This is a genomic window from Amycolatopsis sp. A133 (assembly GCF_031082405.1).
In the GTDB taxonomy this organism is placed as follows: domain Bacteria; phylum Actinomycetota; class Actinomycetes; order Mycobacteriales; family Pseudonocardiaceae; genus Amycolatopsis.
This window is the reverse complement of the sequence record NZ_JAVHJU010000034.1, coordinates 1-57,671: the sequence shown is the minus strand read 5'-3', so window position 1 is coordinate 57,671 and position 57,671 is coordinate 1. Positions and strand designations below refer to the sequence as shown.

Here is a 57,671-nt window from a genome sequence, read left to right as displayed (position 1 = left end):
TGGAGCGGGTCGTGGCGGCTGACCACCACCCGCTCGTCGACCGGGCGGCTGACCGTGAGCGGCGGCTTCGGCCAGGACGGCGTCGTCCACCGCGTCGGGCCCGGCACCCCGCTGACCACCCCGGTTTCCGCCGGGCTGTACACCGGCGGCGGTTTCGGCGCCGCGAGCCGCGCGTGGCACACCTACGTTCGCGCGCACGTCCTGCCGCACCCGGAAGAACTGCGTCCGGTGCTCTACAACTCGTGGGAAGCCACCGGATTCGACGTCACCGAGGGCGGGCAGCGGGCCCTCGCCGAGCGGGCCGCCGCCCTCAGGGCCGAGCTGTTCGTGCTGGACGACGGCTGGTTCGGCGCCCGCACCGGCGACCACGCCGGGCTCGGCGACTGGCACGTCAACCGCGAGCGCTTTCCCGACGGGCTGAAACCGCTGGCCGGCGCGGTGCACGGACTCGGCATGCGGTTCGGCCTCTGGGTCGAACCCGAGATGGTCAACCCCGACAGCGACCTCTACCGCACCCACCCGGACTGGGTGCTGCACCACCCGCACCGGCGCCGGTCGCAGCTGCGGCGGCAGCTGGTGCTCAACTTCGCGCGTCCCGACGTCGCCGCGTGGGCGCACGACTGGCTCGACCGGCTCGTCGGCGAACACGGCATCGACTTCCTCAAGTGGGACATGAACCGCCCGTTCAGCGAGGCGGGCTGGCCCGGCGAAGACGACCAGGACCGGCTGTGGGTCGAGCACACCCGTGCGGTCTACGCGCTGCTCGACCGGCTGCGCGCGGATCACCCCGGCCTGCGGATCGAGGCGTGCGCGGGCGGTGGCGGCCGGATCGACCTCGGCGTGCTCGCCCGCACCGACCAGGTCTGGACCTCGGACAACACCGACGCCCTGGACCGGCTGCGGATCCAGCACGGCTACGGCCAGCTCTACCCGGCCGGCGCGATGGCGGCCTGGGTCACCGACAACCCCAATTTCGTCACGGCCCGCTCGGTGCCGCTGCGGTTCCGCTTCCACGTCGCCATGGCCGGCGTGCTCGGCCTCGGCGGCGACATCGTGCGCTGGTCCGCTGAGGACCTGGCGCTCGCCCACGAGCTCGTCGCGCTCTACAAGGACATCCGGCCGGTGGTCCAGCACGGGGCGCTGTACCGGCTGCGGCCGCCGGTCGACGACGGCCTCGTCGCTTTCCAGTACGTCCACGGCGACCGCGTGGTCGTCTTCGCCTTCCGGCAGGCCGCGCACTTCAACGCGCCGGAGCGGCCGCTGCGGCTCGAGGGTGTTGATTCCGCTCACCGGTACCTGGATCCGGATTCCGGGCACACGCACCGCGGCGCGGTCCTGCTCGCCCACGGGCTGCCGCTCGGCCTCCCGACCGGCGACTTCTCGAGCGCGGTCGTGCAATTGCAGCAAAAGATCTGATCTATCGGCGCCTTCCGGCCCGATTCGACGGTATTCGACGCTTGACACCGCCTTAGACGTCCGATCAAATGCGTCATACATCACATATGGTGGGTCGCACGTGGGAGGCACGATGAGAAGGTCACTGGCGCTGGGAGCAGCGGCGCTCCTGGCGGTGAGCGCGTGCTCGGTCGGGTCGGGTACCGGCGGCAGCGGCGGCGACGCGGAGATCACCTTCCTGACGTTCGAAACCCCGAACCTCACCCCGGCCTACTGGGACGCCGCGATCACCCGCGTCACCGGCAAGAACCCGGGGATCAAGGTCAAGAAGCTCGTCGCCCCGACCGCCGACGGGCGAACGTCGTACGCGAAGCAGCTCCTGCAGTCCGGCCAGTTCCCGGACGTGCTGATCGCCGTCGATTCGGCCGGCTTCGCCGAAGCGGGCCACCTCTACGCCTGGACCCCCGACGAGCTGAAAGACTTCCAGTTCCCGGAGGCCAACCCGGTCAACGGCAAGTACTACCAGCTGCCGGCGAACACCCAGACCATCCCGCCGATCTACTACAACAAGAAGATGTTCGCGGACGCGGGCATCGCGGCGCCCCCGAAGACCTGGGACGAGCTCGTCGCCGACGCCGGCAAGCTCAAGGACAAGGGCTACGCGCCGTTCACCATCGGCGGCGGCAAGGACGGCTTCCCGTCATCGATGATCCTCTCCGGCCTGGTCGGCACCGAGGTCTACAACACGACGCCGGACTGGCTCACCCAGCGGCGCCGGGACAAGGTGAAGTTCGCCGATCCCGCGTTCCGGCACGCGTTTTCGAAGCTCGCCGACCTCGCGGCGAAGGGGTACGTGGACAAGACCAGCGTGTCCCGCGACTACGCGGCGACCGAGCAGGCGTTCCTCGACGGCCAGAGCGCGATGTACCCGATGGGCAACTGGTTCGCCGCCAACGCCGACTCGAAGAAGCACGACTTCGAAATCGGCGTCTTCGACTTCCCGACCGAGGACGGCAAGCTCGTCGTCCCCGCCTACACCGGCGGCGGCATGATCGTGAACGCCCAGGCGAAGAACCTCGACGCCGCCCGGAAGTTCGCGCTCGGTTTCCAGCTCGACAAGGACCAGCTGGACGCGTCGGTGAAGGCCGACGGCCTGTTCCCGGCGATCAAGGGCTACACCCCGCCGTCCGGTGCCGGGCCGGTGTTCAAGGCCGGTTACGACCTGTACACCCGGGCCGTGCAGCAGAACGCCGTGGTGCACGCCTTCCGCTGGGAAACCGCCGACGACGGCCTGCTGCCCGGCATGAAGGACAAGGTCGACCAGGCCGCCCAGGACGTCATCACCGGCCGGAAGTCCGTGGCCGACGCGTGCGCGTTCCTGGACACCGAGTGGGCGAAGGCGAGCTGACGTCCTTGACCGCCGTGGTTGCGCCTTCCGCTCCGCCCGCCACCCGCCGCTCCGCCGGCCGCCGCAAGCCGATCCTGCCGCGGGTGGCGCACTTCGCGTCCTTCGGTGCGCCGGGCGTGCTCGTCTACCTGTGCTTCGTGCTGGCACCGATCCTGATCAGCTTCGGCTACAGCCTGACCAACCACAACCCGTTCCGCCCGCCGGTGAAGTTCGTCGGGTTCGGCAACTACCGGCAGCTCTTCACCGACGAGCAGTTCCTCACCGCGCTGGAGGTGACCACGATCCTGACGGTGATCGTGGTGATCGTCCCCAACGTGCTGGGTCTCGCCGTGGCCCTGCTGCTGGACCGGAAAGGCCTGCTGTACAACGCTTTGCGGAGCGTGTTCTTCACACCGGTGATCCTCAGTTCGGTGGTCGTCTCGATCGTGTGGTCCCGGCTGCTCGACGACCGGGGGCCGCTGAACGGCCTGCTGCGGGCGGTCGGGGTCGAGCACCCGCCGGGCTGGCTGTCCGATCCGGACGTGGCGCTGTACTCGGTCGCGTCGATCGTGTGCTGGCAGATGCTCGGGTTCTGCGTCGTCGTCTACCTCGCCGGGCTGCAGGGCGTGCCCGGAGAACTGCTGGAAGCCGCGGAAATCGACGGGGCCGGGCCGGTGCGCCGGTTCCGCGCGGTCACGTGGCCGCTGCTCGCGCCGTCGCTGACGATCAACACCGTCGTGCTGCTGATCTCGGCGTTCAAGACCTACGACTACGTCAAGGTGATCACCAACGGCGGTCCGGGTTCCGGGGCCACCGCGACGATCGCGTTCGCCGTGCTGCAGACGGGGTTCGACTCGAACCACGTCGGCTACGCCTCCGCGATGGCCGTGCTGATGCTGGTGATCGTCGCGGTCGTGACGACGGTCGTGCTGGGTTTCCTGCGCCGCCGGGAGGTGGACCTGTGACCCGGCCGTCGGTCGCCCTGCTCGTGAGCGCGGTGTTCTTCGTCCCGCTGTACCTGGTGCTGGCCAACGTGTTCAAGCAGGGCGAGCTGATCGCGAAGGAGCCGGCGTCGCTGCCGTTGCCGCCGACGCTGGCGAACATCCACGCGGTGCTGACCCGGCCGGACGGGCTGTTCTGGGTCAGCCTGGCCAACAGCGTCGTGGTGACCGTGCTGTCGATCCTGGTGCTGACGGTGCTGTCGGCGATGCTGGGCCACTACCTGGCGCGCTCGGGCAAGCGGTGGACGAAGGTGCTGACGCTGGTGCTGCTGGCCGGGCTGATGATCCCGCCGCAGGTCATCCTCATCCCGATCACCGACGTGCTGCGCGCGACCCACCTGATGGCGACGCTGCAGGGCCTGATCCTGTTCAACGTCGGTTATTACGTGCCGTTCGGGGTGTTCGTGTTCACCGGCTTCATCCGCGGCGTGCCGGTGCAGCTGGAGGAGGCGGCCCTGCTCGACGGCGCGAGCCGGATGCAGGTGTTCTGGCGCGTGGTGTTCCCCCTGCTGCGCCCGGCGACGGCATCGGTGCTGATCTTCCTCGGCGTGTGGATCTGGAACGACTTCATCGACCCGCTGATCATCCTCGGCCCGAGCCAGGGCACGACGATCACGACCGGCATCTACCGGTCGATCGGCCAGTACCAGGCGGACCTGGGCAGTGTGTTCGCGCTGATGTTCCTGGCGACGCTGCCGGTGCTGATCTTCTACCTGGCGCTGCAGAAGCAGTTCGTGAAGGGTTTGACCGGCGGCGCGACGAAGGGTTAGCGCGGCACCGCCGCTTCACCGGCGGCCAAGGGCCCGGAGTCCGGGACCCCGGCGTAACCGGGCAGCTCGACGCCGTTGAGCGCGCGGTCGATCACCTCGGTGAGCCACTCGGCGCCGGGCTCCTCGCCCGGCTCGGCGTCCGGCGCGGCACCGTCCAGGCTGCGCGCGTGCAGCCGGCCGATCTCCTGGTTGGCCTCGACGAACGAGCGCATCCGCCGCTCGTAGCCGTCAAAACCGGCCTCCGGGTCCCAGCCGGCCTCGGCCAGCTCGCCCGCCAGCAGGTAGGCGCCGACCAGGGCCAGGCCGGTGCCCTGCCCGGACAGCGGCGACGAGCTGTACGCCGCGTCGCCGAGCAACGCCACCCGGCCGCTCGACCAGCGGTCCATCACGACCTGGGCGACCTGGTCGAGGTAGAAGTCCGGGGTGTCGTCCACGTGCGCGAGGATGCGCTGGGTCCACCAGCCCAGGCCGGCCATCCGCTCGCGCAGCAGGCGCTTCTGGGCTTCGACGTCGCGGTGGTCGACCTCGAGACCGGCGGCGGTGAAGGAGAACATGGCCATCGCGCGGGTGGCGTCCTGGATGGGCCGCAGCCCGGCGGAGCGGCCGGGCTCCTGGTGTTCGATCAGCCAGCGGTCCAGGCCGAATTCGTTGGGCACGCTGTAGAAAGACATCACGTGCCCGAGGTGGCGGACGAACCGCTCGCGCGGCCCGAAAACCATCGCCCGCAGCGCCGAGTGCAGCCCGTCCGCCCCGATCACCAGGTCGAAGCGCTGCCGGTCGCCGCCGGCGAAGACGACGTCGACCCCGTCGGCGTCCTGGGTCAGCTCCGCGATGCGGTCGCCGAAGCGGTACTCGACTCCGTCGCGGGTGTCGTCGTACAGCACCCGGGACAGATCACCGCGCAGGATCTCGATCTCCGCGATGAACCCGTCGCCGCCGTCGTCGTCCGCGCGATGGGTCTCCAGCACGGTGCCGTCCGCGTCCACGGTGTACGCGCCCGCGGTCTCGGTCCGGGCGGCGCGCACCGCCGCGTCCAGCCCCATCCGCCGGATGACCTCCTTGGTCACCCCGCGCGCGTCCACCGCCTGCCCGCCGGGACGCAGCCCCGGCGCCCGCTCCACGACGGTGACCCGGGCTCCCCGCCGCCGCAACCAGTGGGCCAGCGCGGGTCCCGCGATGCTCGCCCCCGCCACCAGCACTTCGTTCCCGCTCACCGCGCCCCCTCCGTCCGGCTCCCGGATCGTACTGCGGTCCGCGCTCAGAGCACCTTGACCATCGTGTCGGAGTCCGGCGAGCCGGCGCCCACGGCCTCGTAGCCCTCCGCGAGGTAAAGCCGGTGCGCGAAGTTCCGCCGTTCGACGCTGAGGCTGATCCGCCGGAGGCCCGCCGTCCGGGCGCGGGCTTCGACGGCGTTCAGCAACGCGCGTCCGACACCCCGGCCACGCCAGGCGGCAGCCACGCCGATCGTCAGCTCGGGGACGTCGGCGGCCACGAACCCGTAGCCGGGGTCCTCGAGCGGGAAGAAGCGCAGCCAGGCCGCGCCGACCGCGTCCCCCTCCGCTTCGGCGACCACGCCGAGGTCGCCGTCGCGCGGCCAGCCCGCGACGTAGTGCGCCGTGTCCGGCGCCCCCAGCACACGCCGCTTGCTCTTGCGCTTCCACTCGGTGGACCAGTTCACCGCTTCGACGAGCATGTCGGCCAGGAAGTCACCGTCCGCGGCGGTCGCCGGGCGGATGATCACCGCTCGCGGACCTTCCCGCCGTCGACTTCGAACCGGCGCGTCACGTGCACCGCGTCGAGCATCCGGCGGTCGTGCGTCACCAGCAGCAGTGTGCCCGGGTACTTGTCCAGCGCCGCCTCGAGCTGCTCGATCGCCGGCAGGTCCAGGTGGTTCGTCGGCTCGTCGAGCACCAGCAGGTTCACCCCGCGGGCCTGCAGCAGCGCCAGCGCTGCCCGCGTGCGCTCCCCCGGCGACAGCGTCGCCGCCGACCGCAGCACGTGCGCGGCCTTCAGCCCGAACTTCGCCAGCAGCGTCCGGACGTCGGCGTCGGCGAGCTCCGGGACCTCGCGCGCGAACGCCTCCGCGAGCGGGACGTCGCCGAGGAACAGCCGCCGCGCCTGGTCGACCTCGCCGACCACAACACCGGGGCCGAGCGCCGCGCCGCCCTCGTCCAGCGGCACGCGGCCGAGGAGCGCCGCGAGGAGCGTCGACTTGCCGGAGCCGTTCGCGCCGGTGATGGCGACCTTGTCCGCCCAGTCGATCTGCAGGTCGACCGGGCCGAGCGTGAACCCGCCGCGGCGGACCACCGCGCCGCGCAGGGTCGCGACCACCGCGCCCGCGCGCGGGGCCGCGGCGATCTCCATCCGCAGCTCCCACTCCTTGCGCGGCTCGTCGACGACGTCGAGGCGCTCGATCATCCGGTCGGTCTGCCGCGCCTTCGAGGCCTGCTTCTCGGTGGCCTCGGTGCGGAACTTGCGCGCCGCCTTGTCGTTGTCGGGTTGCTTCCGGCGGGCGTTCTTGACGCCCTTCTCCATCCACGCCCGCTGCATCCGCCCGCGCGCCTCCAGCGACGCCTTCGTGTCGGCGTACTCGTCGTACTCCTCGCGCGCGTGCCGCCGGGCGACCTCGCGCTCCTCGAGGTAGGCCTCGTACCCGCCGCCGAAGACGTTCACCTGCTGCTGCACCAGGTCCAGCTCGACGACGCGGTCGACGGTGCGGGCCAGGAACTCGCGGTCGTGGCTGACCAGCACGGTCGCCGCGCGCAGCCCGGACACGAACCGCTCCAGCCGGGCCAGGCCGTCCAGGTCGAGGTCGTTCGTCGGCTCGTCGAGCAGGAAGACGTCGTAGCGGCTGAGCAGCAGCGAGGCGAGCCCGGCCCGCGCGGCCTGGCCCCCCGACAGCGACGTCATCAACTGGTCCAAGTCGACGGCCAGGCCCAGGTCGGCGGCCACTTCCGCGGCCCGGTCGTCGAGGTCGGCGCCGCCGAGGGCGAGCCACCGGTCGAGCGCCGTGGCGTACCGGTCGTCCGCGCCGGTCTCGCCCGCGGTGAGCGCCTCGGTCGCTTCGTCGAGGTCGGCCTGCGCCGCCGAGACGCCGGTCCGCCGCGCGAGGAAGGCCCGCACGGACTCGCCGTCCCGCCGCTCCGGCTCCTGCGGCAGGTGCCCGACGGTCGCGGACGGCGGGTTCAGCCGGATCTCCCCGCTGTCGGGCTTCGCGAGCCCGGCGAGGGTCCGCAGGAGCGTGGATTTGCCGGCGCCGTTGACCCCGACCAGGCCGACGACGTCACCGGGCGCCACGACGAGGTCGAGGCCGGAGAAGAGGATGCGGTCACCGTGGCCCGCGGCCAGGTCCTTCGCGACGAGAGTTGCGCTCATGAGGTAGCCGAGTCTACGACGCCGTGGTGAACTGTCAGATCAAGGTCAAAAGCACCGGCTGTGTGTGTCCCGTGGCGCTTTGATCACTCAGTGTGGGTACCCTGTTCGGTTGTCAGTCCCGCACGCAGTGAGGTCGGTGAACAGCATGGGCGAGCCCGCTCCCCCGGTCACCCTCGGCCGCAGGCCGAAGCCGAGGGAAGGCCGATCGTCCGCGCCACGGCCCACGGTCAGCCGGCGCCGCGAGGTCAGTCACGCCAGCGCGCGGTCGCTGCTGATGACCGTGCTCGGCGAGTACGCGCTGCCGCGCGACAAGCCGGTCTGGACGTCGATGCTGGTCGAAGTGCTCGGCATCCTCGACATCGAGGAGAAGTCGGCGCGGCAGGCGCTGGCCCGCTCCGCCGCCGAGGGCTGGGTCGTCTCCGAGCGCGTCGGGCGCCGCGTCCGCTGGTCGCTGACCCCGCCGGGGCGCCGCCTGCTGACCGAGGGCGCCGACCGGATCTACGCGTTCGGCCGCGAGGAGCGCCGCTGGAACGGGCAGTGGCTGATGCTGATCGTCTCCGTGCCCGAAGCCAAGCGCGACCTGCGCCACCGGCTGCGCACGCGGCTGACCTGGGCGGGCTTCGGCTCGCCCGTGGCCGGCGTGTGGGTCAGCCCCGACCTGTCCCGCCAGCGGGAGGCCCAGCAGATCGTCAGCGACCTCGGCCTCGACGCGCAGGCGATGTCGTTCACGGCCGCCTACGGCGAGGTCGGCGAGCAGGAGTCCATGGTCGCCCGGTCCTGGGACCTGACCGAGCTGAAGGAACGCTACGAGGACTTCATCGACCGGTTCACCGGCCTGCACCCCACCGGCGGCCGCGCGGTGCTGCGGGCGCAGACCGAGCTGGTGCACGAGTGGCGGCGGTTCCCGTTCCTCGACCCGCAGCTGCCGGCCGAGCTGCTGCCGGCGAAGTGGAGCGGGACAAAAGCGGCGGAACTGTTCCATCACAAACACGTCGACTGGCGCCCCGAGGCCCAGCAGTATTGGGACGACATCGTCGAAGCCGAAGAAGCAGGGTGAACATGACTCAGCAGGTCCGCCTCGATCGTGACGGCGGGCTCGCCGTCCTGACCGTCGACGCCCCGCCGTTGAACCTCTACACGGCTTCGCTGCAGTCCTCCCTGGCGTCCGCCATCGGCGCGCTCGAGGCCGAACCCGCGCGGGCGCTGCTGATCCGCGCCGAAGGCAAGATCGTCAGCGGCGGCGTGGACGTCTCGCTGTTCGAGGCCCAGAGCTCGCCCGCCGAGGCCAAGGTGCTGTTCGACGAGATGCTCGCGGTGCCGGACCGGATCGCGGCGCTGCCCTTCCCCACCGTCTTCGCCGCCCACGGCCTGTGCCTGACCTGGGCGTTCGAGGTCGCCGTCGCCTGCGACATCATCCTCGCCGCGTCGCGCGCGAAGTTCGGGCTGGTCGAGAAGGTCGTCGGCCTGACGCCGACCATGGGCGGCACCCAGCGGCTCGCGGACCGGGCCGGCGTCGGGCGCGCCAAGGAGTTCGTGCTGACCGGCGACACCTACGACGCCGCCACGCTGGAGCGCTGGAACGTCGTCAACCGCGTCCTGCCGGACGAAGGCTTCGACGACGCGGCCCGGGCGTTCGCGCTGCGGCTGGCTTCGGGGCCCACCCGGGCCCACGCGGCGACCAAACGCGTCCTCGACCACTACTCCGCCGGCGGCGTCCCCGAGGCGAACGCCCACATCACGACGATCGCGGCCGGGCTCTTCGAGACCGAGGACCTCCGCAACGCCGTGAAGTCGTTCCTGGCCGACGGGCCGGGGAAGGCGACCTTCTCGGGGCGTTAACCGGCCGTTCGGCCGGCGGTAGCCACCGTTCGGGCGTGCGCGGTTCTCCCCGCACCGGGTTACATTCGATGTGGTCTAGACCACATCGTCCCCGCCTCGTGCCGCTTGGAGAACCGCCATGAGACGCACTCCCGCACGACTACGCTCCGCACTCGCCGCCTTGCTGCTCGCACTCGGCGGCACCGCGGCGCTCGCGCCACCCACCGCCGCAGCCGGTTCGCTGACCGCCACCCTGGCGTTGAGCGGCACCACCGGCACCTACACCGTCGCCAACACCGGCACCGCGTCGGTGAGCAACTGGGCGATCACCTTCACGCTGCCCGCCGGGGTCACCGCCTCGACCGGGGAAAACGGCACGGTGACCCAGTCGGGCACCCAGGTCACGCTGACCCCCGCGTACTACATCGCAACACTGGCGCCGGGCCGCAGCACCTACCCGTACAACCCGACGTTCCGCCTCAGCGCGGCCGCGACGCCGGCGCAGTGCCGCGTCGACAACGCCAACTGCGACGGTTCACCCGACACCCCGCCGGGCGCGCCGGCCAACCTGCGCCTGGTCGCGAAGACGACAAAATCGGTCGCCTTGGCATGGAACTCCGCCACGGCCGGCTCGCTGCCGGTGACGGGCTACGACGTCTACCAGGGAACTTCCCTGGCCGCGTCGGTGACGGGGACGAGTGCCACGGTTTCCGGGCTTTCGCCGGGCACGGCCTACTCGTTCACGGTGAAGGCCAAGGACGCCAAGGGGAACACGTCGCCGTCGAGCAGCTCCTTGGCCGTGACGACGAACAACCCGGCCGACGACACCCAGGCGCCGTCCGCGCCGGGCGGGGTGCGGTCGACGGCCGCCGACGCCGGAAGCGTCTCGCTGACGTGGACGGCGTCGACGGACAACACCGGCGTGATCGGTTACGACGTGTACCGCGGTTCGGTGCTGGCCACGACGGTGACGACGACGTCCGCGGTGGTGACGGGGTTGGCTCCGTCCACTTCGTACACCTTCACGGTCCGCGCGCGCGACGGCTACGACAACGTGTCGGCGCCGAGTGCCGCGGTGACCGCGCGAACCGGCGACATCGTCTCGGGTTACGCGAAGGTCGGGTACTTCGTGCAGTGGGGCATCTACGGGCGCCAGTACTTCGTGAAGAACCTGGAGACTTCCGGCGCGGCGGCGAAGCTGACGCACCTGCTGTACGCGTTCGAGAACATCGACCCGGTGAACCTGACCTGCCTCTCCGGCGTCACGAAGGGCACCACGGCGAATCCCCAGGACCCCAACCAGGGCGATGGCGCAGGTGACGCCGAGGCGGACTACTCGCGGCCGTTCGCGGCGGCGCAGTCGGTCGACGGCGTGGCCGACACCGGCTGGGAGTCGCTGCGCGGCAACTTCAACCAGCTCAAGAAGCTCAAGGCGAAGCACCCGAACCTGAAGGTGCTGGTCTCGCTCGGGGGCTGGACGTACTCGAAGTACTTCTCCGACGTCGCGGCCACCGATGCGTCGCGCAAGAAGTTCGTCTCGTCCTGTGTGGACACCTGGCTCAAGGGCAACCTCGCGCCGTACGGCGGCGCGGGCGGGCCGGGTACCGCGGCCGGCATCTTCGACGGCATCGACCTCGACTGGGAGTGGCCCGGCAGCGCCGACGGCCACCCCGGCAACCACTGGAGCCCGAACGACAAGAGCAACCTGACGGCGCTGCTGGCGGAGTTCCGCGCACAGCTGGACGCCTACGGCGCGACCACCGGCAAGCGGTACCAGCTGCACGCGTTCACCCCGGCGGACCCGGCGAAGGTCGCTTCGGGCTGGGACGTTTCGCGGATCTTCAGCTATCTGGACGTCGCGAACGTGCAGGGGTACGACTTCCACGGGTCGGGCAGCGACAATTCGTGGGAGCCGAACCGCACCGGCCACCAGGGCAACCTGTACGCCGACGCGGACGACCCGTACAACTTCCGCTTCAGCGCCGAAGCGGCGATCAACGCGTATACGAACGCGGGTGTCGATCCCCGGCGGCTGACGCTCGGGCTGGCGTTCTACGGCCGCGGCTGGCAGGGCGTCGCGGACGGCGGCAAGAGCGGCGAATGGCAGTCGGCGACCGGCGCGGCGCCGGGCCAGTTCGCCGAGGAGGCGGGCACGCGCGGCTACGCAAACCTGCTGGCGAGCGTGCCGGGCTGCACGGTCCGCCACGACACGGCCGCGGTGGCGACGTCGTGTTACACGGGCAACGGCGGCCAGTGGTGGACGTTCGACGACGCCTGGTCGATCGGGCTGAAGACCACGTGGCTGAAATCGCGGGGGCTCCTCGGCGTGATGGCGTGGGAGATGTCGGGCGATCCGGGAGCGTTGATGAACGCGGTGAACGCCGGACTCGGCTGAGGGTGGTTCAGCCCGCTGAACGGTTCTGTTCAGCGGGCTGAACACTTCTCTGGGGCGCTTGACCCACGATGGTCTGGACCATGAAACTGGGTCGGCGCGCACCCCAGGACACCGTCGTCTCGAGGAGAGCCATGGCCCGCTTCCGCAAGGTCCTCGCGTTGGTCCCCCTGCTGTTGGGGCTGCTCGCCACCCCGGCCCCGGCCGCGTTCACGCACCCGGGCGTGCTGGTGAGCCGTCCCCAGCTGGACTTCGTCAAGGCCAAGGTGAGCGCCGGCGCCCAGCCGTGGAAAGCGGCGTACGACCAGGCATTGGCGAGTTCGTACGCCTCCCTGTCCCGCACCCCGAAACCCCGCGCGGTCGTGGAATGCGGCTCGTATTCGAACCCGAACTACGGCTGCACGGACGAGCGCGAAGACGCAATGGCGGCGTACACGGACGCGCTGATCTGGTACATCACGGGCGACGCGCGCTACGCGCAGAAGGCGATCGCGCTGATGGACGCGTGGTCGGCGGTGATCACGAGCCACACGAACACCAACGCCCCGCTGCAGACGGGCTGGGCGGGCTCGTCGTGGCCGCGCGCGGCGGAGATCATCAAGTACACGTATCCGAGCTGGCCGAACTCGGGCCGGTTCGCGACGATGCTGCGCAACGTCTACCTGAGCAAGGTCATCAACGGCAGCAACAGCAACGGCAACTGGGAACTGTCCATGATGGAGGCCGCGGTCGGCATCTCGGTGTTCCTGGAGGACAAGACGAGCTACGACAAAGCGGTGGCCCGCTACCGCAACCGCGTCGCAGCGTACGTGTATTTGCCATCGGACGGCACCCTCCCGAAAACGGTCCCGGGCAGCGGCCTCGACACCAGCGCGGAAATAGTGGCCTATTGGCAGGGCCAGTCGACGTTCGTGGAGGGCCTGACCCAGGAAACCTGCCGCGACCTCACCCACACGGGCTACGGCATAGCGGCGATAGCGGACGTGGCGGAGACGCTCCGCATCCAGGGCCAGGACGTGTACTCGACGGACGTCGGATCGAGGCTCCGCCAGGCGCTGGGCTTCCAGTCGAAGTACCAGCTGGGAGCGGCGGTGCCGTCGTGGCTGTGTTCGGGCCACCTGAACCTCGGCCTCGGCCCGGTGACGGAGGTGGGCTTCAACGCGCTGAACACGCGCTTGGGCATCGCCATGACGAACACGCAGACGTTGACGGAGCGCCAGCGCCCGGCGGGCTCGAACAACCTGTTCGTGGCTTGGCAGACATTGACCCACGCCGGCAACCCGGCGTGATCCTGTCCCCTGGCGGTGTTTTCGCAGGTCAGGAGGACTGAGGACCCTGGTTGGAGGGCGGTTCGGGGGGCGCGCTAAAGTACTTTCACGCACTCAGGCAGTGCGGGTCCGGGCTGTGGCGCAGTTTGGTAGCGCACTTGACTGGGGGTCAAGGGGTCGCAGGTTCGAATCCTGTCAGCCCGACCGGACAGCGGGTTTCCGCAGCTCACAGCTGCGGAGGCCCGCTTTTTGCTGTGGTCATGGGCATTCGATTCAGCAACGAACCCGATCTCACGACCGGCGTCACTCGGTACCTGTGTTGGTGCGCTTGGACGGTACTGTCCGGGCCCGGAGGTGCGCGCGCTCGCCCTGGCGTCCCAGGAGGCTGAGGATTTCGACGGGGTGCTCGTCGGCGTTGCCGAACCAGTGCGGGGTGCGCGTGTCGAATTCGGCAGCTTCACCGGGCCCCATGACCAGGTCGTTGTCGCCCAGGATCAGGCGCAGGCGCCCGTCGAGGACGTAGAGCCACTCGTAGCCCTCGTGGCTGGCCTGCTCGGGCTCAGGTGAGCGCATCCTGGGCGAGATGATCAGTTTGTAGGCTTGCAGGCTTCCTGCCCGCCGGGTCAGCGGCAGCATGGTCATGCCGTGCCGGGTGACGGGTTTGAGGTGCAGGTGGGGGTCGCCGGTCTGTGGTGCCCCGATGAGCTCGCTGATGTCCACGCGCAGCTCGCGCGCCAGGGGAAGCAGGAGTTCCAGGGTCGGGCGGCGCTGACCGGTCTCAAGGCGGGAGAGCGTGCTCAGGGAGATCCCGGTGGCCTGCGCCAGCGAGGTGAGCGACAGATTGCGCTGCGAACGCAGCCCCTTCAGACGGGGGCCGACGGCAGCCATCGTCGACTCGGTCTCGTGATCCATGCCTGAACCTTGCCACCGCAGCAAGGATCTTTGCATGTCGGCCGGGGCTGGCCGACTGTGTCATCAGGTCGCCCGATCGAGGGATGACACAGCCAGGAGATGAGCAATGACCAGAGGCAGCTCCCGCCGTTAGGCCCGGCGCCGCCACAAGATCCGCGCGCCAACCATCACCACGCCCGGCCGCACACCGGTGACCACCACAGAGAAAGAAGCACAACCATGAGCAACGACCTCGCCCAGCAGACCGCCTTGGTCACCGGCGCAACCGCAGGCATCGGCCGCGCCACCGCCCTGGCCTTGGCCGCACGCGGCGCCGGCATCATCGTCCACGGTCGTGACAAGGAACGCGCCGCCGACACCCTCCGGCGAATCGAGGCCCTGGGCGCCACGGCCCGCTTCGAACCCGCCGACCTGACCGACCCTGCGGAGGTCACCACACTCGCCGAACGCGCAGGCGACGTCGACATCCTCGTCAACAACGCGGGCATCTTCCACTTCGCCCGCACCAGCAACACCGACCCGGCCACCTTCGACACCCACATCGCCGTCAACCTGCGCGCCCCCTACCTCCTCGTCCAGGCCCTCGCCCCGGGCATGGTCGAACGCGGCCACGGCGCCATCGTGAACATCAGCAGCGGCGCCGCCGCCACCCCGGGCCTCGGCAGCGGCATCTACGGCGCCACCAAGGCAGCCCTCGAATCCCTCACCCGGGTCTGGGCCGCCGAATACGGCCCGGACGGCGTCCGGGTGAACGCCGTCGCCGCAGGCCCCACCCGCACCGAAGGCACCGCCGTCTACGGCGACGCCTTCGAATCCGCCGGACAGGCCGTCGCCCTCAAGCGACTCGCCGACCCCGAAGAGATCGCCGCCGCCGTCGCCTTCATGGCGTCGCCGAGCGCCAGCTACGTCAACGGCGCCATCCTCGGCGCCATGGGCGGCCAGCCCGCCCTCGGCTAGCTGTTGCGGGTGATGACGTTGGTGACGACCGGCTCGGCCTACACGACGGCGTTGGTGCAGCTCATCGCCGAGCCCGCAGCCGCCCCACTGCGGGTGCGCCGAAGGTGGGCTTCGCCCCAGACGCGGACTTCTTCGACGACGGGCAGAAGGGTTGTCCCGTAAGGAGTGAGCCGGTAGAGGACGCGCGCCGGGACCGGTCCGGTCACCACGCGTTCGACGAGTCCGTCGGCTTCGAGCTCGCGCAGCTGTTCGGCCAGGACCTTGGACGTGATCGGCGCGCCTCGGCGGCGGAGGCCGGCGAAGTGGCACTCGCCGTGGGCGAGCCAGTAGAGCAAGGTCAGCTTCCATTTCCCGCCGATCGCGGCGAACGCCGCCGCCATCGGACAGCCGGGCAGCGGGTTGGGCCGCGCGGGGTTACCTGCAGGTGCCTTCTTGTCCACGGCGGTGCTCCACTCGATAGTCGCAACCATGACCGTGCCATACAGAAGAACCCTCATCACCGGCCTTTCCGCCCTCCTGCTGATCGCGACGGCCGCGTCGGGCGACGCATCGACCTCGCCCGCGTCGCCGACGAGCTTCGCCGGCCAACAAGACTTCGCGTGGGAAATCGGCACGTGGCGCAGCACCGTGCGGGTGCTCGCCGAGCCGCTGTCGGAATCCGCGGACACCTGGCTGCAGTTCGCGGGTACCAGCACCGTGCGGCCACTCCTGGACGGGCGGGCGAACGTCGTCGAGTTCGAGGTCTCGGGGCCGAACGGGCGCATCGACGCCCTCAACATGCGGCTGTACGAGCCGCAGGCCCAGCGGTGGAGCCTGACGTTCGTCAACATCCGCGACGGCTTGCCCACCCCGGCGGTGTACGGCGGGTTCCGCGACGGCGCGGGCGAGTTCTACGGCGACGACCAGCTCGGCGGCCACCCGATCAAGGTGCGGTTCCTCATCTCCCGGCCGGCCCCGGACGAGGCGAGGTTCGAGCAGGCGTTCTCGGCTGACGGCGGGACGACGTGGGAAACGAACTGGCTCGCCGTGGATCGCCGGATTCGCCGGTGAAGAGGAACGTCGAGCACCGAGAAGGACGCACCCGGCAGGGCTCCTCCGCCACGACAGCCGAGCCGCTGTGATCAGTCAGCTGTCGGCCGAGGTCTTCGGAGGCTCTGCTGCAGGCGTGATTAGGGCCTAGGTCAGGCAGGGTGTACGAGCGATCAGGGTCACCCGCGAGGAGTGGGCCAGTTCATGCCCGACCTGCAGTACGCCGCGCCATGCAAGTGATCCCTTCTCGAAGTCGATGATCAAGGAAGTTCCTGCGGACGGGACTGTCCGCTCTTCAACGGCCGGTCATGCCCATGAGCGGATGTCAGCCCTGAGGACGTTCGGCTTCGGGGGTGACGATTGGGGCGGACAGCGCGAGGGCGGGCCAACCGACGCGGAACTTGCCTTCGCAACGTCGTTGAATTCGCTGGCTCCGGGACTGGACTACTGGCTGCACGCCGATGACGACGGCACTCCCTGGCTCTTGGTGTCCTTGGATTTCTTCAAAAAACGCGCCGTCAGCGCCACGCTGCGTCTCGACTTCGACGACCGCGGTATCCGCGGCGGCTGGAGCCCGTCCTTTTCCGTCTCGTAAGCGGTACTTGGCCGCCATCACCTCGTGATGTCCGCTCGCGCCGCTGATCGTGCGAACGTCCGGTCATGCCGATGAGCGTACGTAGACCGCGATGTCTACTTGGAACTCCAAGGTGTCCGACCACTGGCGTTTCGTCCTGCTCGCATTCGAATGGGTCGATCTTCGAGAGAGCAACACCGAGCGCGTGCGCCGGCCGGCTCGCGTCTCCGCGTCGACTGCAAGACTTGAGCTGCGTCCCAGCGAGCACCACGACTACTACGCGTCATGCGCCGATCCCTGCAGTCGAGATAGCCTGATTGTGTGACCTACCTCACTTCGAAGCTTTCGATTGAGACGCCTCGCGAGGCTCGGGCGGGCGCTGGGGATGGAGCGGCGCCGACGCGGACATTTGTGGGACGACGACCTGAGCTGCGGCTACTGCGGTCGTTCGTGTCCGACGCCTTGGCCGGCGGCGGGGTTCTGGCTCTGGTGGCCGGCGAGCCGGGGATCGGCAAGACGCGCCTGCTGGGCGAGGTAGCCGACTACGGCCGGACTCGGGGTGCCGAGGTCGTCTGCGGACACTCGTGGGATGCCGACGGCGCACCACCGTACTGGCCGTGGATCCAGGCGCTCCGTCCGCTGTTCACCGCGGCAGTGCCCGACAGTCCCGGCGCAAACGTTCTTGAGGAGCTGGTGCCGGATATCAGCGGCGTGCCGGGCGACGCCTCCGGGTTGTCCGGTCACGAACGCTTCCGGCTGTTCGACGCCATCGGTGGGTTGCTGCGTGACGCGAGCCGCCGGCAGCCTAAGTTAATCCTGCTCGACGACCTGCAGTGGGCGGACATGCCCTCGTTGCTTTTGCTGCGTTTCGTGACCCGTGACCTGGGTGATTGCCCGGTCGCGGTCGTCGCCACCTACCGCGACGTCGAGCTTCGGTCCGGCGACCCTTTGACTACGTTGCTGGAAGAACTCAACTCCGAGTGCACGCACCTGAGACTCGGCGGTCTGGGGCGATCGGAAGTCGCTGAGCTGGCCCAGTCCCTTACCGACGAGCCGCTGACCGCGGACGTCGAGGCCAATCTGCATCGGGCGACGAACGGCAACCCGTTCTTCGTTCGCGAACTGGTCTACCTCCGTGGAGCGTGGGAGTCGCCGTCGTCCCTGCCGGACAGCGTCCTCGCCGTGATCCGACGCCGGCGGCGTGGAGTGTCCCCGGACTGCGCCCGCGTGCTGGAAGCGGCGGCAGTGCTCGGCCAGGAGTGTTCGCTCTCCGTGTTGGCGGCCCTAGTGAAGCTACCGGCCGACGCGGTGGCGCACCTGGTGTCGGAGGCAGTCGCTGCCCGCTTGTTCGAGCGATCGCCGGACGACGGTGAGCGGGTCGTGTTCGCCCACGCCCTGGTGCGTGAGGCCCTGTACGCCCAGCTGCCGGCGGACCGCCGGGCGCGGCTGCACGTCCAGGCCGCCGACGTCATCGAGGACCGATTCCGTGGCGATCCGGAACCGAGGCTCGGCGAGCTCGCCCACCACCTCTGGCAGGCCGGCACCGACCCGGCACGGGCCGCGGACTACGCGACGCGGGCCGGGTACGACGCCCTGCGCTCCCTGGCCTACGAGCAGGCTGTGCGGCACTTCGACCGCGCCGCGCGGATCATCGGGACCACCGATCCGACGGACTTCGAACACCGATGCGACCTGATGCTGCTGCTCGGCAAGACACAGATGAACGCCGGCGATCCCACCGCGGCGCGGGCCACGTACCGGGAGGCAGCCGCCTTGGCGGAACGGGCTGGCGCCGCCGCGCAGCTCACCGCCGCGGCACTGGCCGTCGGGGTCGACTACACGTTCGGCTTCCCCGACGAACTCGAGATCCAGCTCCTCGAGTCGGCGCTGCGCCTGGTACCGGACACCGAAAAAGCCCTGCGGGCTCTGCTGTCCGCCCGCATGGCCCGAGCTCTGGTCTTCACGCCGGACCTCCCCCGTCGAGAACGGCTCAGCGCCGACGCGGTCGAGCTTGCCCGCCGGACCGGAGACGCAGCGACCCTGGCGGCGGTCCTGATCGACCGGCACATCGCCGTGTGGGGATTCGCCAACGCGCCGGAACGGCTGCGCATCGCCGACGAGATCGTCCAGCTGGCTCACCAGAGCGCCGACCGGGCACTCCTCGTCCACGGGCACGGTCTGCGCCTGGCCAACCTTCTCGAGTTCGGCGACCTGGCCGGCTACCGGGCGGAGGTCGCTGTCTACGAAAAGCTCGTCAAGGACAGCCGGCTGACGCAGATCGACTGGCACCTCCACCTCCTGCACGCCACCTTGCATCTGGTGGCGGGCCGGTTCGGCGAAGCGGAGCGGCACGTCGCGGCAGCGCACGCCGCGGGCCGCCGGGTAGGGCACCCGAGCGTGGAGATCTGGTGTGTCTCGGTGTTCACGCTGGTGAAGCTGTGGGGTGGGCATGCCGAGGAGGCCTTGACGTGGTTGCGCGGGCAGGCGGAGCTGCTGCCGACGATTGCCGCGGCCAATGCCGGGATCGCTGTGCTGCTCGCCGACTGCGGCCGGACCGCGGAGGCCCGGCTGGAGTTCGAACGGCTCGCCGCCGACGATTTCGGCTCGCTGCCGAGAGACATGACCTGGCTGGTCACCTTGGGCGCGCTCGCCGCGACCTGCCATGTCCTCGGCGACCAGCCGCGTGCGGAACTGCTGTACGACCTCCTGCTCCCGTACGAGGCCTATCTGGTGCGGCTGAACCACGGCGGTTCCGGGTGCAGTGCCCCGGTGAGCTACCACCTCGGCATTTTGGCCATGACGATGGGCCGACCCGACGCGGCCGAGGCGCACCTGCGTGCCGCGGTCGCGATGTGCGAGCGGATGGGTGCACCGGTTTTCGGGGCGAACGCGCGGACCAAGCTCGCCGACTGCCTCACCGCGGTCGGCCGCCTGACGGAAGCCAGCGAGGTGCGCGGGCCGGCCGAGGAGGTCCTCGGTGCCCTGGGCATCCGCTCCATCTGCCGCCTGGCCCACTGCCCGGCCGGCGTCGCGCGGCCCACCGTGACGCTGTGTCGCGAGGGCGAGTATTGGACCGTCGCCGACGGCCGCAAGACCGTGCAGCTCAAGGACAGCGTCGGACTGCGCCACCTCGCCCGCCTGCTCGCGCGCCCAGGTGAGGAGATCCACGTCCTCGACCTCGCCGCCGGGCCGGGCGGCCGGTCCGCCGTTTCGGGCGCGGATCTCGGGCCGGTGCTCGACGACCGCGCCAAGGCGGCTTATCGGGCACGGCTGGCGGAGCTTTCCGGCGAGTTGTCCGAAGCCGAGTCGTTCGGCGACCGGACCAGGGCCGAGGCGGCCCACAAGGAGATCGACGCGCTGACCGACCAGCTGACCGCCGCGTACGGGCTCGGCGGGCGGGACCGCCGAACCGGCTCAGATGCAGAGCGGGCGCGGACCGCCGTGACCAAGGCGATCAAGGCGGCGATCGCCCGGGTCGCCGTGCACCACCAGGAATTCGGCGACCACCTCGGCCGTAGCGTCCGCACCGGCATCTACTGCGTCTATTCGCCGACGCGAAAAGAGACGTCACGGCGGTCGTGACCGCTGCTGTGCCGCCGCCTGTCACGATGTGACCGGCTTTTTCACGCCTTCCTTTTCGACCGTGCAGGACGACTGGAAGGAACCACTGCCATGCCGAAAACGGGCTTCAACCACAACATCGACGGATTCGCGTTCGGCAACGGCTGGCCGGATCTGTCCCCCGACGACCTGCACCAGCTCTCCGACGAGATCGGCAACGTCGTGCTCGCCGCGTCGTTCAGCCCGCCGCTGCTGCCCTTCGCGGCCCTGATCCCGCCGGGGCCGCCGGTGAGCAACTTCCTGTTGAAGGACATCCTCCAGCAGCTGGTGACCCAGGTGAAAGAGCCGATCTTCGGCTTGTGCGGCGGGATGGCCTGCGCGGCGCTCGACTACTATCGGCTCGCCTGGGTCCCCCCGCGCGGCACCGGACGGGACGACTACCCGTCGTTCGGGACATCTTCGGGCGCAACGCTTCGCCGCTACATCTGGTCCCGCCTCATCGACACGCTGCACACGGACGGCATCACGTGCCTGCTGTGGATGGCGACTCAGTTCGAAGTCTTCCCTTTCTCGGGTGGCACGAGGGAGCTGTTGCGCCGCACCAGGGACGAGGAGTGGCCGAAGATCAAGAGGCACCTGGACGACGGAACGCCGTGGCCGATCGGGCTGGTCGGCGAGACCCGTGACCCGATGCACAACCACCAGGTGCTCGCCACCGGATACGACGATCCTGGGAACGGCAGGCCGACGCTGTACATGTACGACAGCAACTGCCCCGACCGGGAGACGGCGTTGCAGATCGACTTCACCGGCGCGGAGTTGAAGGCTCTCCACACCGGCTATCCAGACGGCGTGCCGGGCGTGCAGGGCTCGATCCGGGGTTTCTTCTGCGAGTCGTACACGCCGAGGACGCCACCCGCCGCCTTAGTCGTCGAATCGGGACTGAACGTGTCTCCCGCCGGTACCGTCCCGGTCAGCCGTTCGGTCCGCCTTCGCTACCAGGTGCGGAACGTCGGCTTCGGGCCGAGTCCGGCGCTGCGGCTCTACGGGGTCGGCAGGGTCGTCGCGAACGGGCGGAACGTCGACGCCGGAGCGGACCGGCCCGCCGCGGAGCCGCTGCCGGAAGGGGCGGCGCGCGCCTACGACAAAACGGTCGCGCTGAGCGGAGATCTCGGTTTGCGGCGGTTCTCCGTCGGCGCGTCCGTCGAGCACAACGGCACCCAGGCGTGGCGGGCGCTTCCCGCGCCGGCCCCACTCGCCACCGTCGCGTTCGACGTCGTGGTCGGTGCGGAGCCGACCTCGTGGGCGACGCTCGGCGGGCAGCTCGTCGCTCCGCCCGTCGCGGGCACGAACGCCGACGGGCGGCTCATCGTGGTCGGCGTCGGGCTGGACAACCGCCTCTACCGGATAGAGCAGAACGCACCGGGTTCCCGCTGGGATGGCTGGACGCTCGCGGCCCCCGGCTGCCCGCCGCTGACGGGCCGGGCCGCTGTCGCTCGCACCAGTGACGGCCGACTGGAGCTGTTCGCGCGAGGGGCCGACGGCCAGATCTGGCATGCCTGGCAGAACCAGGCCGGCACGACCGACTGGTCGAGCTGGAGCGGGCTCGGAGATTCCTTCGCCGCCGATCCCGCAGCCATCGCCAACCAGGACGGCCGGCTCGAGGTCTTCGCGGTCGCCCCGGAGGGCCGGCTGCGGCACAAGTGGCAGTACCCGTTCGGCTGGAACGGGTGGGCGGACCTGGGCGGGCCGGTGACCGGGCGACCGGGCGCCGGGCGGCACCCCGACGGGCGGCTGGAGGTGTTCGCCCGCCACCCGGACGGCACGATCTTCCACACCTGGCAACGCGGCCCTGGCGGAGACTGGGAGCACGGGGAGTTCGGCGGCCAGGTGACCGGCGACATCGCGGTGGCGAACAACGCCGACGGCCGGATCGAGGTGTTCGCCCGCGGCACGGACGGTGCAATCTGGCACCGCCGGATCACTGGCGGCGGGTGGTCGGCGTGGGAGTCGCTGGGCGGCCGAGTCGAGGTCGGCGTCGTGCCCGCCGTCGCCCGCAACGCGTCCGGCGGTCTCGAGGTGTTCGTCCTCGGCACCGACCACGCTGTCTGGCACAACCGGCAGGTCCCTGCCACTCAGCGCTGGTCGGGATGGACCTCGCTCGGAGGTGGGCCAGTGGCTGCCGACCCCGTCGCCGTGGTCAACGCCGACGGCCGTCTGGAGTTGTTCGCGCTCGGAGTCGACCACACCCTCGTGCACCGTTGGGAGACCGGAAGCGGGTGGAACTCGTGAACACGACCGAGCGGGAGGACGAGCGGAAGAAGCGCCGCCGGCCGAGGCTGCGGGCGGACTGGTTGCGGGCGGAGTGGACACCGAGCGGAGGCTTTGCTGTCACGAGCGCGGGTCTCCTCGGCGTGACCGTGCTCGGGGCGGCGTGGTTGTTGACCGGCGGTTCTTCGGCGGCACCGAAGCCTAACCACCCGACTGCCTCGGCTGCGGCGCCGACCTCGACTTCGGCGGCGGCGTCGACAACGGCCTCGACAACGGCCTCGACGACGTCCTTCGCAACGGCACCTGCGTCACCGAGGGCGACGCCGACCACTCGGCGACCAGTGCCGACCGTGGTACTTCCGTCGGTGTCGGCAGGCAGCAGGGCCACGACCTCGAACAAACCGGAAATCGGCGCCGGCATGTCCGTGAAGCCAGCGACACCGCTCGTGACGCTCGGCGGGGAATGGCACACGGACAACGGCGCGGACTGCGCCAAAGGCGTCCGGTTCACCTTTTTCCGGGAAGTCATCGCGAACGGGCCGGGCACGTTGACCTACGGGTGGCTGGATGACGAGGCCGACGAACTGGATGACGAGGCCGGCAAACAGGTGGGACAGTCCACGCTCGCCTTCTCCGGGCCGGACACGCAGGTGGTCATGCACACCTGGGACCGCCGGGGAAGGCCAGGGAAAGTCATCCAGGGGAAGGTGGGCGTCCACGTGATCGCCACCGATGACGGCGTCCTTCCCGCCGACCAATGGACCGAGTACCAGTACGTCTGCCCGGAGGGGCCCGGCTGACCGCGGGACGTTCCCGGCTCGGGCGTTCGGCGGCTGCGCGCGATCCGTCCCTCGCCGGTAATGCGTCCGGCGAGGGACGAGGTCGTGCAACAGGTGGCTCGGACCGGCGACCATCACCGCCTGACGAAACCACGGCCTACACCCGTCCGCCCGATTGGGCTCTGGGCCGTCCGGTGAGACGATGGACGGGATGGAGGCGGGGAACCGGCATGTTCTCGTCGGCAGAAAGCAGGTTCTGCACACCCTTCGTCTGGCCGTGGACGACGCGGTGGCGGGCCGGGGTGGGCTGACGCTGCTGTCCGGCGAGCCCGGAGTTGGCAAGACCCGGCTGGCGGAGGAGATCTGCGGTTACGTGCGATCTCGAGAAGTGACCGTCGCCTGGGGCAGTTGCTGGGAAGGAGAGGGAGCGCCCGGCTTCTGGCCCTGGCTGCAGATCCTGCGAGTCGTGGCACCCGGCGGCGAGCGCGGGGACCTGCCCGGCGACGTGGGCTCGGCCACCGCAGAACCGGGCGGCACGCTCCCCGGGAAAAGCGCCGTGCGGCGGGTTCCCGCCCCGCTGGTCGAAGTCGGGCAGGAGCGGTTCCGCCTGTTCGACACGATCACCGGGTTGTTGCGGACGGCCTGCCGCTCCCGGCCGCTGGTGGCCGTTCTCGACGATTTGCATTGGAGCGACGCGCCCTCACTTCGGCTGTTGCGGTTCCTCGCGCGGAACCTGGGCACACTTCCCATGCTCGTCTTGGGCACCTACCGCGATGTCGAGATGGGGCAGACCATCCACTCGCCGAAGTGCTGGGTGAGCTGACCTGGTGCCGTCATCTCCCGCTGCGCGGGCTACCCCGGCACGACGTCGCCCGGTTAGTCGCGGAAACCAGCGGCGTCGAGCTTTCCGATCACGCCGCCGAGACGTTGCGAGCCGCGACCGACGGCAATCCGTTCTTCATCCGGGAGATCGCCACGCTCCTGCCCGGAGAAAAATGCCTGACTTCCCCGACCTGGCGCCGGCGGACTTCACCGTGCCGGGCGGAGTGGCCGCGGTGGTTCGGCGGCGCGTCGACCGCCTGTCCGCATCCTGCGTCGGCCTGCTGGAAGCCGCCGCCGTGCTGGGCCAGGAATTCGACTTGGACGTGCTCAGCGTCGTCCTTGGCCAGCCCGTCGGAGCAGGCGGCCGAGGCCGTCCGGACCCGGCTGCTGACCACCGTCTCCGGTACGCCGGCCCGGCTGCAGTTTGTGCACGCCCTGGTCCGGCAAATCCTCTGCTCGAGGCTCGCCCCAACCCGGCGGGCCGAGCTGCACGCCCGCGCGGCCGAGGCGATCGTGCTACGGCACCAGCACGACCTGACACCACGGCTCGCCGAGCTGGCCCACCACCTGTGGGAAGCAGGCACCGATCCCGTGCAGACCGTGCACTACACAGTCGAGGCCGGCCACACCGCCATGCACACCCTCGCGTACGAAGAGGCGGCTGGCCACTTCTCGAGAGCCGTCATGATTTTGGAGAGCAGCGCGCCTGGCTCCGCGGTCCGCCGATGCGATGTGCTGCTCCTCCTCGCCGACGCCGAACTCGCCGCCGGAAACGCAACGGCCGCCCGCGACACGATCAAGGCTGCCGCACTCCTCGCCCAGCGGGCCGGCGCCCCCCGACCGGCTCGCGCACGCCGCACTGACCGCGGGCACTGTCGACACCTTCAACATCCTCGACGACCTGGAAGTCGACCTGCTGCAAGTCGCGCTGAAGGCACTGCCCGAAAGCAAAACAAAGCTGCGGGCCCGAGTGCTCGCACGACGGCCAAGGCCCTGGTGCTCACCTCCGATTTGGAACGCCGGACGCGGCTCGCCGACGAAGCCGTGGCCATAGCCCAGCGCACCGGCGACCCCGAGGTGCTCGGGTGGGTGTTGCTGGACCGGCACGTGGCCATCTGGGGCTTCGCGCCGACGCCGGAACGCCTCGGCATCGCCACGAAGATAATTCATCTGGCCGAGGAAATCCACGACTCCACCCTGCTGGCCTGCGGCCACATCCTGCGCATGGCGAACCTGCTCGAACTCGGCGAGGTCGTCGACTGCTCGGCGGAGATCGACGTCTTCGACCAGGTCATCCGGGAACACCGGATGACGGAACTGCGGTGGCTCGTGCCACTGCTGCGCGCCACCGCGGCAAACATCGCCGGACGCCTGGCCGAGGCCGAACGACTGGCCGAAAAAGGTCGGGCGATGGGCCGGCGGATCATTCACCCGGGCCTCGACATCTGGTACCAGGCTTCCCGGTTCTTCGAGAAGTTCTGGCAGGGTCGTGGTGAGGAAGTCGCATCCCTCGTCCGGCGGCTGATCGACGAGACGCCCCACGTTCCGGCCCTGCGCACCGGCCTGGCGACCATTCTGGTGCAGACGGGCAGGATGGACGAGGCAGCCGTCGAGCTCGAACGGCAAGCAGCCGACCGGTTCTCTCAGGTGCCTCGCGACTTCACCGGTTGATCAATGTGGCCGGTCTCGCGTTCGTCTGTCATGGTCTCGACGACCGGGCGCCGGGCGGAGATCCTCTACGACCTGCTGCTGCCGCACGCGCCGTACCTGCTGCGGGTCAACCAGCTCGGCGTGGGCTGCAGCGGCCCGGTCGCGTACTTCCTCTGGCTCCTCGCCGTCACGCTCGGGCGCACGGACGACGCCGTCCGGCATCTCGAGGCCGCCGTCGCCATCGACGAACGCATCGGCGCACCTGTATTCGCGGCCCAGGCACGCAGCAAACCCGCCGAGTGCCTCGAGACCCGCGGCCTGGGCCAGGACCGGCAACGCGCCGGGGAACTCCGCTGCCAGGCCGACACCGTCATGCGCACCCTGGACATCCGGCCGTTGATCCGACCAGCTGTCACGCCGCCAAGGACTCCATCGGCGACACTGCACCGAGAAGGCGACTACTGGACGATCCAGCACTCGACGGACCCGGTCCGGCTCCGGGATCGGGTCGGCATCCGGTACCTGGCCCAGCTGCTCGCGGAGCCGGGACGCGAGTTCCACGTCCTGGACCTGGCCAGCTCCTGCAGCTCGTCAACGCCGGCCGCAGACCGGCCTCGGCCCGGTACTCGACGAAGCAGCGAAGACCGCGTACCGCCGCAGACTGGCCGAGCTGACCGAGGACTTGCAGGAAGCCGAGGCCTTCGGCGACCAAGGCCGGACTGAGACGGTTCGCCAGGAACTCGAAGCACTCACCGATCAGCTGACCGCCGCGGTCGGCCTCGGCGGCTGCGACCGCCAACCCGGCTCGGACGCCGAACGCGCACGAACCGCGGTGACGAAGGCCATCAAGTCCGTCATCGCCACCATCGCCGCACACGACCCCGTGCTGGCCGGGCATCTGCGCCAGGCCGTCAACACGGGTACTTACTGCTCGTACACACCCGATCCCACCGCATCACTCCACTGGACCTTGTGATCTGGTGCCCGGCGGATCATTGCGCCATACAGTTGTGCACCGCCGGTTCTGGTCGAACGCGCGCACATGCCGATGAGCGCGCATTCGAGCCACGCCCGCTCGTTCGGCGCACCGAGCAGCGACCACGTCCGGCATGGTCGGCACGTTGCCCGGCCAGGGCTCGGTTCATCCCGCGATGCGGGCCGAGCAACCGACGGACCGGCCTGCTCACGGCACCAGTTCGCTCCTAACCTGCCCGGCCGCCCGGCGACGCCTACTGTTGTCTTCCAGCAACCAGGCCACCACCTGGCCTGCACCCTAAGTGAACGCTCGATCACCCGACACGCTGCGCAGACCACCCCGAGGAGCACCACATGGACGAAGACCTGCTCTACGAGCGGGACGCCGCGCGAAGAGTGGACGAGGTCACTGCCGCATTGGATCGGCTGGCCGGCACCTTCGCGGAGGAAGAGGACCTGCCGGTGGTCCTGCAGCGGGTGTGCCGGCAGGTCATCCACGCCGTGCCGGACGCGGAGATCGCCAGCGTCACGCTGCTGCGCGACGGTGCCCCCTACACCGCGACAGCGACCGGTGACAGCGCGCACCGCGTTGATCAGGCACAGTACGACGCCGGGCGAGGGCCCTGCCTGGAAGCCGCCCAGACCGGCGAACTGCAGCGAGTCAAGGTGACCGATGCGGCGCAACGGTGGCCCGAGTTCGCCGCGGCCGCGAACGAGTACGCGGTCGTCGCCTACCTGTCCGCCCCGCTGTTCGTCGACCACCAGTACCGCGGTTCGCTCAATCTGTACGACACCGGAGGCAACAGCTTCGGCGCGCTCGACGCAGCACTGCTGGACCTGTACACCGCCGCCGCCGAAGCCGCGCTGCGCAGCACCCGCCGGCACCAGGCCGCCCGCGAGACCATGGGCCAGCTACGCGCCGCTCTGACTTCCCGTGCGGTGATCGATCAGGCGAAGGGCATCCTCATGGCTCTGCACTGCATCTCGCCCGACGATGCGTTCAAGCTGCTCGTCAAGGCGTCACAAGAGCAGAACGTGAAGCTGCACGAGGTCGCCCAAAACTTCGTGGCCACTGCCACGAACCCACAGTGATCCACCACGAGAAGACCGGTTCGGCAAGGCGTCGTCGTGATCAAGGCATGTCCGCGCAGGCGTTCCCCGGTGGAACCCGCACTCGTCGCCGGCCGCGCCGCCGCGATCGCGCGCTCATGCCGACGAGTCGGGCCGGCTTGCGGCCCCATGCGGTGATCATCGGTGCGTAAGTCCATCCGCGAACACGTCGCCAGTGATTCCTCCGGTTGCGAGCGTCCTTTCGTCAACTCTGGCAATAAGGCGATGCGGAAAGCCGAGCAGCGCCGCGATGCACTCTTGGGCTACCGTTGCCGGCTGTGAGCCGAGACGAGTCGCGCAACATCGTCACAGGGACGACCACCGGCCACGTCCTGCAGACCGCTGAAGTCCATGGCGACGTCCACCTGCACACCGCGTCGCCCCGAACCGTGCCTCGCCAACTGCCCGGCACTGTGCGGCATTTTGTCGGCCGCCAGAAGCAACTGGCCGCCCTGACCGAGTACTTCGACCAGGCCGTGGCGAGTCCGGAGCCGGTGGCGATTTCGACGGTCGAGGGCATGGCAGGGATTGGCAAGTCGGCCCTGACGATCTACTGGGCCCGGCAGAACACCGACCGGTTCCCTGACGGCCAACTCTATGTCAACCTACGCGGCTTCTCACCCACCGCGGCGATGCAGCCCGGAGAGGCGCTGTGGGGCTTTCTGCACGCCCTGGGCGCGCCGCACGACACGCCCTTTCTCGACCTGGACGCCCAGGCTGCTCTGTACCGCAGCATGCTGGCCGGACGCCGGATGCTGATCGTCCTCGACAACGCCCGAGACAGCGACCAGGTGCGACATCTTCTTCCAGGCAGCGGGGCCTGCTATGTCATCATCACCAGCAGACAGCGGCTGATCGGCCTCGTGGCGCAAGCCGGCGCACGCCCGATCAAGATGGACAGCTTGCAAATCGACGAGTGCGCAACACTGCTGGGAGCCCTCGCCGGAACCGATCGAGTGATCGCGGAACCCGGCGCAGCAGAAGGACTGGTCGAGCTGTGCGCACGGATGCCCCTCGCCCTGACCATCTTGGGAGCCCGGCTCGCCGACCGGCCGGACTTGCCGCTGCACACGCTCGCCCAACGACTACGCGACGCCCGGCTCGACACCATCGACTCCGGCGAGACCGACGTAAACATCAGCACCGTGTTCTCTTGGTCCTACCAGGCGCTCAGCCCCGCCGCCGCGGCGCTGTTCCGGCTGCTGAGCCTGCATCCAGGCCCCGACTTCAGCGCGGCGGCCGCAACCTCGATCGCAGCGGAAAAGGCGGACCGGATGCTCGACGAGCTGACCCACGTCCACCTGCTCGAGAATCGTCCCGACGGCCGGTATGGCTTTCACGATCTGACCCGGCTGTACGCACGGCACCATGCCCACGAACACCCGAAAGCAGACCGAGACGCGGCGATGCTCCGAATGCTCGACCATTACCTGCACACCTGCGTCGCCGCCGACGGTCAGCTGGGCTCCCCGTGGGAGCCGTTCACGCTCGAGCCACCACAGCCCGGAACACGCCCCGAAACCATTCCCGATGCCGAGCAAGCCGCCGCATGGTTCGCCGCCGAACACGCCACTCTCGTCACCATTGTCGAAGATCCGGCATGGCCCAGCGGACACACCTGGCGATTGGCTCGCTCACTCGTCACCCACCTCGACCGACACGGGCATTGGCGCGACTTCGTCAGCACCCAGCGCGCCGGCCTGGCCGCGGCACAACAAGTCGCCGACACCAACAGTCAGGCGAACGCCCATCGGCTGCTTGCCCGCGCGCTCAGCCGCCGGAACCAACTCGACGAAGCCCGGGACCATCTCAGCCGCGCACTTGAGCTCTTCGAAGACGACATCACCGGCCAGGCACACACGAACTACGCGCTGGGCTACCTCGACGTTTGTGCCGGCGACACCTCGCGCGCGCTCGACCACACGACACGTGCGCTTACGCTCGCTCGCGCGGGCGGCGCCAAAGTCTGGGAAGCCAAAGCCCTGAACAACATCGGTTGGTGCCTGATCGAAGCCGGACGCCACGCCGAGGCGCTGCCCTACAGCCGGCAAGCCCTGGCCCTGTTCCGCAGCCTCCGCACGGACCCGGACGGCCTAGCTCATACGCTGGGATGCCTGGGCAGCGCGTACCTGGGCGCCGACGACCCCGAACGGGCACTGGCCTGCTACCTCGACGCCCTGCACATCCGGGAAAAGCACCGCAACTATTACACGCAGGCGACCACACTGCGCCACGTCGCCGCTGTCCATCGCCGCACCGGCAACCGCGAAGCAGAGCAAGCAGCACTGCGTCAAGCCTTGGTGATCCTCGAGCAACTCGGCCACACAGAGGACCCCGCCCTTCGGGCGCAGCTTGAGCGGCTGATATGAGGAGAGCGACCTTCCGATACGTCGGCATGCGAGCCAATGCCGTGGCGGAGCTGCGCGCGACGAGGTGTCTGCCGCGCTAGCCGTTCCCCGGTTCCTCGGTTCGCCAGCCGAGGAGGATCGCGCGGAGCGCCTGCTCGGCGAGTCGCCGGGCGCGCTCGTTGCCGACGGTGCCGAGGTAGCCGAGCGAGGCTGTGCCATAGAGCGTGCCCCAGATGATCTCGCAGGCCTCGTCGAGGTCGGCCAAGACCACGTCGTGTGCGTCCGACCAGGTGGCCAGTAGCTCCTTCAGGACGGCGATGGCCGGTTCCGCGGCGCGTCGGCGCTCGTCCGCGTCGACTGCGGTGCCGTTCATGACCTCGTAGAGGTGGGGGTGCTCGCCGGCGAACCGGACGTACTCGGACGCGATGCGCATCATGCGCCGGTCGATGACGGGCTCCTCGGCGGCCTGCCGGAACTCGGCCAGCATCAGGCGGTGGCCGTGCGCGACCAGCTCCAGCACGAGCGCCTCCTTGTTGGCGAAGTGCTGGTAGACGACGGGGGCGGAGTATTCGATGTCGGTCGCGATGCGCCGGATCGTCAGTGCCGCGACACCCTCCGTCTCGAGGACGTGCAGCGCGGCCTCGATGATCCGTTCGCGGGTGCTCGCCCGTTCCCGGGCCCGTCTCGTGCTGGTTGCCATGTTCCGTCACTTCGCTTCGATGGTCTCCGCGGACACTAGCCGCCGCTCTTGACGGTGACGTCCCGACGTGGCTAAGTTAACGACGTTAGAAAAACTAACGACGTTAGAGCGGCAGCGCACCCCAAGACGCTCATCAAGGAGAAACCCTTCCATGGCCGAGCATGTTGTCATCGGCGCCGGTTCCATCGGCACGAATGTCGCGCGCCTGCTTGTCGAGCGCGGCGAAAGCGTCCGGATCGTCACGCGCAGCGGCTCCGGCCCCGAGCACCCGCTGATCGAGCGGGTCGCCGCGGACGCCTCCGACCCGGCACGCGTGACCGAGCTGTCCCGCGGCGCGAGAGTGATCTACCACTGCGCGAACCCGCCTTCGTACACGATGTGGGAACGCTTGTTGCCGCCCCTGCAGACGGCGGCCATCACCGCCGCCAAGGCGAACGACGCGGTCTTGGCGCTCACCGGCAGCCTCTACGCCTACGGCCGGCAACCCGGCGGCCGGATGAACGAACGCACCCCCATGGCCGCCACCGGGCGCAAGGGCCGCCTGCGCAAACGGATGTGGGAACAGGCCCTCGCCGCGGGCATCCGCACCGTCGAGGTCCGCGGCTCCGACTACATCGGCAAGGACGCCAACGGCATCTACTCCCTGCTCATCGAGCCCGCCCTGAACAAGGGCCGCGCCGCGTGGATCACCGGGCACCTCGACATGCCGCACACCTTCACCTTCAACGGCGACATGGCCCAGGCCTTGATCACGCTGGCCCAGGACGAACGCGCCTGGGGCCGGGCCTGGCACGTGCCGTCGCCGCCGGCCGTCACCATCCGCGACCTCGCCCGACGCTACGCCATCGCCGCGGGCCGGCCGCCGGTCAAGCTGATCCAGCTGCCGCGCGTCGCGATGCGCACGGCCGGGCTGGTCGTGCCCATCGCCCGGGAGATGGCCGAAATGGACTACCAGTGGTACGCGCCATTCCACCTGGACGCGATCGAGACGGCGGACACCTTCGGCCTGACCGCCACCGACCTCGACACCGCCATCCGCGACCAGGTCGACGCGATCAGGAGCGAACACGCCGACGGAGGACCGCAGTCGAACATGTGACCAGCGCTCACCGATCCGAGGGCCCTGAGACGGGAGGCGCGGAATCCAGCGCTGTCTCGGGCCATGACTGTGGCGCCGGGCCGAACGCGCGTCGGGCGGCTCGGACCGCCAGGGCGGCGACGGTGGCGTTGGCGCCACCGCCGATCACCGCGCCGATGCCGAACGGAACCACCCGGCCGAGCACGATGATGCCCTGCTTGGTGCCGTACTTGGTGATGAAGTTCTTGCCCAGGACGCTGTTGATCTGGCGCAGCGTCGCCGTGGGCACCTTGCCGACGAGCTGGCGGGCCCAGTGCTGACCGGTGCGCTCGGCGACCTTACCGGTTATGGTCGTGGAACCCGACTGGCCGAGCAGGATCCCCATGACCAGCGTCCGGCGGCGTTCGATCTCGTCCAGCCGAACGCCGTGGACCTCGGCGACCGAGAGCACGAACAGAGCGCTGAGCTCGAGCGAAGAGAAGGCCTCACCCGCCGACAACGCCAGTGCGACCCCGGTGCCGACAGCGGGTGCGGCCGCGGTGGCCCCGACCGCGGCCCCGGTGCCCGCCAGGGCACTGACGTACATCCGCTCCAGGGTCCGCACGACCTCCGCCGGTGTCGCCTCCGGGTTGCGCTGACGGGCCCGGGCGATGTTCTTGCGCACCAGCGGTGTCTGCATGCCGATGGCCTTGTCCAGCAGCACGAGGACCGGCTGCCCCGGCCCGCTTGACGCCGGGTCCGGTCGTTCAAGGGCATCAGAGACCACCGCGAGCTCCTTCACGTCGTCAAGTCGTCGCCCAGTCTCGCACCCGCGCGGCCACAGCCTTTGTGGCGGTGACTCACTGCCCAGTTACGGCCTCGCTCGCACCGCTGCGCAGACCGCCCCCTAGTCCTTGACCGCGCCCGCTGCAAGGCCGGTGCGCCAGAACCGCTGCAGCGCCAGGAACGCCAGGATCAACGGGATGATCGACAGCAGGGAGCCGGTGACCACGATGGCCTTCAGGTCGGGGTCGCGGGTGATCTGGGTGTTGAGGGTGTAGAGCCCGAGGGTCACCGGGTAGAGGCGGTCGCCGGTCAGCATCACCAGCGGGAGCAGGAAGTTGTTCCAGATCGCGACGAACTGGAACAGGAAGATCGTGATCAGCGCCGGGGCCATCAGGCGCAGGCTGACGGTGTAGAACATGCGCACGTCGCCGGCGCCGTCGATGCGGCCGGCTTCGAGCAGCTCGTCCGGGACCGATGCTGCGGCGTACACCCGGGCCAGGTAGACCCCGAACGGGCTGATCGTGCTGGGCAGCAGCACCGACCACACCGTGTTCGTCATCCCGGCTCCGGCCAGCATGAGAAACAGCGGGACGGCGAGCGCGGTCGGCGGGACCAGCACCCCGGCGAGGATCGCGGAGAACGTGAACGACCGCCCGCGGAAGCTGAACTTCGCCAAGGCGTAGCCCGCCATCGCCGACAACAGCGTGGCCGCCGCCGCACCCACCACCGAGTACAGCGCGCTGTTGGCCAGCCACCGCAGGTAGAGGCCGTCCCCGAACGTCACGGTGTCGTGCAGGTTGCGGCCGAGCTGGAAGTCGGAGAACCACAAACCGAAGGTGGCCGAAAGGTCCGAGGCGGACTTCGTGGCCGATATCACCAGCCAGAACACCGGCAGCAGGAAGTACACCGCGGCGACGAACATCGCCGTGGTCACCACGATCGAGGAACCGGGAACTCGCCGGGTACCCGCTTGTCCGGTCACAGGGCCGCCCTCGCTCGGGTGATGCGGAAGAACAGGAGGGAAAGCACGGCGATCACCAGGGTGACGAGCACGCTCATCGCCGCGCCGAGACCGTGGTTCTGGGCGGAAATCTGGGCGTAGGCGGCCATCGACGGCGTGTAGGACGACGAGACAGCGCTCGAGACCCCGGCCATGACCTGGGGTTCGGTGAACAGCTGGAACGTGCCGATGATGGAGAACACCCCGGTCAGCACCAGCGACGGCGCGATGATCGGCACCTTGATGCGCCACGCGATCGCCCAGCCCGACGCGCCGTCGAGTCGGGCGGCCTCGTAGAGCTGCGGCGGGATCGCCTGCAGCGACGAGTAGAGGATCAGCATGTTGTAGCCGGTGAACGTCCAGGTGACGATGTTCGCGATCGAGTACAGGATCACGTTGCCGGACAACAGGTCCGGCTGGATGCCGAGCGGGTCCAGCAGCTGGTTGATCGGGGACAGGTTCGGGGCGTAGAAGAAGCCCCACATCACCGCGGCGATCACCCCGGGGACCGCGTACGGCAGGAAGAACGCGAGCCGGAAGAAGCGTCGTAACCGCACCTTCGCGGAGTCCAGCGCGAGCGCGAGCACCAGGGCGAGGCCCAGCATGACCGGGATCTGGATCGCGCCGAACAGCAAGACCCGTCCGAGCGAGCCGGTGAACCCGTCGTCACCGAGGGCCGCGGTGTAGTTGCCGAATCCGGCGAACACCTCGGTGGGGCGACCGTAGGTCGAGGTGCGGGTGACCGTGGTGAAGCTCTTCACGACCGCCACGACGATGGGCGCCACGTAGAACACGGCGAACCCGATGAGGAACGGGGCGAGCAGCAGCCAGGCGGCGCGGGCGCTGCTGCTCGCCACCGCGGTGTCCGGTGGCGCGCCGGCGACGGTCTGGGACGCTGTGGCGATCATCGTCGTCCCTATTTCGCCACGGGGATGGACTGGCGTTGCAGGTCGGTGATCGTCGCGGCGTTGGCGTCGGCGAGGGCCTTGCCGAGGGTGCCGTTGCCGGCGAGCGCGGCGCCGAAGCCGTCGCGGACGTGGGCGTAGGTCTGTTCCATCGACGGTCCCCAGGTGAAGTCCTGGCTGACGCCCTTGCCCGCGTCGCGGAACACCGCGTCGACGTCCTGCCCGCCGAAGAACGCGGTGTTCGCCGGAGAGGCCTTCGCGCCGGCCTGGGCTTCGGTGGTCGCCGGGTAGATGCCGCCCTCGGCCTGCAGGATGGCCAGTGCCCTGGGGTCGGTGTTGAGCCACAGGGCGAACTGCGCCGCCTCGGCCGGGTGCTTGGTCCCGGCGAACACCGCGGTGGTCGAGCCACCCCAGTTGCCGGAACGCTGCTCGCCCGCGGTCCACTGCGGCAGCGGCGCGACGGCCCACTTGCCGGCGGTCGAGGGCGCGGCCTTCGCGATCGTGCCGACGCCCCAGACGGCCCCGGTCCAGGTGGCGATCTGGCCGGAGTCCAGCGCCTTGTTCCAGGATTCCGAGAAGCCCTGGTAATTCGAAACCAGGCCCTGCGACACCAGGTTCTGCCAGTAGTCCGCGACCTTGGTGGACGCGGGGTCGGCCAGGTTCACCTTCCACTGCTGACCGTCCTGGGTGAACCAGTGCCCACCCGCCTGCCAGACCAGGCCGGCGAACCAGTTGACGTCCTTCTGCGGGAAGTGCGTGATCGTCAGGCCGGGGTCCGCGGCGTGCAGGGTCTTGGCGGCCTGGGCGTACTCGTCCCAGGTCGCCGGCACCGGCACGTGGTACTTCTCGAACAGGTCCTTGCGGTAGAACAGGCCCATCGGGCCGGTGTCCTGCGGGATCGCGAACACGCCGTCGCCGCCCACCGAGGCCTGCGCCCACGTCCAGTCCACGAACTTCGATTTGGCGTCCGCGACGCCGGGGCAGCCGGAGATGTCACGCAGGCCCTGTTGCACGCGGAAACCGGGCAGCGAGTCGAACTCGACCTGCCCGAGGTCCGGCGCTTGCCCGGCCTTCAGGGCGGTGAACATCTTGCTGTAGGTGCCCTGGTTGCCCTGCGGAGTCTGCTCGACGGTGACGTGGATTTCGGGGTGCCCTTGGTTCCAGGCGGCGACGGCCTGGTCGATACCCGGCAGCCACGACCAGAACGAGAGCTCGACCTTGCCACCCGCCGGCGCGCACGCCGCGGCCGGTGGCTGAGCGGGGTCGCTGCTGCCGCACGCAGCGGCCGTCAGCGCGAGCCCGGCAGCCGCTGCGAGGGCAGCCAGGCGCCGGAGTCGCGCCGGGGTGTGAGAAGTACGCATCATTGCGTCTGTCCTTCCTGAGGGTACGAGCTGCCCTAGCCGAGAACCGGTGTGCCGGTGAACCGGGCTTCGGGATCGAGCACGTGGTGCAATTCGAGGACGTGCAAGTCGTTGACGCCTTGTTTCAGCACGGGCCCGGGGAGATAGAGCGTCTGTTGTGGACCGCGGTCCCAGTAGCGTCCGAGGTTGAAGCCGTTGACCCAGACGACGCCCTTGGCGAAACCGGGCAGCCCGACGAAGGCGTCGCCGACCGCGTCCACCGTGAAGGTTCCGTGGGCCAGCAGCGGGCCGTCGGCCTCGCCCGGATGTCGCCCAGGATGCCCTTGCGGTCGGCGAGTTCGGGGGCGTAGTTGATCCGGCCGAGGTTCTCCACCAGGAGCACCACCCGGCAATGGGGTCTCGGCACTCGCAGCGTCATGGTCGTCGCGGTCACCGGCGCAGACCTGCAGCGGCCGCACGCGGGGCAGCAACTCGTCCCACCAGGTCTTCACCCGGGCGAGGTAGGCCGGATCGCTCGTGCGCAGCTTCACCTCGTCCTGTCCCAGCAGCCACGCCGGCAGCCCGCCGAAGTCCAGCTCGGCGCACACGTAGGGCCCCGGCCGCAGGATGACGCGCAGTCCCTCGCCCTGGGCCGTCTCGAGGAACCGCACGACGTCGAGACCGCCGTCGAAGCCGAATTCGCCCGGCTTCGGCTCGTGCGGGTTCCACGGCACGTACGTCTCGACGGTGTCCAAGCCCATCCACCGCGCCCAGCGCAGCCGGACCCGCCACTGCTGCGGCACGATCCGGAAGTAGTTGACGCTCCCCGACAGGACCCGCTCGGGCCGGGTGTTCCCCAACGGGCGCTCCTCCCCCGATACGGCTCTGTCCACCGGCTGTCTCCTTGTCGGGAACGTTCCCGGGAGTGTTCCCGGGCAGTATGCGCACCGCCGTCGGACGTCGTCAAGAGGCCCTTCGACGGTTTCGAATCAGGTGGTGGCGCGGCCGATGAGGGAGACCGGGAGCAAGGTGCTCTCGGCGGCGTCGGACAGCAACGCGCCGATCAGGGCCCGTCCGTGTTCGTACTTGTCGATCCGGACCGTGGTCAGGGCCGGGTGCACGTAGGTGGACATCTCCAGGTCGTCGAAGCCGACCACCGCGCAGTCCCGCGGCACCGCTCCCCCGCGGGCCAGCACCGCCTGCACCGCCCCGATGCCCATCAGGTCGTTGAACGCGAAGATCCCGTTGACCTCCGGCCACGCCGACAGCAGCCGGCGGGTCGCTTCCGTGCCGCCCGGGATGGTCGGCGGTCCCTGGACGATCCGCGCCGAGACGTCGCCGAAGCCGTGGGCCGCGCACGCGGTGACGAACGCCAGGCGCCGCTCGTCGACCGCGACGCCGACCGAACTGTCCAGCATGCCGAGGCAGGGGTCCGGCCGGCGGGCGAGAAGCTCCACTGCGGCCGCGGTGCCGGACGCGAAGTCGTTGCTCACCGAGGCCGCGACGTCCGATGGCAGCTCCCGGTCGGCGACGACCAGCGGCACCGAGCGCGCGTAGTCGGCGAGGACGTCGTCGGGGGTGCCGTAGAAGAAGCCGACGACTCCGCGCGCGGAGCGGGCCAGCGCGTCCTCGATGGCGTCGCGTTCCCGGTCCGGGTCGGCGTCGGTGTTGTACAGCACGACGCTGCAGCCGGCCGCCTCCGCCGCGTCGTACACCCCGCGCGCCACGGCCGGGTAGAACGGGTTCGCGATGTCCGAGACGATCAGGGCGATGACGTCCGAGCGCTGGGTGCGCATGCCCTTCGCCAGCGCGCTCGGCCGGTAGCCCAGCCGGGTCGCGGCGGCCAGCACGCGCTCGCGGGTGTCCGGGGCGATCTCCGGCAGGTCGCGCAGGGCACGCGACACCGTCTGCCGCCCCACGCCGGCTTCCCGGGCCACGTCCTCGATGGTCACACGCTTGATCTGCGGCAGACGCCTGGCCATACCGCCACCTCCCTCCACGCTCGACGACGAGCCTAAGGGGTGGTCCACGACCGACGCCTGTTCGGCCCGCGTCTCCGGCACACAACCGGACACGAAGCCCGCCAGATTCGCCGCCGGACATTTACCACGTCCCACCCGCGCGGTATCACTGGTTTTACAACGTTGTAACGACGAGCGGAGGGCTGATCCCGTGCCGCTGAACCGCAGGCAGTTCGTCACCGGAGCCGTCGCCGCCACCTTCCTCACCGGCACGAACGCCGACTCGGCCGCGGCCGCCGCGCCGCGGTACCGGAAGCTCGCGCCCACCACCGGCGGGCTGTACACACCCAATGCGGCACCGCTCAAGCCCGCCGCCTTGCTCAAGCTCCCGCCCGGGGCCGTCACCGCCCGCGGCTGGCTCGACGGGCAGCTGCGGCTGCAGCTCGACGGCCTGTGCGGGCACTACGCCGAAACGTCGCACTTCCTCGACTTCGCCACCAGCGGCTGGGTCCACCCGGAGCGCGGCGGCTGGGAGGAGGTCCCGTACTGGCTGCGCGGCTACGTCGACCTCGCCGCGGTGACCGGCGACGCGACGGCGCTGGCCACCGCGCGCCGCTGGATCGATGCCATCCTCGCCACTCAGCAGCCCGACGGCTTCTTCGGTCCCACCGCACTGCGCACCGCCCTGAACAACGGCCCCGACTTCTGGCCTTACCTTCCTTTGCTGCAAGCCTTGCGCTCGTGGCAGGAGTACACCGGCGACGCGCGGATCGTCCCGTTCCTGACCCGGTTCCTCCGGTACATGAACGCCCAGGGCCGGAGCGCGTTCGACTCCAGCTGGGTGTCCGTGCGCTGGGGCGACGGCCTCGACAGCGTCTTCTGGCTCTTCAACCGCACCGGCGACACCTTCCTGCTCGACCTGGCCGACAAGATCCACACCTACGGCGCGAACTGGGTCCGGAACCTGCCGAGCCTGCACAACGTCAACGTCGCCCAGGGTTCCGCGAGCCGGCGCAGTACGCGATGCGAACCGGGTCGGCCGATCTCACCCAGGCCACCTACTCCGGCTACGACACGATCATGGCCGCGTACGGCCAGTTCGCCGGCGGCGGCTTCGCCGGGGACGAAAACGCGCGGCCCGGGTTCGGCGATCCGCGGCAGGGCTTCGAAACCTGCGGGATCGTCGAATTCATGGCCAGCCACCAGCTGCTGACCCGGCTGACCGGCGACCCGGTGTGGGCCGACCGCTGTGAAGACCTGGCCTTCAACTCCCTGCCCGCCGCGCTCGACCCCGCCGGCCGGGCGGTGCACTACATCACCAGCGCCAACAGCGTCGACCTCGACAACGTGCCCAAGAGCGAAGGCCAGTTCCAGAACGGCTTCGCGATGCAGGCCTACCTGCCCGGCGTCGACCAGTACCGGTGCTGCCCGCACAACTACGGCATGGGCTGGCCGTACTTCACCGAAGAACTCTGGCTCGCCACTCCGGACAACGGTCTCGCCGCGGCGATGTACGCGGCCAGCAGCGTCACGGCGAAGGTGGGTGACGGCACCTCCGTGACCATCACCGAAGACACCATCTACCCGTTCTCCGAGCAGATCACCTTCACCGTCCGCGCACCGCGACGGCTGCCGTTCCCGCTGTACCTGCGCATCCCCGCCTGGTGCGCGGCGCCGCAGCTGGTCGTGGCGGGCGCGCCGGTCGCGGCGCCGGCCGGACCGGCGTTCGTGAAGGTCGACCGCACCTGGGCCGACGGCGACGTCGTCACGCTGACTCTGCCCCAGCGCACGACGACGCGGACGTGGCCCGCGAACCACGATTCCGTGTCGGTCGACCACGGCCCGCTGACGTACTCGCTGAAGATCGGCGAGAACTACGAACGTCTCGGCGGTAGCGCACAGTTCCCCGAGTACGCGGTGCACGCGACCACGCCGTGGAACTACGGCCTGACCGCCGGCACGGCGTTGACGTTCTCCGCGGCCGGCGGCCCGCTGCCCGCGAACCCCTTCACGCCGGACACGGCGCCGGTGAAGATCACCGCGACCGCCCGCAAGATCGCCGAGTGGACGGCGGACGACCAGCACGTCGTCATGCCGCTGCAGGTGTCCCCGGCTCGCAGCGAGGCACCCGCCGAGACGGTGACGCTGATCCCGATGGGCGCCGCGCGGCTGCGGATCACGTCGTTCCCGACGGCATCGCCGGACGGGCAGCCGTGGCAGCCGAGCGGCGGCGGGGCCGGCTTCCGGATCAAGAACCGCAACTCGGGCAAGGTGCTCGGCGTGGACCGGATGTCCACCGCCGACAGCGCACCGGTGGTCCAGTTCGGCGACACCGGCACCGACGACCACCTCTGGCACCTCGTGGCCGGCGGCGGCGGCTGGTACCGCATCCGCAACCACCACTCGGGCAAAGTCCTCGGCGTGGACCGGATGTCCACCGCCGACAGCGCGCGCGTGGTCCAGTTCGCCGACAACGGCACCGCGGACCACTTGTGGCAGCTGATCGACAACGGCGACGGCTGGTGGCGGGTGAAGAACCGCAACTCCGGCAAGGTCCTCGGCGTCGACGGGATGTCGACGGCGGACAGCGCGCAGGTCGTCCAATTCGGCGACACCGGCACCGCGGACCACCTGTGGCTGCTCGTTCCGTACGGACGGGTGCGGATCGAGAACCGTAACTCGGGCAAGGTGCTCGGGGTCGACCGGATGTCCACCGCCGACAACGCGCGGGTGGTCCAGTTCACCGACAACGGCACCGACGACCACCTGTGGACCTTCGAGCCGACGACGGCCGGCTGGTTCCTGATCCGCAACGCCCACTCGGGCAAGGTGCTCGGCATCGACCTCATTGTCCACAGCAGACAGTGCGATCGCCGTCCAGTACACCGACAACGGCACCCCGGACCAAGAATGGCGCCTGCGCGACGACGGCGACGGCTGGTTCCGGGTCGTGAACCGCAACTCCGGAAAGGTGCTCGGGGTCGACCGGATGTCCACGGCAGACAGTGCCCAGGTGGTGCAATTTCCCGACAACGGCACCGCGGACCACCTGTGGCGGCTGCGCTAGCCGGTCCGTTGCCGCTGCTGTCGGGAGCCGATTCTTTTCACCCCGGCCGCCGGGCATTTGTTCGAACTCCCGAAACGGCGCGATCGAGTCCCGTCCTGGACGTCTCGACGCGTGCTCGGAACCGGTGCGCAGGCACCACGCGGCGCCCGGTGGGCCCTCTCGATCAGGGGGCCCACCGCTCGCTTCTCACCGGTCGGTCGTGCAGACGCTCGGGATGTACCCCGACCACCCCGGGCTGTTGTCGTGCAGCCAGAACTGGTCCTGGACGAGGATCCAGCCGTTCGCGCCGGTGTAGCCGCAGGCTCCGTAGCCCGCCCCGACCACGATCTTCCGGCACGGGTAGACCTTGTAGAACCCGGGCGTAACGGAGATGGTGAAGATCGTGTTCGACGACGCGTCGGGTTTCGCCTTGGCCTCGACGGTGTCGTTCACGTTGACCCACGAGCCGGTGCACTGACCGCCGGCGAGCACACCCGCGGGTGCGGCTGCGGCGGTGGCCCCCGACACGGACGTCACGACCGCTGCTGCACCGGCGACGGCCACCGTGAGCAGGGCAATTTTTCGCTTCTGCATTCCTCGTTTCTCCTTCCGGGCGGCATGACGCCGGGAACACGCCGTGGGGAAGGAAACGGTTGATGGTCCGACCGAGTGAACCGGGCCGACCGGGTTGCCCGGCCGTCCGGGGTGGCGTCGAGCGCTAAGGTGGGCCGAGCCGACTCGAGGGGAGAGCGCCATGACCGAGCAGGAAGGTGCCGACTGGATTCCGCCCAATGCGGATCTTTCCCGGCCCAGTGCCGCCCGGATCTACGACTACCTGCTCGGCGGGGCCCACAACCTCGCCCCCGACCGGGAAGTCGCGCAGAAACTCGAAGCCATCCAGCCCCAGGTCGCCGCCGTGGCGCGGCGGAACCGGGCCTTCCTCCGGCGCGTTGTGCGGTTCATGCTCGGCCAAGGCGTGCGGCAGTTCCTCGACCTCGGCTCCGGCATCCCCACCGTCGGGAACGTCCACGAAGTCGCCCAGGAAGTCGATCCGAACTCCAAGGTCGTCTACGTCGACTACGAACCCGTTGCCGTGGCGCACAGCCTCATGCTGCTCAAGGACAACCCCCACGCCGAGGCCCTCGAGGCCGATGCCACCAACACCGAAGCCGTCCTGAAGTCCGAGCCCGTGAAAGAGCTGCTCGACCTGAGTGAGCCGGTCGGACTGCTGGCCATCACCCTCGGGCACTACCTGCCCGAGGTCCGCGGGGTGTTCGCCGCTTACCGGGATGCCCTCCCGCGCGGGAGTTACCTCGCGCTCACCCACCTCACCAACGACTTCGCCGTCCTGAGCGATCCGCGGGTGGCCGAGACCATGCGCAAGACCCAGGACCACATCTACCCGCGCTCCAAAGACGAGGTGCTCGCGCTCTTCGAAGGCTTCGAACTCGTCGAACCCGGGCTGACCACCTCCGCGAACTGGCGGCCCGATCGGCTCGCCGCCGTTGTGGATCCCGAAGAAGACGGCCTTTACGCCGGCGTCGGCGTCAAACGTTAGCGAACCTCTCCCACGCCGACTGACGGGTCATTCCCAGCGCCTCGCCGACCTGCGACCACGTGCCGCCCAGTGCACGGGCCTTGCCCACCCAGGCCGCCAGGTTCTCCTGGACCTGGGTGCTCGCCGCCGATACCGGGCGCAGGTTCGAAAGCACCTGCTCCAGCGGCAGGTCGTGCTCCCACGGGGCGATCAGCGGCGCGTCCGCCGGCTTGCCTTCGATGACCGATACGCACAGCTGCACGCACCCGTCGCAGATGAACACCCCGGGCCCGGCCACGAGCGTGTCCACCTCCGTGTTCGGCTTGGAACAGAACGAACAGCGTGCAAATACCGCAGTACTCATCACAAACCTCCTTGTCAGGCGAGACCTTACAGGCGTAAGGGTGCGCCTGACAAGAGGAAGGCCGACGTCCAGCCGGCGAGTTCCGTCAGCCGGCCGGTCAGCTCCTCGATCTCCGCCCAGCGGCGGTGCTCGCGCTCCAGGTCCGGGACCAGGAAGTCCTCCACCAGCAGCAGGAGCGTCGCGATCTCGTACGCCACATCCGCGAGCTGCAGGAACGGCCGGTACTCGGCCTCCGTGCCCGTTCCGTGCCGCGCAGCCCAGTCGCGGGCGCCGTGGCCGGCCGTGCGGCACACCGCCACCACCGTGCGCCGGAGGCCGGCCCGGCGGGAACCCGGCTGCCCCTCGGCGAGCGGGGCGACGTTCCAGGCCACCGACAGCAGGCAGCACCCGGCGTCGTCCATCGACTCGTTCATCACAGACGTACTCTGCGGACCCGCAGGCACAGACCCCGCGCTCCGACTCGCCAGGTCACCCCATCGGGTGGAGAACCGGCCCGGATCGGGTGAGCATCGGAAGCGACACGAAGTCGGCGAGCGCCTGCTGGCCGGCCGCGTTCGCGTGGATCCCGTCGCCGTTGTCGTACGCCGGGAGGATGCTGTTCGGCTTCAGCGGATCCTTCAGGACCTCGTCGAAGTTCACGACACCGGAACACGTGCCCCCGCAGGTGTTCCAGCGCTGGACGAACAGCGCGATCTCGTGCCGGGCCAGGTTGGCCTGGTCGGAGTAGCCCGGCCGGGGCGTGCTGGGCGTGACGTACACCGCGATCCCGGCCGCGCGCAGCCGCGCGAACACCGACCGGTAGCTGTCGAGGATCGCCGCCGCGTCGCAGCCGTACGCCAGGTCGTTGGTGCCGTAGTAGTAGATGACCGCCGTGACGCCGTGCAGCGCCAGGACGTCGCGGTCCAGCCGGCTCGAAGCGTCCAGGCCGGCGACCGACGGCGGCATCCCCGGGCACGACCGGGCGCTCGTCGTGCCCGAGACGCCGGCGTTCGCCACGGCGAGCTGAACCGGCGACGCGACGATCCGCCGCGCCAGGTCGTCGGTCCACCGGCGGTTCGCGCCGAGCTGCGTGCAGCCCGGACCGCAGTTCGTGCTGCCGATGCCGTCGACGACCGAGCTGCCGAACGGGACGACGACGCCCTGCAAACCCGTGTTGTGCACGTCGACGGCGCTGACGACGTACGTGGACCCGACCGTCGACGTGAAAGCGCCGCCCGCGACGTCGGCGGTGTGGTCGCCCGACCCCGGCGGAGTCAGGTAGTTGTCGCGCAGCGCCGCACCGTGGCGGCCGGGCACCGCGGTCCCCTCGACGGACATGCTCACCGCGAGGTCGGAGTCGGGGCGGGTGACGAGCCTGGCCTCGTCGCTCCAGACCTCGCCGCCGGCCGGGATCGTGACCGCGGAACGGCCGGCGAAGGTCAGCTCACGCACGGAGGTCACGGCGGCGCCGCCCGCGCTCGGCCCGGCAGTGGCGTGCCCGATCGTCAGCGGCGCGGTGCCGAAGGTGTTCTGGAACCGGACGCGGACCGCGTCGCCGCCCTGGCTGAGGTGGGTGATCATCCGCAGCGACCGGCCGGTGACGGGCGTGTCGGCCCGGCCGTCCTGCGACTGCGCCCACGACGTGAACCACGCCCGCGGAGCCCCGGCGGCGCCCGGTGCGGAGACGACGACGGCCGCGGCCACGGAAACCGCAGCGAGAAGGGCGAACCTGCGCACGGCGCCTCCTGGGTCCACAAAGGACGAACGACGAAGAGCTCGACGCCGATCGTAAGCAGCCGGTCACGGGAACGACAAGCATTTGTCCGATCTTGTCAGCGCACCGGTTCCGGAGTTCGATGGCGGACATGACCGAACCGCGTCTCTTCGGCGATCCGCACGAAACCCCGGACGGCACGACGGTGATCACCGTGAGCCGCCCGGCCGGGGTGTTCGTGATCCGCGACGGCCAGGCGAAGTGGGAGCCGGCGGTGGACGCCACCCGCGTCGCCGTGCTGGCCGTCACGACCGGCCTGGTCGCGGCGACCCTCGGCGCGCTGGCGGTGCTGCACCGGCCGCCGTGGCCGGACCTGCGCCGGCGGCACTAGCCCTTCGCGAGCGCCTGCACGCGGCCGATCGGGCCGTTGTAGTAGTTCTGGTCGCCCGGCAGGCCGCCGCCCCGCGCGAACTGCCAGATGCTGTGCTTGTCCCACCCCGCCGGCAGCTCGCCGACCTCCGGGCCGTACCGCGCGAGCCACAGCGGATTCGTGTTCCCGAACCGGCTGGTGTTGCCGGTGCACACCTTCCACCACGCCGTGCTCGTGTAGATCAGCGCGCTGCGCTTCACCTTCGCCAGGTACGTGCGCGTGAAGTCCGCGATCCACGCCGTCAGGTCGGCCGGGCTCTTGCCGTAGCACAGCACGCCGTACGGGTTGTACTCGATGTCCAGGGCGCCGGGCAGCGTGGTGCCGTCCGCGCGCCAGCCGCCGCCGTGGGCGATGAAGTACTCCGCCTGCTCGGCGCCGCCCGAGACGTCCGGGCGGGCGAAGTGGTAGGCGCCGCGGATGATGCCCGCCGCGTGCGCGCCGTCGTACTGCTGCCCGAACTGCGGGTTGACGAACCCGGTGCCCTCGGTCGCCTTGACGTAGACGAACTTCGCGCCGGCCCCGGCCGCGGCGGCCCAGTCGACCGGGCCCTGGTGCCCGCTGACGTCGTGGCCGAGCGTCTGCCCGGGGACGTCGGCGCGGGGGCGCCCCCGGACGTCTTCGTGCGCCGCGATCTGCGTGCCCGCGTAGTTCGCCGCGGCCAGCGAATAGTCGGCCGAAGCCGAGGCGGGCGGGGCGGCGACCGCCGAGGCGAGCGCGACCAGCACGCCCGTGCCGGCGAGCCGGGCTCGCCACCGCCGCTGTTCGTCGTGTCCGGCAACGGTTCGGCTCATCCACGCTCCGATCTCGGTACTGGCACGTCCGAGATCCATGGTGCCTGCCCGCGTCGCTCCCCGCGAGGCTTCTGTCACCCGATGTAGTGAGTCAGAGTTCGGTGGTGATGATCGCCTCCACGAGCGTCTCCCCCGGCGGCGTCAGCTCGATCACGCCGTCGTCCGGCCGCATCTCTACGAGTCCGCGCGCAGCCAGCGAACGGAACTTGCCCAGCCACGGCTCGGCGAACAGCGACCGGCCGGGGAACCGGGCGGCGTGCAGGGAGTCCCGCAGCGGCTGCAACGTCGTCAGCGCCATCTTCACCGCCCGCGCTTCCTGCGCCTCGGGCGTGAACCGCGTCGCCGAGCCCAGCGGGATCCGGCCCGCCGAAACGGTTTCGGTGTACCGCTTCGAGTTGACGTCGGTGATCGCCTCGGACGCGCGGCAGCTGGAACTGCCGCCGAGCCCGATGGCGACCTCGGCCTCCTGCTTGTCCTGGTCGACCATGATGGACTTCCACTTCTCCGGCCCCAGGCCGTCGCGCGCGAAGTACATCGTCGGGTGCTCGGTGTAGCCGGCCGCGCACAGGCCTTCGGTGAGCAGCTCCCGCATCTGGTACTGCTCGCCGAGCGTGGGCCAGCGGTGGCCGTCGCGCACCAGCTTGTCCCGGTAGGACGGCAGCTGCCACGCCGCCGGCTTCTCGCCGGTGACGCCGGTGCGGGTGTCGCTGTAGGACGCCAGGTGCAGCTTCGTGCAGACCACCGCCGTCACCTCGTTCTCCAGCACGACGTCGAGGTCGCGGCGGACGCTGTCGAGGCTCTGGTCGAGCAGGCCGTACATCAGGTCGATGCTGACCCAGTCGAACCCCGCCGCCTTCGCGTTGCGGACGAAGTCCACGCACATCGACGCCGTGTGCTCGCGGCCGCACAGCTCGAGCACGGGGTCGTCGAACGACTGGACGCCGCTGGACAGCTTGGTGCAGCCCAGCTCCCGCAGCAGCTCGAGCTTGGCGGGGGTGAACGTGCTGGGGTCCCCCTCGAACCGGATCGTGGTGTCCGCGCCGAACCCGAAGTTCGCGCGGTAGAACTCCAGGAGCCGGCGGATCTCGGGCTCCGGCAGCAGCGACGGCGTGCCGCCGAAGACGTTGAACTCCCCCACCTCGGCGCCGCGCAGGTTCGGCACGGCGTCGAGCCACAGCTGCGCCTCGGCGATGTTGAGATCGACCCAGGACTTCGCTTTCTCGTACGCCACTTCGGGGTTGCCCTTGACCAGGACCACCGGGTACTGGCAGAACCGGCAGCGGTAGGCGCACGTCGGGATGTAGGACCACAGGTGGATCGGCCCGGCCGAAGCCAGCTGCGCGTCCAGGTCGTGCAGGAACTCCGACGGCGAGCCGGGGACGTTGCCCGGGAACACGTGCGCCCCGAACGGGTCCTCCTGCACGAAGTCGAGCAGGTGCCGGTTCTCGGGCGCTTCGAGGACGTCGAGCACGGCGGGCCGCGGCCACGCGGGGTCGATCGTGTGCAGCGATCCGATCGCCTCTTCATAACCCAGTGTCATCAGAACACCCCTCCGTTGCCGAAGTAGTTGTGAGCCTCGCCCGATTCGCGGTCCTCGCAGTAGTAGCGGACGAATTCCGCGAACCGTGAAGACGGCACCTCCGCCAGGCACGGCGGCAGCGGCGGCGGGTACCCGATGTCCTCGCCGACGTGCCGGCGCAGGCACGCGAACAGCTCGTCGGCGAACTCGAAGTACAGCCGGTACGACGGCGTCTTGTAGGCGTGGATCGGGGTGAAGTCGACGACGCGCATCTCGTGCCGGATCTCGGTGATCCGCCGGGCCAGCCGCGCGGCGAGCTCCGCTCCGAAGAACGCGACGACGGCGTCGTCCTCCAGCAGCGCGGGCGTCAGCAGCACCGGCAGGATCGTGTTCTTCGGGGTGAAGTCCTTGATCGAGAACTCCCAGGCCTGCTTCGCCTCGGCTTCGGCGAGGTCGGCCGGCACCGCGGGTGCCGACGGCCGGATGTCGCGCATGACGATGATGCCGTCGCTGCCGTAGGCCCGGCCGGCGATGACCTCGTCGATGGCGTGGTCGACGCGCCGCGGGTTGATCTCGACGCGCGAGCGCGGCGCGTAGGTGATCGCGTCACCGCCGCTGGCGACCTTGATCCCGAAGTCCCAGTCGTCGGAGAGGTGGTTGACGAACTTCCCGTCCTGCAGCTGGTAGAAGATCTCGATCCCGCCGGCGCGCTCGTAGGCGTCGCGCTCGACGGCGAAGCCCTTGCCGTCCGGGAAGCCGCCGAAGAGCGAAAACGTCACCGCACGGCACCGCAGCGTCCGCTGGATCGCGTCCCACAACCGCGGCCGCCTCGTGAAGTGCGCGGCGTTGTAGTAGTAGTCGCAGACGCCGATGGCGGCCTTGCTCGTCTCCATCGCGGCCAGCAGCTCGCTCAACCAGTGCGCGTCGACCCGGCAGTCCGCGTCGGCCGACACGAGGTAGAACCGCTCCCCCGGGTCGCTGTCGGGCCGGTTCCGGCTGCGCGCCGCGGCGAAGTCCATGCCCGCCCGCCGCGCGCACGACACGCCCTGCTCCGGCTCGTGGATGACGTGCAGGGCCAGGTCCGGGTGCGAAGCCGCGAAGGCGTGCGCGATGGCCACGGTGTCGTCGGTCGAGTTGTTGTCGACGAGCACCACCTCGTAGCGGCCCTTGTCCAGGGGTGCGTCGCCGTCGCGCTGGTCGTGCAGCGTCTGCAGCACTTCCGGCAGGTTCGCCGCTTCGTTGTACACCGGCAGCACGACGCTCAGCCGCGTCGCCGCGCCCATCGGCGGCGGGTACAGCCGGTCGACCAGGTCGCCGACGACCCGCGCGCCGAACCGCGCCTGCCCGAGTTCGGAGTTCGCCCGCACCACTTCGGCCCGTTTCCCTTCGTCGGTGATCAGCTCGGCGACTTCGCGGGCGAACGCCGCGTCCGGCAGGTCCCGGGCCCGGATGTCGAGCACCGGTGCCCGGAAGCCCTTGCTGCCGTAGACGACGTCGTACAGCTCGTACCCGCTCGTCACGTACGGCGTCCCGGAGGCGATCGCTTCGCTGACCGGGTTGCCGTAACTCTCGTAGTCGTAGGAGGTCAGGAACGACACCACCGTCGCGTGCGCGAGGAGGTCGCGCACGGAGTACCGGCCGGGGACGGCCGTGTCGTACGGGGTCAGCCAGCCGCCGAACACCACCCGCTCGCGCACGCCGAGGCGGGTCGCGAGATCGACGAGCCGCGCGTGCTCGGTGGGTGTCTCCCCGACGTCGCCGGCGACGAACAGCCACGCGTCCGGCAGCAGGGCCAGCAGGTGGAGGTCGCGGTCGATGCGCTTCTGCGGGATGATCCGCGTGATCCGGGCCAGCAGCGGGACGTCCGCGGGGATGCCGTGGTCGCGCCGGAACCCGGCGTTGCGCGCGTCGACCCGCGCGGGGGCGATGGTGAAGCTGTTTGGCAGGACGTCGATGTTCCGCAGCCCCGGCACCCACTCCAGCGTCCGGGCCTTCGCCTGCTCGTGCAGGGCGAAGTAGTGGATGTGCGGGGAGTTGCGCGGCGCGGGGACGCCCGGGTACGGGAAGCTGCCGTACTTGGCGATCCCGGGTTCGCTCTGCCACATCAGGTCGTGGTCGCGCCAGAACACGAACCGGCCGAGCCGGTGGCGGGCGCCGTAGCGGTCGATCGCGGCGTACAGCGCCTCGGTGTAGGCGAGGTTTTCCGGCAGCGTCCCGTTTTCCACCATCACCACGGTCACGCCGAGGCGTTCCCAGGTGGCCACGATCCGGTCCGCCAGCTCACCGGCGACGCGGTCGATCTCCGGGCGCAGGGTTTCGTCCCCGCCCTGGACGACTTCGCTCAGCACTCGCTCGACGAACCCCCGGTCGTAGCCGCGGATCTCCCCGACCCCGTCGACGCGGTCGAGGGTGACCCACGCCGGCAGCAGCTGGGCCTCGTCGCGGTAGGGCCGGAAGAACGCGCCCTTGTCGGCTTTGACGTCGTACCCGAGATCCAGGTGGACGCGGTGCCCGCGGGCGGCGAAGCGCTGCGCCGTCTTGAGGAACTCGACCACGACCCCGGACAGCGGGGTGGCGTCGAAGGACACGCCCCAGAGCACTGACATCGATGTCAAACCCCCGAATCGGCTTGGCCGTCGGCTCCAGCGTAAGCGCCGGGGTGTGGAGCGGCCGTGTGAGCGCTTTCCCGGTTGACCGCGGGGCGCCGCACCCCGCACAGTGACCGCATGAACCGGGCCCTCGGGGTGCTGACCTGCGGCGCCTTCCTCTCGATCGTGCTCGGGGTCCTCGGCTCCGGGGAGCCCCCGCTCGCTTTGGTGCTGGGCGCGGTCTTCACCGCGCTCGCCACGCTCGGCTTCGGCTGGGTGCGCGACCGCGAACGGCTCGCCTGGGGCGCGGCCTACGTCGCCGTCCAGCTGCCACTGGCCTTCGTGCTCTTCACGATCGACGCCGGGGTCGGGACGACGCTGTTCCTGGTCGTGCTGGTCAGCCAGGCCGTGCTGCTGCGCCTGCCGCGGCCGGCGGTCGCGCTCGTCATCGCCGTGATCCCGCTCGTGCACCTCGGGATGTCGCTGGGCGAGGGACTGCGCGAAGGCGTCGGCACGCTCATGTCGGTGCTGTTCGCGGCCGTCATCACCGAACTGCTGCTGCGGGAACAGCGGTCGCGCGCCGAACTCGCCGAAGCGCACGCGAAACTGCGCGACTACGCGGCCCAAGCGGAACGGCTGGCGACGGCGCAGGAGCGCAACCGGGTCGCGCGTGACATCCACGACGGGCTCGGGCACGCGCTCACCGTCGTCCAGATGCAGGTGAAGGCCGCCCGGGCGGTGCTGCCGACCGACCCCGGCAAGGCCGACGAGGTGCTGGGGAAAGCGCAGGACCAGGCGGAAGCCGCGCTGGCCGAGGTGCGCCGCTCGGTGCGGACGCTGCGTGAGCCGCGTCCGGTGCCGCCGTTGCCGGAGGCACTGGAAGCGCTCGCGGCGGAAACGTCGGCGACCGGGGTCGCGGCCCGGCTCACCGTGACGGGCACCGAACGCCCCCTGCCGGACGAGCAGCGCGAAGCGCTCTACCGGGCCGCGCAGGAGGGCCTGACGAACGTCCGCAAGCACGCCGGCGCCGCGGGCGCGGACGTGGTGCTGGACTACACCGCGTCGGCGGTCCGGGTCGAGGTCCGCGACGACGGCCGGGGCACCGGCGCCGGTGCGTCCGCCGGCTTCGGCCTGGTCGGGCTCCGCGAACGGGCCGAACACCTCGGTGGCAAACTGGCCTTCACCTCGACCCCCGGCCACGGCAGTGCCCTCAGCATGGAGATCCCCGGATGACGCCGGTCCGCGTCCTGCTGGTCGACGACCAGGCCCTCTTCCGCGAAGCCCTCGCCACCCTGCTCGCCACCCACGACGGCATCGACGTCGCCGGCGAGGCCGGGAACGGGGCCGAGGCACTGGACCGAGCCGCTTCGCTGGCCCCGGACGTCGTCCTGATGGACCTGCGCATGCCGGTCCTCGACGGCGTGGCCGCGACCCGGCGGCTGCGGGTGGAGCACCCCGGCATCCGGGTCATCGCGCTGACCACCTTCGACGACGACGAGGACGTCTTCGCCGCCCTGCGCGCGGGCGCCGTCGGCTACCTGCTGAAGGACGTTTCGTCGGCGCGTCTGGTGGAGGCGGTGCTGGCCGCGGCCCGCGGGGAGTCCGTGCTGCAGCCGTCGGTGGCGGCCAAGGTCCTCGCGCGGTTCGCGCAGCTGCCGGACGCGCCCGAGCCGCGCCCGCAGCCGCTGGTGGTGCCGCTTTCGGAGCGCGAGCTCGAAGTGCTGCGCCTGCTCGCCGACGGCCGCAGCAACCGGGAGATCGCCGCGGCGCTGTTCCTCGCCGAAGGCACGGTCAAGAACCACGTCACGAACGTGCTGGGCAAGCTCGGGGCCCGCGACCGCACCCAAGCCGCGCTCAGAGCCAGGGACCTCGGCCTGCTGCGGTCATGACCCCCGGTCATGACTTCCGGCACCTGGCCGCACGGCCCGGAACCGGGATTCTCGTCCAGGAGCAACCCTGGAGGGACACATGACCACCACCGAGATCACCCGGACCACCACCCGCAAGCTCGCCCGGTTCACCGGCCACTACGTCGAAATGGTCGCCGCCATGCTCATCGGCATGGTGGCGCTCGGCCCGCTGTGGCCCTCGGCCTGGCTCGAGCGCCCGGACGTCGACGCGCTCGTGATGGCCACGAACATGACCGTCGCGATGGTGCTCGCCATGGCGCTGCGCCGTCACTCGTGGCCGCGGATCGCCGAGATGGCCGCGGCGATGTACCTGCCGTTCGCGGCGCTGCTCGTGCCGTACTGGCTGGGCGCGCTCTCCGGCACCACCCTGATGGTCGCCGGGCACGTCATCATGTTCCCGCTGATGCTGGCCGCCATGGTGTGGCGCCGCGCCGAGTACTGGCACTGATCATGCTGAAACGACTCGCCTTCGTCCTCGCCGCCGTGGCCGCCGTGCTGGTGGTCCCCGCCGTGGGCGCGACCGTCTCCGCGCTCGGAGCGTTCGGCGCCCTCTACGCCCCCGGTCCGCCGCGAGCCGTCCCGGCCGCGGCCCCGATCGCCCACGACCCGGCCAAGCCGACCGCGGTGGTCGTCGTCGGCGACCGCGGTGCCGTGGTCTCCGACGCACTCGCCCCCTACGAAGTCCTGGCCGCGACCGGGCGGTTCAACGTCTACACCGTTGCGCCGCACCGCGAGCCGGTCCCGCTGACCGGCGGCCTCGACCTGGTGCCCGATCTGGGTTTCGCCGACCTCGCCGCCCGGCTCGGCGGGGCCGCGCCGGACCTCGTCGTCGTACCGGCGTTCCCGGACGTCGGCGAGCCCAGCACCGAGCCGGTCACCACCTGGCTGCGGGAGCAGGCCGCCCGCGGCTCGAAGCTGCTGAGCGTCTGCAACGGCGGCGCGGTGCTCGCCTCGGCCGGCTTGCTCGACGGGCGGCCGGCCACCGCGCACTGGCTGAAGGTCGACGCCTGGGCGGCCGCGTACCCGGCGGTGCGCTGGGTCCGCGGGCAGCGGTTCGTCGACGACGGCACCGTCGTCACCACCGCCGGGATCCTCTCCGGCGTCGACGGCACGCTGCACTGGGTCGAGCGGCTGGCCGGACCCGCGGTCGCCGCCGAAGCGGCATCGGCGATCGGCTGGCGCCACTACGGCACCGCGGTGCCGGTGACCCCGCCGGCCGGGATGCCGGACGCGGCCGCGATCGTCAACGCCGCCTTCCGCTGGAACCCCGACAAAACCGGTGTGCTGCTCGCGAACGGCGCCGGCGAGGTCGAACTGGCGTCGGTGTTCGACACCGAAGGCCAGTCGCTGTCCTCGCGCACCCTTTCCGTGAGCGCCGACGGCGGCCCGATCCGGTCGCGGCACGGCCTGGTGTTCCTCCCCCGGGCCGCGCTCGCCGACGCGGCACCGGAACTGGACCGGCTGCTCGTGCCCGGCGCGACGCGCGGGATCACGCCGCCACCCGGCGGACCGGCCCCCGAGTACGTCCACGACCGGCCCGGCTTCGCCTACGAGACCGCGGTGAGCGCGCTGGCCCGCCGCACCGACGTCGCGACCGCACGCTGGACGGCGAAGGTCCTCGAACTGCCCACCGACGGCGTCGTCTTCGAAGGCCGCGCCTGGCCTTGGCTGCCCACCGCGCTGCCGATCGTCCTGGTCCTGCTCGGCGGCGCGGCCGTCGCCGCGGTCGTCCGGCTCCGGCGGAACCGGCGTCCTGAAACGATTTAGGAAGGCTCGGAAAGCGGTGATCCGGGGGGCATGGTCCGTACCAGTGGCGGATTGCCAATGCGTGAGGTTCTCATTACAGTCACTAACCACGCCTGGTTGAAACGTTCTAATCCCGCGTTCGTCCCCGCCGCAAGGGAGCCCTGCATGCTGCCCTCGAAGCTCTGGCGCGCCACCACCACGACCATCGCCGCGATCCTGGCCCTGTCCGCCACCGCGGTTCCCCCGGCCGGTGCCGCGCCGCCGCCGGAACTCTCCGGCGCGCACTGGATCTGGTACCCGGAGGGCGACGCCCGCGTCGCCGCACCGGCCGGGACCCGGTACTTCCGCACGACGTTCACCGCCCCCGCCGGTGCGGTCACCGGCGCCCGGCTCGTCCTCACCGGCGACGACACCGCCGACGTCTGGCTCAACGGCACCCCGCTCGCCTCCTCGGCCCGCACCGCGGACGCGTGGCGCACGGCGCTGCCGGTGGACCTGCAGCCCGCCCTCGTCCCCGGCGTCAACACCCTCGCCGTCGCCGTCCGCAACGCCGGCGGCCCGGCCGGCCTGCTCGGACGGTTGCGCGTCACGACCGCGGCGGGCACCACCGACCTGGCCACCGGGGCCGGCTGGAAGAGCGCGACGACCGCGCCGGAGGGCTGGGAACAGCCCGGTTTCGCGGATGCGGCCTGGTCCGCGGCCGCGGACCTCGGCGCCTTCGGCACCGGGCCGTGGGGCACCGGCGTCACCGCGCCGGACTCCGCCGCCGCGTCACCGCTTTCGGTTGCGAGCGCCACGGTCGCCAACCGCGTCGACCCGCTCGGCGTCGACCCCGCGCAGCCGCGGTTCGGCTGGAAGCTGACGTCGTCGTCGCCGCAGCAGCGGCAGTCGGCGTACCAGATCGTGGTGTCCGCCAACGGAAGTGACGTCTGGGACAGCGGCCGCGTCTCCTCGGCGCAGCAGTCCGACGTCGCCTACGGTGGCCCGGCCCTCGCCTCGCTGACCGCCTACAGCTGGCGCGTCCGCGTCTGGGACGGCCAGGGCCGGACGGCGGGCTGGAGCCCGGTGCACCGCTTCGAAACCGCGCTCCGGGCCCCGGCGGCCGAGTGGACCGGCGCCTTCCTCGGCCGCGCCACGGCCGGCCCGGACCTCGCCGGGGCGAGCTGGATCTGGTACCCCGAAGGCGATCCGCTCGGCGGGGTGCCGCCGTCGACCCGCTTCTTCCGCAAGACCGTGGGCCTGGCCACGGCGCCGGCGTCGGCGACCTTGGTCGTGACCGGGGACGACACCGCGACCGTGTGGGTCAACGGCACCCGCGTCAGCGACTCGCCGCGGGCCGCCGACTCGTGGAAGACGGCCGCGGTCGCCGAAGTCGGCAGCCTGCTGACGGCGGGCGCGAACACCCTCGCGATCAGCACGGAGAACACCACGCAGAGCCCGGCCGGGACGATCGCGAAGCTCACCGTCCAAGGTGGACCCACCGTGGTCACCGACGGCACGTGGAAGGCGGGCCAGAGCGGCCCGGACGGCTGGCAGCAGCGCGCCTTCGACGACAGCTCGTGGCCGGCGGCGCGGGCGCTGACCGCGTACGGCACCGGGCCGTGGGGGGCGAACGTCTCGGTGAGCGCCCCCGCTCCCCTGCTGCGCAAGAGTTTCACCGTCACCAAGCCGGTCGCGAGCGCGCGGCTGCTGACGACCGCGCTCGGGCTGCAGGAGACCCACCTCAACGGCGTCAAGGTCGGTTCCGAGGTCCTCGCACCCGGCTGGACCGACTACGCGAAACGCCTGCAGTACCGGGTTTCCGACGTCACCGGGCAGATCCGCGCCGGGGAGAACGTGCTCGGCGCGCTGGTCGGCAACGGCTGGTACTCCGGCAGCGTCGGCATCGCCGGGAGCCGGAAGTACGGGACCGAGCCGTGGTACTCCGCGCAGCTGCGGCTGACGTTCACCGACGGCACGAGCAGCACGGTCGCGACCGACGGCACCTGGAAAGCCGGTGCGGGCCCGATCCGCGCCGACGACCTCTACCAGGGCGAAACCTACGACGCGCGGCTCGCCACCGGCTGGGACCGCCCCGGCTTCGACGACCGCGGGTGGGCGGCACCCCGCGTGCGCGGGGACGCCAAGCCGAACCTGGTGTCCCAAGTGGACAACGGCGTCACGGTGCAGCAGGAGTTCAAGCCCGTCTCGTGGACGCAGCCGAAGCCCGGGGTGTGGGTCGCCGACCTGGGCCAGAACTTCAGCGGCTGGAACCGGCTCTCGGTGACCGGCCCGGCCGGCACCACGGTCACCCTGCGGCACTCCGAAGTGCTCAACCCGGACGGCACCATCTACCCGGTGAACCTGCGCGCGGCCCAGGCCACCGACCGGTTCACCCTGGCGGGCACCGGCGGCGCCGAGACGTACGAACCGCGGTTCACCGTGCACGGCTACCGGTACGTCGAACTGACCGGCCTGCCCTCGGCCCCCACCCCGGCGACCCTCACCGGGCGGGCGATGTGGACGTCGGGCGCCCAGACCGGCACGTTCACGACGTCGGACGCGCTGGTGAACCAGCTGCAGCACAACATCCTGTGGGGTGAGCGCTCGAACATGCTCTCCATCCCGAGCGACTGCCCGCAGCGCGACGAGCGGCTCGGCTGGACCGGCGACATCGGGATCTTCGCCGGGACGTCGACGTTCAACCTCGACGTCGCGAACTTCCTCGGCAAGTTCAGCGACGACCTGGTCGACGCGCAGCACGACGACGGGTCGTTCACCGACGTCGCGCCGGGCGTGCTGGGCGGTTCGGGCACGGCGGGCTGGGGCGACGCGGGCGTCATCGTGCCGTACACGCTGTGGCAGCGCTACGGCGACACCGGCGTGGTCCAGGAGCACTTCGCCGCGATGGTCCGGTGGGTCGAGTACCTGCGCTCGACGTCGGGCGCCGACCTGATCCGCGACCACCAGACGTACGGAGACTGGCTCAACGTCGACGACAACACCGCACAGGACCTGATCTCGACGGCGTTCTTCGCGTGGTCGTCCCGGCTGGTGTCGCGGATGGCAGCGGCCACCGGGCACGGCGCCGAAGCGGCGAAGTACGGGACGCTCGCCGATCAGGTCGCGGCCGCGTTCACGCGCCGGTTCGTGGCGGCGGACGGCACGATCGGGTCGAACTCCCAGACCGGGTACGTGCTCGCGCTGGCGTTCGGGCTGCTGCCGGCTTCCCTGGTCCAGCCGGCGGCGGACAAGCTGGCGGCGCGCGTCGCCGCGGCGGGCGGGCACCTGAGCGTCGGCTTCCTCGGGGTGGAGAACCTACTGCCGGTGCTGGCGGCGCACGGCCACGCCGACGTCGCCTACCGGGTGCTGCTGCAGCCGGGCTTCCCGGGCTGGGGTTACATGATCGGCCGCGGCGCGACGACGATCTGGGAGCGCTGGGACGGCATCAAACCGGACGGCTCGTTCAACGACCCCGGGATGAACTCGTTCAACCACTACGGCCTCGGCTCGGTGGGCGACTTCCTGTACCGCTCGGTGGGCGGCCTGGCCCCGGCGTCCCCGGGCTACGCGGCGCTGCTCGTGGCACCGCGGCCGGGCGGCGGCCTGACCTCGGCGAAGTCGGCGTACGAGACGCCCTACGGCGGCGCGGTCAGCGACTGGGCGACCGCGGCCGGGACGCTGACGCTGCGGGTGACGATCCCGGCGGGCACGTCGGCGACGGTGGTGGTACCGACGTCCCGGCCGTCCGGGATCACCGCACCGCCCGAGGCGGTGCCGTCGGCGCCCGGGACGTACTTCCTGCCTGCGGGTTCGTACGTCTTCACGGCTCCGGCGTGACCGGCTGAAAGCGCCCCAATGTGGCGTTGGTTGCTCCATCCATGCCCCCGCCACCACCCTCAACGGAGGCGCTTCGCGCCGCAGT

General features: G+C 70.4%; 47 protein-coding genes, 1 tRNA gene and 4 pseudogenes (1 of these 52 running past the window's edge). 32 read left to right on the top strand and 20 right to left on the bottom strand.

Translation table 11 applies throughout. The annotated features are described in order from the left end of the window. The 4 genes from Q5425_RS22215 to Q5425_RS22200 form a co-directional block, all read left to right on the top strand. Positions 1-1,416 carry the 3' portion of an alpha-galactosidase gene (locus Q5425_RS22215; RefSeq protein WP_308674198.1) on the top strand. It extends 672 nt beyond the left edge of the window, so only the last 1,416 of its 2,088 coding nucleotides appear in the window; its start codon lies off the left edge, out of view; the stop codon is at positions 1,414-1,416. Between the two features lie 112 nt (positions 1,417-1,528). Next, positions 1,529-2,803 (top strand): extracellular solute-binding protein, encoded by a 1,275-nt coding sequence (locus Q5425_RS22210; RefSeq protein WP_308674197.1) that lies wholly within the window; start codon positions 1,529-1,531, stop codon positions 2,801-2,803. Beyond that, complete coding sequence (locus tag Q5425_RS22205) at positions 2,785-3,747, top strand: sugar ABC transporter permease (RefSeq protein WP_308674196.1); 963 nt, start codon at positions 2,785-2,787, stop codon at positions 3,745-3,747. Before Q5425_RS22210 ends, Q5425_RS22205 begins: the two co-directional genes overlap by 19 nt. Then, positions 3,744-4,553 carry a carbohydrate ABC transporter permease gene (locus Q5425_RS22200; RefSeq protein WP_308674195.1) on the top strand — a complete coding sequence of 270 codons (810 nt, stop codon included), beginning with the start codon at positions 3,744-3,746 and terminating at the stop codon, positions 4,551-4,553. Before Q5425_RS22205 ends, Q5425_RS22200 begins: the two co-directional genes overlap by 4 nt. Here Q5425_RS22200 and Q5425_RS22195 read toward each other — a convergent pair. The 3 genes from Q5425_RS22195 to Q5425_RS22185 are packed head-to-tail and all read right to left on the bottom strand — an operon-like array spanning position 4,550 to position 7,928. Beyond that, the gene (locus Q5425_RS22195; RefSeq protein WP_308674194.1) at positions 4,550-5,767 is read right to left on the bottom strand and encodes an FAD-dependent monooxygenase; all 1,218 of its coding nucleotides are present in this window, start codon (positions 5,765-5,767) and stop codon (positions 4,550-4,552) included. The two genes, Q5425_RS22200 and Q5425_RS22195, sit on opposite strands and share 4 nt — an antisense overlap. Before the next feature lie 44 nt (positions 5,768-5,811). Continuing rightward, complete coding sequence (locus tag Q5425_RS22190; protein ID WP_308674193.1) at positions 5,812-6,294, bottom strand: GNAT family N-acetyltransferase; 483 nt, start codon at positions 6,292-6,294, stop codon at positions 5,812-5,814. Further along, entirely contained in the window at positions 6,291-7,928 is a 1,638-nt protein-coding gene (locus Q5425_RS22185) for an ABC-F family ATP-binding cassette domain-containing protein (protein WP_308674192.1), read from the bottom strand. Before Q5425_RS22185 ends, Q5425_RS22190 begins: the two co-directional genes overlap by 4 nt. A gap of 145 nt (positions 7,929-8,073) precedes the next feature. Here Q5425_RS22185 and Q5425_RS22180 point away from each other — a divergent pair, with 145 nt between their 5' ends. The 5 genes from Q5425_RS22180 (at position 8,074) to Q5425_RS22160 (ending at position 13,610) form a co-directional block, all read left to right on the top strand. Then, entirely contained in the window at positions 8,074-8,985 is a 912-nt protein-coding gene (locus tag Q5425_RS22180; RefSeq protein WP_308674191.1) for a PaaX family transcriptional regulator C-terminal domain-containing protein, read from the top strand. Between the two features lie 2 nt (positions 8,986-8,987). Then, the gene (locus Q5425_RS22175; RefSeq protein WP_308674190.1) at positions 8,988-9,767 is read left to right on the top strand and encodes an enoyl-CoA hydratase/isomerase family protein; all 780 of its coding nucleotides are present in this window, start codon (positions 8,988-8,990) and stop codon (positions 9,765-9,767) included. Between the two features lie 118 nt (positions 9,768-9,885). Then, positions 9,886-12,141: a glycosyl hydrolase family 18 protein gene (locus Q5425_RS22170; RefSeq protein WP_396135213.1), complete on the top strand. Its 2,256-nt coding sequence runs from the start codon at positions 9,886-9,888 to the stop codon at positions 12,139-12,141. 131 nt (positions 12,142-12,272) lie between these two features. Further along, positions 12,273-13,427, top strand: coding sequence for an alginate lyase family protein (locus Q5425_RS22165; RefSeq protein WP_308674403.1), 1,155 nt, complete (start codon positions 12,273-12,275; stop codon positions 13,425-13,427). A 109-nt stretch (positions 13,428-13,536) separates the two neighbouring features. Continuing rightward, a tRNA-Pro gene (locus Q5425_RS22160) sits at positions 13,537-13,610 on the top strand. A gap of 99 nt (positions 13,611-13,709) precedes the next feature. Here Q5425_RS22160 and Q5425_RS22155 read toward each other — a convergent pair. Then, the gene (locus Q5425_RS22155) at positions 13,710-14,318 is read right to left on the bottom strand and encodes an XRE family transcriptional regulator (RefSeq protein WP_308674189.1); all 609 of its coding nucleotides are present in this window, start codon (positions 14,316-14,318) and stop codon (positions 13,710-13,712) included. Positions 14,319-14,537: 219 nt separating this feature from the next. Between Q5425_RS22155 and Q5425_RS22150 the strand changes: the two genes are divergently transcribed. Beyond that, the gene (locus Q5425_RS22150) at positions 14,538-15,275 is read left to right on the top strand and encodes an SDR family oxidoreductase (RefSeq protein WP_308674188.1); all 738 of its coding nucleotides are present in this window, start codon (positions 14,538-14,540) and stop codon (positions 15,273-15,275) included. Between the two features lie 38 nt (positions 15,276-15,313). On the opposite strand, the gene Q5425_RS22145 is transcribed toward Q5425_RS22150, so the two are convergent. Continuing rightward, a complete protein-coding gene (locus Q5425_RS22145) occupies positions 15,314-15,745 on the bottom strand; it encodes a helix-turn-helix domain-containing protein (RefSeq protein WP_308674187.1) in 432 nt (143 codons plus the stop codon). Between Q5425_RS22145 and Q5425_RS22140 the strand changes: the two genes are divergently transcribed. From Q5425_RS22140 to Q5425_RS22090, 11 genes are all read left to right on the top strand, one after another. Then, positions 15,744-16,325 (top strand): hypothetical protein, encoded by a 582-nt coding sequence (locus Q5425_RS22140; protein ID WP_308674186.1) that lies wholly within the window; start codon positions 15,744-15,746, stop codon positions 16,323-16,325. The two genes, Q5425_RS22145 and Q5425_RS22140, sit on opposite strands and share 2 nt — an antisense overlap. 235 nt (positions 16,326-16,560) lie before the next feature. Then, a complete protein-coding gene (locus Q5425_RS22135; protein WP_308674185.1) occupies positions 16,561-16,899 on the top strand; it encodes a hypothetical protein in 339 nt (112 codons plus the stop codon). Between the two features lie 390 nt (positions 16,900-17,289). Further along, on the top strand, positions 17,290-20,460 hold the full coding sequence (locus Q5425_RS22130) for an AAA family ATPase (protein WP_308674184.1): 3,171 nt from the start codon (positions 17,290-17,292) through the stop codon (positions 20,458-20,460). Between the two features lie 90 nt (positions 20,461-20,550). Continuing rightward, positions 20,551-22,731 carry a hypothetical protein gene (locus Q5425_RS22125; RefSeq protein WP_308674183.1) on the top strand — a complete coding sequence of 727 codons (2,181 nt, stop codon included), beginning with the start codon at positions 20,551-20,553 and terminating at the stop codon, positions 22,729-22,731. Then, positions 22,728-23,510 (top strand): hypothetical protein, encoded by a 783-nt coding sequence (locus tag Q5425_RS22120; protein ID WP_308674182.1) that lies wholly within the window; start codon positions 22,728-22,730, stop codon positions 23,508-23,510. Before Q5425_RS22125 ends, Q5425_RS22120 begins: the two co-directional genes overlap by 4 nt. A gap of 181 nt (positions 23,511-23,691) precedes the next feature. Then, the gene (locus Q5425_RS22115) at positions 23,692-24,312 is read left to right on the top strand and encodes an ATP-binding protein (protein WP_308674181.1); all 621 of its coding nucleotides are present in this window, start codon (positions 23,692-23,694) and stop codon (positions 24,310-24,312) included. Then, positions 24,297-25,982 (top strand): tetratricopeptide repeat protein, encoded by a 1,686-nt coding sequence (locus Q5425_RS22110; RefSeq protein ID WP_308674180.1) that lies wholly within the window; start codon positions 24,297-24,299, stop codon positions 25,980-25,982. The genes Q5425_RS22115 and Q5425_RS22110 overlap by 16 nt, the downstream gene beginning before the upstream one ends. Before the next feature lie 30 nt (positions 25,983-26,012). Further along, positions 26,013-26,684 (top strand): hypothetical protein, encoded by a 672-nt coding sequence (locus Q5425_RS22105; RefSeq protein ID WP_308674179.1) that lies wholly within the window; start codon positions 26,013-26,015, stop codon positions 26,682-26,684. Continuing rightward, positions 26,644-26,937 carry a hypothetical protein gene (locus Q5425_RS22100; protein ID WP_308674178.1) on the top strand — a complete coding sequence of 98 codons (294 nt, stop codon included), beginning with the start codon at positions 26,644-26,646 and terminating at the stop codon, positions 26,935-26,937. Before Q5425_RS22105 ends, Q5425_RS22100 begins: the two co-directional genes overlap by 41 nt. Before the next feature lie 353 nt (positions 26,938-27,290). Next, a complete protein-coding gene (locus Q5425_RS22095; protein WP_308674177.1) occupies positions 27,291-28,028 on the top strand; it encodes a GAF and ANTAR domain-containing protein in 738 nt (245 codons plus the stop codon). Between the two features lie 296 nt (positions 28,029-28,324). Beyond that, entirely contained in the window at positions 28,325-30,415 is a 2,091-nt protein-coding gene (locus Q5425_RS22090; RefSeq protein ID WP_308674176.1) for a tetratricopeptide repeat protein, read from the top strand. A 76-nt stretch (positions 30,416-30,491) separates the two neighbouring features. Here Q5425_RS22090 and Q5425_RS22085 read toward each other — a convergent pair whose 3' ends face one another. Continuing rightward, positions 30,492-31,094, bottom strand: a complete 603-nt coding sequence (locus Q5425_RS22085) for a TetR/AcrR family transcriptional regulator (protein WP_308674175.1) — start codon at positions 31,092-31,094, stop codon at positions 30,492-30,494. A gap of 151 nt (positions 31,095-31,245) precedes the next feature. Here Q5425_RS22085 and Q5425_RS22080 point away from each other — a divergent pair, with 151 nt between their 5' ends. Next, positions 31,246-32,193 (top strand): NAD-dependent epimerase/dehydratase family protein, encoded by a 948-nt coding sequence (locus tag Q5425_RS22080; protein ID WP_308674174.1) that lies wholly within the window; start codon positions 31,246-31,248, stop codon positions 32,191-32,193. A 7-nt stretch (positions 32,194-32,200) separates the two neighbouring features. Here the strand turns inward: Q5425_RS22080 and Q5425_RS22075 are convergent, their stop codons facing one another. From Q5425_RS22075 to Q5425_RS22050, 8 genes and pseudogenes are all read right to left on the bottom strand, one after another. After that, the gene (locus Q5425_RS22075; protein WP_308674173.1) at positions 32,201-32,938 is read right to left on the bottom strand and encodes a hypothetical protein; all 738 of its coding nucleotides are present in this window, start codon (positions 32,936-32,938) and stop codon (positions 32,201-32,203) included. A gap of 120 nt (positions 32,939-33,058) precedes the next feature. Then, positions 33,059-33,874, bottom strand: coding sequence for a carbohydrate ABC transporter permease (locus tag Q5425_RS22070; RefSeq protein WP_308674402.1), 816 nt, complete (start codon positions 33,872-33,874; stop codon positions 33,059-33,061). Between the two features lie 41 nt (positions 33,875-33,915). Then, positions 33,916-34,845 (bottom strand): sugar ABC transporter permease, encoded by a 930-nt coding sequence (locus Q5425_RS22065; RefSeq protein ID WP_308674172.1) that lies wholly within the window; start codon positions 34,843-34,845, stop codon positions 33,916-33,918. 8 nt (positions 34,846-34,853) lie between these two features. Further along, positions 34,854-36,206, bottom strand: coding sequence for an extracellular solute-binding protein (locus Q5425_RS22060; protein WP_308674171.1), 1,353 nt, complete (start codon positions 36,204-36,206; stop codon positions 34,854-34,856). Between the two features lie 32 nt (positions 36,207-36,238). Then, on the bottom strand, positions 36,239-36,484 hold the full coding sequence (locus tag Q5425_RS45780; RefSeq protein ID WP_396135218.1) for a hypothetical protein: 246 nt from the start codon (positions 36,482-36,484) through the stop codon (positions 36,239-36,241). Positions 36,485-36,549: 65 nt separating this feature from the next. Further along, positions 36,550-36,621 (bottom strand): annotated as a pseudogene (locus Q5425_RS45775) (hypothetical protein); the annotation flags it as partial. 25 nt (positions 36,622-36,646) lie between these two features. After that, positions 36,647-37,075: pseudogene (locus tag Q5425_RS45770) on the bottom strand (beta-galactosidase); the annotation flags it as partial. A gap of 96 nt (positions 37,076-37,171) precedes the next feature. Continuing rightward, positions 37,172-38,164, bottom strand: coding sequence for a LacI family DNA-binding transcriptional regulator (locus tag Q5425_RS22050; RefSeq protein WP_308674169.1), 993 nt, complete (start codon positions 38,162-38,164; stop codon positions 37,172-37,174). On the opposite strand from Q5425_RS22050, the pseudogene Q5425_RS45765 reads away from it, so the two are divergent. The 4 genes and pseudogenes from Q5425_RS45765 to Q5425_RS22035 form a co-directional block, all read left to right on the top strand. Further along, positions 38,127-39,023 (top strand): annotated as a pseudogene (locus Q5425_RS45765) (beta-L-arabinofuranosidase domain-containing protein); the annotation flags it as partial. The gene Q5425_RS22050 and the pseudogene Q5425_RS45765 overlap by 38 nt on opposite strands. A 143-nt stretch (positions 39,024-39,166) precedes the next feature. Then, positions 39,167-40,924, top strand: a pseudogene (locus Q5425_RS45760) (RICIN domain-containing protein); the annotation flags it as partial. Between the two features lie 67 nt (positions 40,925-40,991). Next, on the top strand, positions 40,992-41,210 hold the full coding sequence (locus tag Q5425_RS45755; RefSeq protein WP_396135217.1) for an RICIN domain-containing protein: 219 nt from the start codon (positions 40,992-40,994) through the stop codon (positions 41,208-41,210). Between the two features lie 733 nt (positions 41,211-41,943). Next, positions 41,944-42,747 (top strand): SAM-dependent methyltransferase, encoded by an 804-nt coding sequence (locus Q5425_RS22035; RefSeq protein WP_308674167.1) that lies wholly within the window; start codon positions 41,944-41,946, stop codon positions 42,745-42,747. Here Q5425_RS22035 and Q5425_RS22030 read toward each other — a convergent pair. From Q5425_RS22030 to Q5425_RS22020, 3 genes are read right to left on the bottom strand one after another with little or no spacing between them, the layout of a single operon-like run. Further along, complete coding sequence (locus Q5425_RS22030) at positions 42,737-43,090, bottom strand: ClpX C4-type zinc finger protein (protein WP_308674166.1); 354 nt, start codon at positions 43,088-43,090, stop codon at positions 42,737-42,739. The two genes, Q5425_RS22035 and Q5425_RS22030, sit on opposite strands and share 11 nt — an antisense overlap. A gap of 26 nt (positions 43,091-43,116) precedes the next feature. Next, positions 43,117-43,503: a hypothetical protein gene (locus tag Q5425_RS22025; RefSeq protein ID WP_308674165.1), complete on the bottom strand. Its 387-nt coding sequence runs from the start codon at positions 43,501-43,503 to the stop codon at positions 43,117-43,119. A 55-nt stretch (positions 43,504-43,558) separates the two neighbouring features. After that, entirely contained in the window at positions 43,559-44,806 is a 1,248-nt protein-coding gene (locus tag Q5425_RS22020) for a GDSL-type esterase/lipase family protein (protein WP_308674164.1), read from the bottom strand. A gap of 128 nt (positions 44,807-44,934) precedes the next feature. Between Q5425_RS22020 and Q5425_RS22015 the strand changes: the two genes are divergently transcribed. Continuing rightward, on the top strand, positions 44,935-45,174 hold the full coding sequence (locus Q5425_RS22015; RefSeq protein WP_308674163.1) for a hypothetical protein: 240 nt from the start codon (positions 44,935-44,937) through the stop codon (positions 45,172-45,174). On the opposite strand, the gene Q5425_RS22010 is transcribed toward Q5425_RS22015, so the two are convergent. From Q5425_RS22010 to Q5425_RS22000, 3 genes are all read right to left on the bottom strand, one after another. Further along, a complete protein-coding gene (locus Q5425_RS22010) occupies positions 45,171-46,004 on the bottom strand; it encodes a GH25 family lysozyme (protein WP_308674162.1) in 834 nt (277 codons plus the stop codon). The genes Q5425_RS22015 and Q5425_RS22010 overlap by 4 nt on opposite strands. Positions 46,005-46,095: 91 nt before the next feature. Continuing rightward, the gene (locus Q5425_RS22005; RefSeq protein WP_308674161.1) at positions 46,096-47,544 is read right to left on the bottom strand and encodes a radical SAM protein; all 1,449 of its coding nucleotides are present in this window, start codon (positions 47,542-47,544) and stop codon (positions 46,096-46,098) included. Beyond that, a complete protein-coding gene (locus Q5425_RS22000; protein WP_308674160.1) occupies positions 47,544-50,129 on the bottom strand; it encodes a glycosyltransferase in 2,586 nt (861 codons plus the stop codon). The genes Q5425_RS22005 and Q5425_RS22000 overlap by 1 nt, the downstream gene beginning before the upstream one ends. A gap of 120 nt (positions 50,130-50,249) precedes the next feature. Here Q5425_RS22000 and Q5425_RS21995 point away from each other — a divergent pair, with 120 nt between their 5' ends. From Q5425_RS21995 to Q5425_RS21975, 5 genes are all read left to right on the top strand, one after another. Further along, positions 50,250-51,344 (top strand): sensor histidine kinase, encoded by a 1,095-nt coding sequence (locus tag Q5425_RS21995; protein ID WP_308674159.1) that lies wholly within the window; start codon positions 50,250-50,252, stop codon positions 51,342-51,344. After that, complete coding sequence (locus Q5425_RS21990; RefSeq protein ID WP_308674158.1) at positions 51,341-52,000, top strand: response regulator transcription factor; 660 nt, start codon at positions 51,341-51,343, stop codon at positions 51,998-52,000. Before Q5425_RS21995 ends, Q5425_RS21990 begins: the two co-directional genes overlap by 4 nt. A 79-nt stretch (positions 52,001-52,079) precedes the next feature. Further along, the gene (locus tag Q5425_RS21985; RefSeq protein WP_308674157.1) at positions 52,080-52,469 is read left to right on the top strand and encodes a hypothetical protein; all 390 of its coding nucleotides are present in this window, start codon (positions 52,080-52,082) and stop codon (positions 52,467-52,469) included. A 2-nt stretch (positions 52,470-52,471) separates the two neighbouring features. Further along, the gene (locus Q5425_RS21980) at positions 52,472-53,788 is read left to right on the top strand and encodes a DJ-1/PfpI family protein (RefSeq protein ID WP_308674156.1); all 1,317 of its coding nucleotides are present in this window, start codon (positions 52,472-52,474) and stop codon (positions 53,786-53,788) included. 144 nt (positions 53,789-53,932) lie between these two features. Then, on the top strand, positions 53,933-57,586 hold the full coding sequence (locus Q5425_RS21975; RefSeq protein ID WP_308674155.1) for a family 78 glycoside hydrolase catalytic domain: 3,654 nt from the start codon (positions 53,933-53,935) through the stop codon (positions 57,584-57,586). The last annotated feature ends 85 nt before the right edge of the window (positions 57,587-57,671 follow it).

Coding starts and splice junctions, on each gene's coding strand:
- Q5425_RS22210 (WP_308674197.1), top strand. CDS start 1,529: ATGAGAAGGTCACTGGCGCTGGGAGCAGCGGCGCTCCTGGCGGTGAGC.
- Q5425_RS22185 (WP_308674192.1), bottom strand. CDS start 7,928: ATGAGCGCAACTCTCGTCGCGAAGGACCTGGCCGCGGGCCACGGTGAC.
- Q5425_RS22180 (WP_308674191.1), top strand. CDS start 8,074: ATGGGCGAGCCCGCTCCCCCGGTCACCCTCGGCCGCAGGCCGAAGCCG.
- Q5425_RS22175 (WP_308674190.1), top strand. CDS start 8,988: ATGACTCAGCAGGTCCGCCTCGATCGTGACGGCGGGCTCGCCGTCCTG.
- Q5425_RS22170 (WP_396135213.1), top strand. CDS start 9,886: ATGAGACGCACTCCCGCACGACTACGCTCCGCACTCGCCGCCTTGCTG.
- Q5425_RS22165 (WP_308674403.1), top strand. CDS start 12,273: ATGGCCCGCTTCCGCAAGGTCCTCGCGTTGGTCCCCCTGCTGTTGGGG.
- Q5425_RS22155 (WP_308674189.1), bottom strand. CDS start 14,318: ATGGATCACGAGACCGAGTCGACGATGGCTGCCGTCGGCCCCCGTCTG.
- Q5425_RS22150 (WP_308674188.1), top strand. CDS start 14,538: ATGAGCAACGACCTCGCCCAGCAGACCGCCTTGGTCACCGGCGCAACC.
- Q5425_RS22140 (WP_308674186.1), top strand. CDS start 15,744: ATGACCGTGCCATACAGAAGAACCCTCATCACCGGCCTTTCCGCCCTC.
- Q5425_RS22145 (WP_308674187.1), bottom strand. CDS start 15,745: ATGGTTGCGACTATCGAGTGGAGCACCGCCGTGGACAAGAAGGCACCT.
- Q5425_RS22135 (WP_308674185.1), top strand. CDS start 16,561: ATGATCAAGGAAGTTCCTGCGGACGGGACTGTCCGCTCTTCAACGGCC.
- Q5425_RS22125 (WP_308674183.1), top strand. CDS start 20,551: ATGCCGAAAACGGGCTTCAACCACAACATCGACGGATTCGCGTTCGGC.
- Q5425_RS22115 (WP_308674181.1), top strand. CDS start 23,692: ATGGACGGGATGGAGGCGGGGAACCGGCATGTTCTCGTCGGCAGAAAG.
- Q5425_RS22105 (WP_308674179.1), top strand. CDS start 26,013: ATGGTCTCGACGACCGGGCGCCGGGCGGAGATCCTCTACGACCTGCTG.
- Q5425_RS22095 (WP_308674177.1), top strand. CDS start 27,291: ATGGACGAAGACCTGCTCTACGAGCGGGACGCCGCGCGAAGAGTGGAC.
- Q5425_RS22085 (WP_308674175.1), bottom strand. CDS start 31,094: ATGGCAACCAGCACGAGACGGGCCCGGGAACGGGCGAGCACCCGCGAA.
- Q5425_RS22080 (WP_308674174.1), top strand. CDS start 31,246: ATGGCCGAGCATGTTGTCATCGGCGCCGGTTCCATCGGCACGAATGTC.
- Q5425_RS22065 (WP_308674172.1), bottom strand. CDS start 34,845: ATGATCGCCACAGCGTCCCAGACCGTCGCCGGCGCGCCACCGGACACC.
- Q5425_RS22060 (WP_308674171.1), bottom strand. CDS start 36,206: ATGATGCGTACTTCTCACACCCCGGCGCGACTCCGGCGCCTGGCTGCC.
- Q5425_RS22050 (WP_308674169.1), bottom strand. CDS start 38,164: ATGGCCAGGCGTCTGCCGCAGATCAAGCGTGTGACCATCGAGGACGTG.
- Q5425_RS22035 (WP_308674167.1), top strand. CDS start 41,944: ATGACCGAGCAGGAAGGTGCCGACTGGATTCCGCCCAATGCGGATCTT.
- Q5425_RS22030 (WP_308674166.1), bottom strand. CDS start 43,090: ATGAGTACTGCGGTATTTGCACGCTGTTCGTTCTGTTCCAAGCCGAAC.
- Q5425_RS22025 (WP_308674165.1), bottom strand. CDS start 43,503: ATGAACGAGTCGATGGACGACGCCGGGTGCTGCCTGCTGTCGGTGGCC.
- Q5425_RS22015 (WP_308674163.1), top strand. CDS start 44,935: ATGACCGAACCGCGTCTCTTCGGCGATCCGCACGAAACCCCGGACGGC.
- Q5425_RS22010 (WP_308674162.1), bottom strand. CDS start 46,004: ATGAGCCGAACCGTTGCCGGACACGACGAACAGCGGCGGTGGCGAGCC.
- Q5425_RS22005 (WP_308674161.1), bottom strand. CDS start 47,544: ATGACACTGGGTTATGAAGAGGCGATCGGATCGCTGCACACGATCGAC.
- Q5425_RS22000 (WP_308674160.1), bottom strand. CDS start 50,129: ATGTCAGTGCTCTGGGGCGTGTCCTTCGACGCCACCCCGCTGTCCGGG.
- Q5425_RS21995 (WP_308674159.1), top strand. CDS start 50,250: ATGAACCGGGCCCTCGGGGTGCTGACCTGCGGCGCCTTCCTCTCGATC.
- Q5425_RS21990 (WP_308674158.1), top strand. CDS start 51,341: ATGACGCCGGTCCGCGTCCTGCTGGTCGACGACCAGGCCCTCTTCCGC.
- Q5425_RS21985 (WP_308674157.1), top strand. CDS start 52,080: ATGACCACCACCGAGATCACCCGGACCACCACCCGCAAGCTCGCCCGG.
- Q5425_RS21980 (WP_308674156.1), top strand. CDS start 52,472: ATGCTGAAACGACTCGCCTTCGTCCTCGCCGCCGTGGCCGCCGTGCTG.
- Q5425_RS21975 (WP_308674155.1), top strand. CDS start 53,933: ATGCTGCCCTCGAAGCTCTGGCGCGCCACCACCACGACCATCGCCGCG.